Source organism: Thermoanaerobacter sp. CM-CNRG TB177 (genome assembly GCF_018588165.1).
In the GTDB taxonomy this organism is placed as follows: Bacteria; Bacillota; Thermoanaerobacteria; order Thermoanaerobacterales; family Thermoanaerobacteraceae; genus Thermoanaerobacter; species Thermoanaerobacter thermocopriae.
Genome location: NZ_JAFCAC010000038.1, coordinates 1 through 53,164, shown reverse-complemented (window position 1 = coordinate 53,164; position 53,164 = coordinate 1). Strand labels below are relative to the sequence as shown.

Sequence of the window (53,164 nt, the reverse complement as noted above, 5' to 3'; positions counted from 1 at the left end):
TTTTTTTTTCTTAATCTTGACAAATAACTATTTTCGTGTTATTTTATAAATAACAAAAATTTAATAATACAATGTCGATAAGGGCACACTTATCGAAAGGTAAGGTCGCAAAGCCATGGGTCTAAGGGAATGAATATTCCTATGATCGCCAGGCTGCCGAAACATTAAAATTGCAGTTAATTATACTGCTGAAAAAATTTTAGGCACCTGGGGATTACCCATAGGTGCCTTATTTATTATTCAACGCAAAAACAATTTTAAAGAAGGAGGTGAAATCCATGAGAAAAAGAGTACTGTTATTAGCTTTGGTGTTTGCGCTTTTATTTACAAGTTCACATGTTGTTGCAGCTGAAAAATCCGAAGCTGTAGTTACAAATCAATCCGTTGTTGCAGCTGAAGAGCCTGTAATTTATAAAGATACCATAACAGTTACCCAGGACGGCGGTAGATATCAGATAGGGTTTATAGAAGTTGAATTTAAGAAAGATTGGCTTGAAGCTGATAAACTGCCAGTAACCTTCGAGGTTAAAATCTATGCTGAAAATGGAAAAGGATACATTGAATTTTCACCGGACATACCACATTTCATCAAGAAGGTACATATTAGAGTAGATGATTACAAAGGATTGCTGTATGATGTAGCAAAAGGTGAAAACATCTACGTAAATTACAAACACAAGCATTTTACTGTTGAACATTTCTCTAGATATTGCTTTTCCGGGTACTAAGTAATAATAACATGGGAGGTGGCCTACCTCCTTCTATTTTTCTATTGATACTACTTGTTTAGAAACGAATAAATAGATATACCATTTAAGCCTTTATTCATGAAATAAATATGAGGTGTGACTATGTGCTTCGATTATTTGCTATTAGGCCATTTGCTGGGAGACTTCACTTTTCAGACAGATACCATCGCAGAAAATAAAGCTAAAAATTGGAAATGGAATCTCTACCATGCTTTCATTGTAACAATTTGTATGCTCGTTTTTGCGATTCCTTTTGGCACTCTCATCATGGGGTTGGTGCTTATAAACGGTGTTCTTCATTTTATCATTGATTTTTATAAACCTAAACTGCCTTGCAGAAGTCCCTTACATTCTTTATTTTGTTTTGTGGCAGACCAGTCTTTACACCTTTTAATTATCTGGTTAATCTCAACTTTTTACAAAGGAGAGCCTTTCTATTTTCCTGTTGTTAAGGAGTTGCCCGGCCTTCTGATCACTCTTGTTTTAGTAACATCTGCTTCATCTATACTGATTCAATACATACTCAGATTAATGTTTCCTTCCTCTAAGGAAAGTTTTTTTATAATTGGAAATGAAAAAGTTGCAGGCATTATAACAAGGCTCCTTATATTTTCCTCACTTTATTCTTCCTTGTATTTTGGGAAACCATTACTGTTAATTATTTTGGTAATTCTTGCAGCCAAAACTGTATATTATTATAGATACTGGCATCCTTTAATTACTCCAGCTTATTTTTATACTGGGCTTTTAATGGATTTTCTTATACCAGGAGCAGCTTTTATTATAAATTATTTATAAAAAACACAATCCCAAACGGAAGTGGGGTGCAGTAAGTTGTGAATACCTTTAGAACGCTAGTTTGTATCGAATCTGCCGAAAAATATAGAAATTTTCTCACTATAATCGAACAAAACTATGAAAACACACTGGTATTGTCAGATGTATCAGAGCTGCAAAAAGAACTGATGTCTAACGAAAAGACTATTAATGTCATTTTTATAGACAATATGCTGTTGGACAAAATAACCGACAGTTTATCCTCTATACTTGAACTCGAGAACAACTTCTGCATAGTACTGTTTGAAGAATATGTAAGCACCTATGAGAAAAGGTCCTTTATATACGATGTATTGGAATGTAACGATATATACAAAATAAGTAATTTTCTGATAAGATTGGAACGTGAATTGAACCGCAAGGCTCAACTCCTCTCTTTTCAAGATGAAATAAAGAGGTTTTATGATATTGGAAAAAAACTATCATCTGAAAAAGACCTCATGACATTGCTGGAATTAATCATTGAGACCTGTATGGACATGACCTCATCAGATGCCGTGACCATATATGCCATTATAGACAGCGATAGCGGTGAGTGGTCCTATTATGATAAAAACGCTAAAAACAAAATGCTAAAATTCATAATAGCTAAGAACAACAGCATAAAACTAAATTTGGAATCAATGACATTTCCGATTTCAAAAAACAGCATTGTTGGCTACGCCGTAATATCCGGAGAGCCCCTTCGAATTGATAACGCTTACTGCATACCAGAAGGCGCTGATTATCAATTTGACAGAAAATTTGATAATCTCACGGGCTACACGACTAAATCAATTCTTACAATACCTATGAAGGACCACCAAGACAGGGTATTGGGAGTAATTCAGTTGATCAATAAAAAGCAGGGCGATATCATTATCCCATTTAGCCTCAATGATGAAATGATTATTCACTCATTGGCGGGCCAAGCTGCAGTAGCCATAGAAAACAGCATACTCTACAAAAATATGGAAACCCTTTTGGAACAATACAGACAAACGATTTACGAAGAAATTACCAAACGAAGGCTGGCAGACGAAGAAATACACAAACTGTTGAGCGCCGTTGAACACAGCCCTGTCTCGGTCGTAATTACGGACATAAATGGAACCATTCAATATGTAAATCCCAAATTTACTGAAGTGACAGGTTATACTTACAAGGAAGTCATAGGTAAAAATCTTAACATTTTAAAATCAGGAAAACACACAAAAGAGTTCTATTACAACTTTTGGAATACAATATTGTCGGGTAAAGAATGGAGTGGAGAATTCTACAATAAGAAAAAAAATGGAGAGTTCTACTGGGATTCGACTCTTGTATCACCATTAAAAGATGAAAACGGCTCTATAAAGTATTTTATTGCTGTCAAGGAAGATGTCACCGAAAAGAAGTTACTCGCTCAAAAACTTGAAGAAAAAAATAGGAAGTTGCAGGAAACAATAAAAAAGTTAAACGAAACTCAGACACAATTGATACAACAGGAAAAGATGGCTGGAATCGGCCAATTGGCTGCAGGAGTTGCTCATGAGATCAATAACCCACTGGGATTCATTATGAGTAATTTTGAAGTATTGCAAAAATATGCAAACGTACTAAAAGAAACTTTACTATATTATAAAGATTTCATATCTGCCTATCAAAGCTTAAACTTTGAAGAAGCGAAACTGAAAATCGAACATATTAAAAATTTTGAGAAAAAAAACAAAATGGACTTCATATTAGAAGACTTGTCCGAATTATTCCATGATACAAACATCGGGCTTGAACGGGTAAAAAATATAGTAAATGCTTTAAGGTCCTTCTCCCATATTGACCAATTGAACAATTTCGAGGAATATGACCTGAATGAAGGAATACGAACTACTTTACTTATAGCAAAAAGTAATCTGAAACATGACATAAATATTCGTGAAGACCTTGGCAATATCCCTTTAATACCAGCAATAGGAGGGGAAATAAATCAAGCTATATTAAATATAATTATGAATGCCGCTCAAGCTATCAGAATGAAAGGTATTGACAGCGGAGGAATCATCGAAATAAGAACTTATAATGATGAAAATTATGTATATTTAGAAGTCAAAGATAACGGCATAGGGATCGAAGAGAAAAACCTGAACAGAATTTTTGAACCTTTTTATACAACAAAGCCTATCGGAGAAGGAACAGGATTGGGATTAAGCATCACATATGATATAATTGTAAAAAAACACAATGGCGAAATTTTAGTTGAGAGCAAATACGGTGAAGGCGCCAAATTTATCATTAAACTTCCTATTAAAAGAATTGAAAAAGATTCTATATGAAAGATTAAAAGAAAATTTTATAAATTGCTCTCACCTATGAAGGTGAGAGCCCTTATTTTAGCTTGAAATTCCCTTTTTCCACTCTAAACTTAGACACATGGGCATGTACTTTAATATAAAAAGCGTGAGCCTCGAAATTGTACAAAAAAGTTTACTAATAACCGTAAAACTTTTATTAAAATTTTAATATACACCGATTTTTTTTAGTGGTATAATAGTAATGTAATATTTTATACCCTATCGATTAATTTAATATTTGCCACATGGGGTGCCGGCGTAACCGGCTGAGAAAAAGGTGTTGCCTTTTAACCCATCGAACCTGTTAGGTTAGTACCTGCGTAGGGATGTGGTCATCCACCATGGCTATAATCCCCATGGTTTATTTATTTTTTTTAAGGAGGTTTTTATTATGACACAATTGGAATACGCCCTTTCAGGTATTGTTACAAAAGAGATGAAAATAGTTGCAGAGTATGAAGGAGTTGACGAAGAATTTATTTTAGAAGGAGTTAAAAAAGGCGAGATAGTCATACCCTCAAATGTCAATCACAAAAATCTTATTCCCAAAGGCATAGGAAAAGGTTTAATGACAAAAGTAAATGCTAATATTGGAACATCTGATGCCTACCCTGAAATTGAAAAAGAAATTGAAAAGTTAAAAGTAGCTTTAAAAGCTGGAGCAGATGCGGTAATGGATTTAAGCACAGGGGGCGACATTAACCAATCTCGTAGAAAAATACTTGAAAATTCCCCTGTCCCTGTAGGTACTGTCCCCATGTATCAAGCAGCTGTAGAATCTATAACCAAATACGGCAGCATTGTAGCTATGCCTGAAGAATTTATTTTTGAAGTTATAGAAGAACAAGCAAAAGACGGAGTTGACTTTATTACAGTCCACTGTGGTCTAACATCTGAATCATTGAAAAAGCTTAAAGACAACGGCCGAGTGATGGATGTAGTAAGCCGCGGTGGCTCCTTTACAATTGCTTGGATGCTCCATAACGACAAAGAAAATCCTTTGTACAAACATTTTGATAGGCTCCTTGATATTGCTAAAAAATATGACATAACTTTAAGCTTAGGAGATGGACTACGTCCAGGTTGTCTTGAAGATGCTACAGACGCAGCACAAATTCATGAACTTATAATCCTTGGTGAGCTTGTCAAAAGGTCTCGCGAAGCAGGAGTCCAAGTTATGGTAGAGGGACCTGGACATGTGCCAATTGACCAAATTGAAGCAAATGTAAAACTTCAAAAACAGCTTTGTCATAATGCTCCTTTTTATGTGCTTGGCCCTATTGTGACTGATATAGCTCCTGGTTATGACCACATAACTTCAGCAATCGGAGGAGCAATTGCAGCAGCTTCTGGTGCTGATTTCCTCTGCTATGTTACACCCGCTGAACATCTCGGGCTTCCAGATAAGGAAGATGTCAAAGAAGGCGTTATTGCAGCAAAAATTGCTGCCCATGCCGCGGATATAGCAAAAGGCATAAAGGGGGCTAGAGAAAAAGATTTGGCTATGGCCAAAGCAAGAAAAGCCTTAGAGTGGGATGAGCAAATAAAGCTTTCTATAGATCCTGATAAAGCTTTTAAATATCGCGTCAACAAAAACATATCTACAGCCAAAACTTGCAGTATGTGCGGAAAATTTTGCGCTATGAAAATTGTCAGTGAGTACCTTGGAACTTCAGCTATAACATGTTAATATAATTGCCATATTTATAGCCCCCTAATGTTTGAAAAAATGTGAGTGAGCAATTGCTCTCTTTTTTTTTGATTTTTAATAAGATTCAGATTATTATAGCTGTCTGATAAAATTTTATCAAGTTTTCTTGCAAAAAGTAAAAAAATATAGCAAAATTATAATAAATAACGTATTCATCTTAAAAATATGGAGGGAAGTATTATGGAGGTAATTGAATTAGCTGCTCATTTAATGGCATTATCAGCAAGAACAGCACCTAAAGCAGCTGGAAAAGACTTTATAGAAACAAAAGTTATTACCGGTGAAGACCTCATAAGATTAAAAGAGGATATGATGAAATATGGCGAAGAATTCGGAAAGAAAAATTTTGACAGAGACGCAAAAAACGTCGCTAGTTCAAGTGCAGTACTTTTAATTTCATTAAATAAACCAGAAAAAGTTGGACTAAATTGCGGTGCCTGCGGTTATAATCTCTGCACTAATCTAAGGGATTTTAGAGAAGGTACAGAATTCGCAGGTCCCATATGTGCATGGAGGCTCATCGACTTAGGAATAGCAGTAGGGTCCGCAGTTAAAACCGCCAGTATTTTGAATGTAGATAATCGAATTATGTATAGAATAGGTGTAAGTGCAAGAAGGTTAAAATTAATTGAAGGAGAAATTGTTATAGGCATTCCTCTTTCTGCGACAGGTAAGAACATATACTTCGATAGATAAAAACGCCAGGACTAACCTGGCGTTTTTTTTTAAAATGACATAGCTGCTTTTACAATATCCTCCGCTGTCAAACCATAATGTTTTAAAAGTTCTTTAGGTGAACCTGACTGGCCAAATTGGTCTTTTATACCTATTCTCTTTACCTTTACTGGGTATTCTTCTGAAAGAACTTCTGCCACAGCAGACCCAAGCCCACCTATTATGCTGTGCTCTTCTGCTGTTATAACTTTGCCCGTCTTTTTAGCTACTTCTACTATTAAATCTTTGTCTATCGGCTTTATGGTGTGGATGTTGACCACTGTCGCCTCTATCCCTTCTTCTTTTAGTTTGTCTGCTGCTTCAATCGCTATGGCTACCATTACTCCCGTTGCTATTATCGCTATGTCTTTCCCTTCTCTTATTACTTCACCTTTTCCTAATTGGAATTTGTAGTTTTGATCGTGTATATCTGGTACTGCCATCCTCCCCAACCTTATGTATACTGGTCCATAGTGCTCTGCCGCCGCAAATATGGCTTGTCTCGTCTCTTCTGCATCGGCCGGGTTTATTACCACCATCCCTGGTATTCCTCTCATAAGGGATATATCCTCTATTGATTGGTGTGTCGCCCCGTCTTCTCCTACTGTTATACCAGCATGGGTTGCCGCTATCTTTACGTTTAAGTGTGGATAACCTATGGAGTTTCTAACTTGCTCGTATGCTCTTCCTGTTGCAAATATGGCAAAAGTGCTGGCAAAAGGAATTTTCCCGCAGGTAGCAAGTCCTGCTGCTGTTACCATCATGTCTTGTTCTGATATTCCTATATTGAAAAATCTATCTGGATATACTTTTTGAAAGTCCGCTGTCTTTGTGGATTTTGATAGGTCAGCGTCTAATACCACTACATCTTTGTTTTTTGCGCCTAATTCTACTAAGGCTTTCCCATAGGCTTCTCTTGTCGCCATAGCCATTTATACTCCACTCCCTTCAAGTTCTTGTATAGCTTTTTGTCTTTGTTCTTCGTTAGGCGCACTGCCATGCCATCCTACTTGATTTTCCATGAAGGATACGCCTTTCCCTTTTATTGTATGAGCTATTATCAATGTAGGTTTTCCTTTTGTAGCTTTTGCTTCTTCTATGGCTTTGTCTATTTGGTCAAAGTCGTGGCCGTCTATTTCTATTACGTGCCATCCAAAAGCCTTAAATTTGTCTGCTACTGGCTCTATGTTTTTTACTTCTCTGTTTGGACCGTCTATTTGTAAGCCGTTAAAGTCAAGTATTGCTGTTAAGTTGTCGAGTTTGTAATGGGCTGCTGTCATCGCTGCTTCCCATATTTGCCCTTCTTGTAATTCTCCATCTCCTAATATTACATAGACTCTATAGCCCTTTTTATCTAATTTTCCTGCTAATGCCATTCCATTTGCAGCAGAAAGCCCTTGCCCTAATGACCCTGTAGTCATATCAAGTCCCGGTGTGGATTTCATATCGGGATGCCCTTGAAGTATTGAACCGAGCTTTCTTAAAGTTTTTAACTCTTCTTTTGGGAAAAAGCCTTTTTCAGCTAATACAGCATACAGGGCAGGAGCTGCATGACCTTTTGACAACACGAGTCTATCCCTATCTTCCCATTTGGGGTCGTCAGGTTTTACATTCATTTTTTCAAAATAGAGCAGGGTTAAAATATCTGCACAGGATAATGACCCACCAGGATGGCCAGAGCCTGCCTCTGCCAACATATTTATAATGTCAATTCTTACTTCTTTTGCCTTTTGCTTTAAAAATTCTTTGTCCATCTCAATACCTCCATTTCACATGTTTTTAAATCCTTCTCCTAAAACTTCATGGGCTGTTGATAGTATTACGAAAGCATTAGGGTCTATTTTTTTCACAAGGCTTCTTAAATTTGTAACTTCTCTACGAGTTACAACACACAATAAAACGTTTTTGTCTTTTTTTGAATATCCCCCTCTTCCTTTTAACTCTGTTACCCCCCTTTCCATTTCCTCCAAAATTGACTTACTGATTTCCTCATACTTATCAGAAATAATTATAGCAATTCTCTCATCGCCACTACCTTCTTGGATAAGGTCAATAACTTTAATAGAAATAAATTCAGTGGCAAAAGCATACAGAGCTAATTCCGGGCTGAAAACTATTCCTGCTAAAGTTATTATTATAAAGTCTATTATAAGCAGTATTCTACCCACACTTAAAAAGTGTATGTATTTATGCAAAGTCATAGCAGCCATATCTGTTCCACCAGTTGTCGCTCCATATTTTATTACAATGCCCAGCCCTACACCCATTATTATACCACCATATACTGCTGCTAACATAGTATCATGGGTAAGAGGTTTTAAAAAAGCCAATGCATCAATAGAAACACCTAATAAAATAGTTGAATACAGTGTTTTAGCTCCAAAACCTGTTCCTAAAGCTTTAGTCGAAATGATAAAAAGTGGAATATTTATTGCCAATGTAGCTGCTCCAATCGGCCATCCAAATAAATGTCGTAAAACAACTGCAAGTCCACTTACTCCACCAGGAGCAATCCTGTTAGGTGCCAAAAATAGGTCAAGAGACAAACTAACAAGTAATGTCCCTATCGTAACCCACAAAAAGTCTATTATTATTTTCCTAGCTGAAATTTTCATAAAGGCATTCCCCTTATCTTACAACTTCTCTTTTGTGTAGCAAAACTTTAATGGCAAATTTAGGAAGCGCCATCATTCTTTTATATCTCCAAGGCTCTTTAATCAATCTGTATAGCCACTCTAAGCCTAATTTTCTATAAATGTAGGGGGCTCTCTTAACTTTTCCAGCTATTACATCAAAGCTTCCTCCGACCCCCATTGCTATTTTTACCTTTAATTTATCTTTATTTTTATAAATCCATTTTTCTTGTTTAGGAGCACCTAAAGCCACAAAAAGAACTTCTGCACCTTTATTATTTATCTCTTCTATGATTTTATTTTCTTCCTCCTCAGTAAAATAACCATGATGGGTCCCTACTATTTTGACTCCTGGATATAATTTTTCTAAATTAGCACGAGCTTGTTCTGCAACTTGACAAGCTGCACCTAATAAATAAATTTTAACGCCTTTAGAAGATATATCCTTTATAAATTCTAACATAAGGTCAAAACCTGCCACTCTTTCAAGCAGCGGTTTTTTAAAAACTTTTGAAGCAAAAACAATGCCACTTCCATCTGGGACATTTAAATCAGTATTATTTAATATTTCCATATATTCTTTATCTTTCTGTGCCATCATTACAATTTCTGCATTAGGCGTAGCAACAATGTGCAGTCTGTTTTCTTGCAAAAAATTATTTAAAATATCTACTGCTTGTATCATTGTCACTCGATCTATTGGCACTCCAAATATATCTAATCTTTCCATCTTCACACCTCAAATTTATTATGTTCAAATAATATGTCAAAATTCTTTTTTGTTCTTTCTTTTAGCTCAACTAAACGCTTAGACATATTATTTATATACTCTTCTTTTCGCTGTAAAATTGAATTTACTTTTTTTAAAATGTCTTCGGCAGTAAAAGAATTAATATCTCCGGCACTGCTTTCACCAACAGATTTTAAAAAACCCTCCACTTTAGGGTCATAAGATATACCAACAAATGGAACCAAGGATATAAACGCAAAAATTAAAGAATGCAGTCTTACACCTATCAATAAGCTGCTGCCTTTAATGATACTCAAAATCTCTTCTATCTCGTATTTCCCAGTTAAAATCTGATAAGGCATTTTCATATAAGTAGCAACCCTATCGCTCTCTTCTATATCTTCGTGATAAAAAGGAAGAAAAACAATTTTATATCCATAATCCTGGGCAATAAAATCTGCAGCACTGGCCAACTCAACCCTTGATAATTCAGAATTTCCCCATTCTCTCGTGCAAATCAAAACATATTCTGAGGAATTTAAATCAATTCCTTCTTTCTCAAGGATTTTATCAAAAACTTTTTTGTTATCACTACCAGAAAAGTTTACCACAAGGTCTGCTGCTAATACTGCCTCTTTTTTGACATTTAGCTGTTTCAAATACTCTTTTGATAATTCATCTCTTACAGCTATTCCATCAACTTTATCTAAAATTCTTGCAGTAAGCCATCTGTTAAATTTTTTATCAACTGGACCAATACCTTGCCCTATAACATACACTTTTTTCCTCAGAAATTTTCCCATAAGCATTATCCCTAGATAATACCACAAACTCTTACTACTGGTTTTATCTTGTATAAGACTGCCACCGCCACTTACCAATACATCTGCCTGTTTTAGCGTTTTATATATTTCTTTAAAAGAGTTCCTATTTACTGCTTTTACGTTGTACTTTTTAGAAGTTTCATCAGGTTTATTAGAAAGAACTGTTATATCTGTTATACCTCTTTCTTTTAAACCTTCTACCAGACATTTTAGAACAGCTTCATCCCCAATATTATCAAATCCGTAATAGCCGGATATGACTGTTTTCATATCAATACTCCCTTTTTATATTTTTTAAGGTCTTGTCCACTATAAATACAGCAATCATGCCAATTAAAGCCCCCAACACCCAACCAATTACAGTACGCTCTATCGCAATTGGAAGCACGCTTCCGATATGGCTAAAAGTATTAACAATTGACAAGATACCTATTGAAGCAAATATTCCCATAATAAATGCCCAGCCTTTGGAATTTTTAAAAGCAGCATAAATTGCTAATATAATCGCAGGGTCACCTATTAAAAACTCTTTAGTCCGAGGCCTTGCTACAAGAGTATGCTCAAGAAAGTCTCTAAATTTAAGTTCTAACTCTGTTGGCTTAACAATAGGTTCATTGCCCGTCCTTGAAATGTATATAATTCCAATGATCCCTGCTATAACAATAGCTACCAAATGCCATACTTTTATGTCTATGTTTAAAAATTCCTTTATTCTTTCCATAAAAGTCTTCCAGTCATTGGCATCGTATATCTTTACAATATAGTATAAAACATAAAACAGTAAAGGTAGTACAAAAGAAAGTTTTACACCCCTAAAATAGTCAATTTTCAACATATATTTGCTATCAGCCATTATAGCCGCTATACTAAGAGCCCCTACAAAAGAAATCAATAGCGAATTAATAAATATTTTTAAAGAGGTATATGTGAAACTGAGATTTTTCTTCCTGTCCAATATTTCTTTCATTTTGTCTATAAAATATCCTATCCCAAGAGAAGGAAAAATTATAGAAGAAGCTAATGCTACTGCTTTGACCCCTAAATCGTTAAATCTGCTTACCAGCACTAAAGAAGTCAGTATAGCCCCCAACAATCCTGATAAAATTAGCACATAGTCTCCAATTCCTAACATCTGCAAAAGCAATAAGCCAGCGGCAATAACTCCCAAACTTATGAGTATTTCCGTAAGCTTTGACTGATGAAGTTCAGAAAGAGGTTTAGCAACACCAACTTTTAACCCCACTTTTTTTATGTATTTTGTCATGTCTTCTATCATAGATTTATTTTGTTCTATATTGTAATCCGCACTTTTAAAATGTTCTATCTTCGCTCTCATATAAATAATTCTCACATTTCTCTCTATCATTCCTCTATACCATCTATTTATTATTTCAGAAGCATCGTATTTTTGAGTTTCTGCTTCTGAAACTCCAAAGACTTTTATCCCCTTATAGCTATCAAACTTAGCAAATTTATTCATCCCCTCTTGAAGTTTCTTACCCATAGGTACATCTATAATGCCCACATTTATGTCATTTTTCTTAAACAGTGAAGCTGCATACGGTATCTTTTCTGGGTTTCCTAAAACATCAGTCCCATTAAAGATTACAGTCTTTACATTAAATTTTTTTAATATATCAACATATTCTTCTATGTCTTTATCTTTTATACCTGTGAAATTTTCAATTCGCGGTATCACATCAAAGCCTAACGACTTTACCAGTCCTAAATCGCTTTCATCAAATCCTAACCCCTTTGTTATAAAAACATCTTTGGGTTTATTGATAACAAAGGCATAGCTACCTCTCTTTTCAAGCACTTTTAATCCGTCTTCAGGCACTCTTTTTGTTAAAGCCTCTTTAAGAAAATTGAATATCTTTACATCTTTTGTTGTTACAACTATGTAATTGCCATACTGCTCTCTTTCCTTATCTGTAAGACTCTTTAAGTAGTCTTCCAATGCTTCATTCCCTAAATTTGAAGATAATAAATAAAGATTTATTACGTCTTTTAAAAGGCTTAAAGAAATTTCACCAGATTGTTGAAGGTTTTCCAGAGTAACCTCATTTACAGCAACACCTATAAGACCAGCTGATTTCATATCAGAAAGTACAGAAGTTAAGTCTCTGCCTGTTACAGACGCAAGGTCTTTGAAACTTTTTAAATCTCCTACAATTTCTACTGTGTCATACTTGTTCTCCACTTTTATTCTGTTTACGTCTACCAAAACAGATACTATTAAAGACAGCGCAATAATTATTATAAGTATTTTCTTTAGATTCAAGTTAATCTCTCCTTTATTATTTCCTTTTCTGGAGAATTAAAATGTAAACTTACAACTACTCATATTATATCACAAAATTTTCGTTAACGCATAAAAAAACAGCGCACAGCGCTGTTAATTTTTTGTATATTTACCTATTACGACTATGTATGTTCGTTTTGTCGCTTTTATTCCTCTACCATCAGATCGTGGAAAAAGCAAAAGGTGATTGGCAGGTATAATATCATTATTTTTTAAATTTGTACCTGCAGTAAGGTCTGCCACTCCATCAGTTTTTGTAACAATTACTGCTGAATTTGCACTTCTCACTATTGCCTGTGTACCACCTTCCATGGTTAAAACTTCGCCAGCATTTAATTCCACTACCTCATAGCTTGTCCCTGTCTTTGCCTCTTTTAGCTTATCATCCACATAAGCTTTTACTTCATTATATTGCGAATCAACATAGCTTTTACTAACAAGAGGGTCTTGCTGACTTCCTGGTTCAGAATTTTGGTCAGCATAACCAACACTTAAAGCCACTAAAATTGCAACAAAAACCAGTATAAGTGCATAACCTTTTTTCATTTGTTCTTCCTCCTATAATTTCACTCTCCTACCTCTATTTTATAAAAAAATAAATGATATTTCAACAAAAAATAAGAACTTATCCTAAGATAAGTCCTTAAAAGTCAATTAACCCCAAACTTATTTGCAAAGCTTCATTGACTTTCTCCATCATTTCCTGGTCAAAATGGCCAATTTTTTCTCTTAAACGTTTTTTGTCAATAGTCCTAATTTGTTCTAACAATACTACAGAATCTTTGTTAAGTCCATATTCTGCCCCATTTATTTCAACATGAGTGGGCAATTTGGCTTTGTTGATCTGAGAGGTAATTGCCGCTACTATTACTGTTGGACTATATTTATTGCCAATATCATTTTGAATTATAAGTACAGGCCGAATTCCGCCCTGTTCAGAGCCTATTACAGGGCTTAAATCGGCATAAAAAATATCTCCCCTCTTTATCACCATAGTCAATCACACTTTTTCAATTTCATTTCGTATCCTGTAAAGCATTCGTTTTCTGCGGTTAGGCCCATTTCCGCAAGTTCACTGTTAATCGCTGCCATCTCAAGATATCCCTTTTTCATGCTCTCTCGTATTTGAATTTTTTTCTTCTCCCGTATATATAATTTCATCGCTTCTCTTATAAATTCACTGCGGTTCCTGTTTTCCATAGCGGCAAGAACATCAACCTCTTCTAATAAACTCTGCGGCAAGCTCACAAGTATTCGCTTTGTTTCGCCCACTTTTAGGACCTCCTTACGCACTTATATAATTTATTATATATTACTATATATAATGATGTCAATCATTTGTAAATTTTATACTATAAAAGCTAAATTTTTAAATAATTTTTTCCCCAACTACCTTTCCCCTGTAAATATATATTCGAGGTACCCTGCTGGATATTCCACAATATACTTCATAAGGTATAGTATTTAATTTTTTAGCAATCTCCTCAGCTGTTATTTTTTCTCCCTCTTGATTTCCAAAAATAATTACATCATCACCTACTTCTACTCCTTCTATATCGGTAACATCTATCATCGTTTGGTCCATACAAATCCTTCCAACCACAGCAGCATATTTCCCTTTCACTAGCACATGATAATTATTAGAAAGTAATCTATTAAAACCGTCAGCATACCCTACAGGCAAGGTAGCAATTTTACTCTTTCTTTTAGTTATAAATGTCTTTCCATAACTTATGGAAGTGCCTTCGGGCACTTCTTTTATATATACTATTTTAGTTTTAAAACCCATAGTCTGTCTTAAATCCAATGGTCTTTTGACTTCTTCTGAAGGATAACTACCGTATAGAACTATTCCTGGTCTCACCATATCTAAATAAGTATATTTAAGGTCAATAATTGCTCCACTGTTAGCCATATGTTTTAAAGGAATGTTTATCCTTTTTTCTTTTAACCTTTCTAATAATTTTTTGAACATATCAAACTGTTGTTCAGCATAGCTCTTATCTTTTTCATCAGAAGTAGCAAAATGACTAAATATACCTTCTACCTCTACCCCTTCCATTTCCATCATTTTTTCTATTTCTTTTTCTGCTACCTTTAAATCCGTATATCCTATCCGTCCCATGCCTGTATCAATTTTTACATGTACTTTAGCTTTTTTACCCACATTTAAAGCAATTTTTTCTAAGTCTTCAACATAGTTTATATCAAAAACAGTTTGAGTTATATTGTGCACAATTAATTCTTCGGCCTGAGTTAAAGGAGTATATCCAAAAACGAGTATGGGAATATTAATTCCGCATTCCCTTAATTCTAACGCCTCTTCTATTGTCGCTACCCCCAAATAGCAAACCCCATTTTCTACCAAGACTTTTGCTACGTGACAAGCGCCATGACCATAAGCATTGGCTTTCACTACACCCATTATTTTTACTTTCTTGCCCACCCATCTTTTTACTTCACTCAAATTATGCGCTATATTATCCAAATATATTTCTGCTCTTGTTGGCCTTATATTATCAAACATTAAAAGTCCCCCTTGTTTTTCACCTCAAGGATTTTATCACTTTAAGTATCTCTTCTCCATCTACATCCCCAGTTACAGTAATTCTTATTTGCAAGCCATTTACCATCGTAGTATATTCCTTTTTGCCATTGTCTTTTTCTTTATAATATACTCCTTCTTTCAAAAAGAATCCTTTTTCATTAGTTATTTCGCTTTTGTCAACAACAGTTTCAAAAATTTCTATTAAATTCTTACCCGAAGTATACACAAAAATAACTCCATTATTTTCATTAACATTTACCAACACATTTAAAAGTTTAAAGCCTTGTGGCAAATATACAGGCATTACAGGATTTAATCCACAATATTTATAAACCTCTTTTACATCTATTTCTATTGCTGAAGAATCCAAAAAATTCGCAGCCAACGTTGTTACACTATCTTTAGTAAATAATTTATCATCTATCTCGGGATTATACTTAAAATCTTTATAGGTTATTCTGGAGAAAATGTTATTGTTAATATCAAAAATTGTTAATTCTTCAGGTATCAAATTTTTTTTAGAAAAAGCCATTTGTTCCTTGTACATAAAAACATTTTTGTCCAAAATAGGAACTGTTATTAAATAAAATTTATCTATTTCTCCTTTTTCTATTTCTCCACCTGAATTATAGTTTTTTATAAAAGAAGTAATCATCGAATACAAAGGAATCTCTTGTGTGTTTTCTGCTACAAAAACTTGATTTACCCTTGCAAAATACACATAACTTCTTTTTCCGTCATACACAATAATTTTATCTATACTCCCATTTTCATCCAAAACTTCTAATCGTAATTTTCCTTTTTTGTAAAACTGCATTACTGTATATTTGCTCTCTATCTTGTTGTTATAAAGCTCTACAATTGCTGTGGCAGTATAACTTTCTAATTTATTTAATTGTTCTTTAATATACACAAAAGGATCTTTAACTTTTTTCGCTTTTGTTCCACAGCCTGAAAGAAAAAATATAATTACAAAAGCAATCACAAAAAAACTTTTTTTCAACAATTCTCACCCTCTTACAAACCGCATTTAAGAGCATCCGGAATGTTCTCAAGTATATCCATCGCTGTCATTCCATACTCTCCCACATATTCTCTGGCGATATCTCCCGCCTTTCCATGATAAAATACCCCATAAATTGCCGCTTTTTCTTCGCTAAACCCTTGAGCCAAAAAAGCTGTAATCATCCCTGTTAGGACGTCTCCACTTCCAGCAGTTGCCATACCAGGATTGCCTGTGCTATTTATATATATGCTACCTTCTTTAGTAGCTATTACTGTTTTAGCACCTTTAAGTACAAGTGTCACTTTGTACCTATCAATAAAAGTTTTTGCAACTTCAAAAAGATTATTCTTAATCTCATCTGTGGTAAGACCTGTCAATCTCGACATTTCCCCATAATGGGGAGTGAGAATAATTCTTTTGCCTTGTATAACTTCCAATCTTCCTACCAAAGCATTAAGAGCATCAGCATCTAAAACTACAGGCTTATCTACATTTTTTACAATGTCATACACCAACTGTGAAATATCTTTGTCATGAGTCAATCCCGGTCCTATAGCAATAACATCACTTTCATCTATTAACTTAAGTACACTACTTAAAGCATTATAGGACAAAATGCCATTTTTCTCCTCTAATCCATAGGTTATGACTTCATAAAGTGCTCCCTGAATTACTGATTGGGCACTTTGGGGAACTGCTAATTTCACCAATCCGCAACCTGTCTTAATAGCACTTTTAGCACAAAGATATGCTGCTCCTGTCATATTTTTAGAGCCAGCTATAATCAAAGCTTTTCCATAATCTCCCTTATGAGTATCCCCAAGCCGTTTTGGAAGTTTTACATCTTCTGAAGTCACAAGGTTATAATCATAACCTATCTCCGCTGCTAACCGGCAAGGAATTCCTATTTCAGCGACACGAACTTCTCCTGCATAATCGACACCTGGATACACTAATAAGCCAGGTTTTACAAACTGCATAGTAACTGTTTTACTAGCCTTAATAGCGCAACCTTCTATTTTACCCGTATCAGCATTTAATCCAGAAGGAATATCGACAGATACCACAATTTTATTTGCTTGGTTTATCATTTCTATAATATCTTTTACTATACCTGTTATTCTTCCTTTAAGTCCAATTCCATAAATAGCATCTACAATGACATCGCTCTCTTTAATAGCTTTTTCCAAAAATTTTAGATGTTCTCTTTGAGTAATTTCCGCTACATAGATCCCCATATTTAGGATTGCATCTAAATTTACTTTTGCATCTCCTGAAATAGCACCTATACTTGTAGTTAAAAATACTTTTACATCGGCTCCCCAATTATAAAGATTTCTAGCCACTACATAACCATCTCCCCCATTATTTCCTTTCCCTGATATGATTATTACAGAGTTTAAATTTTTCTCTTCCAAAATCTTTTTTACTTCTAGTGCTGTTTCTCTTCCCGCATTTTCCATTAGACATATAGAAGGAATTCCTATTTTTTCTATAGCTATTTTTTCAACTTCTCTCATCTGTTTTGATGTCAGCACTATCATTTTTTTCACCTCCAATAGCAATAGCACAGCTTATAGCATGGGTTTTTGTATGAGAAATAGATAGCTTTATATCCCTTATTCCCTTTTTGTCCGCAATACTTTTAGCTTTCCCTTTTAAAATTACAACAGGCGCTCCCTTTTCATTGTGACATATTTCAATATCTTTCCAGCTAAAACTACCTATACCTGTTCCTAAGACTTTTGAGACGCTTTCTTTCGCGGAAAAAAAACCCGCTATATGGGTCAAGTTCCTCCTTTTACTGTTAAAATACTCTATCTCCTTTTGAGTAAATATTCGTTCCAAAAATTTAGAATATGTATTAAAAGCTTTTTTTATCCTTTCAACTTCTACAATATCCGTTCCAACAAATATTTCCATATCTTAGTTCCTCCACTTCTCCTAATTACAATATATTATTTCTCTATTAAATCACAAAATCCTTCAAAAAAATAAAAGAAGGTGTAACACCTTCTTAAATAGCAACCTTACACAATTGGGCTTGTCTATCATAGTCCGTTATGTAATCCTCCCATATATCGTCAATTATTTCATACAGATGAAGAGGCGACACTGTCATTTCTTTAAAGAATTGTGCCAGCTTGTCCACTTTTTCAAAGTAAGGGCTTATATTTGTCACTTTTTCTTCTATTATTTCAATTTTCCCCTTTTCACCATCAAAAATTTCTTGATGAATCTTTATTCCATACGACGGCAATTTTACTTCCTCTTTTCCGTTAAAAACACCTATTTCTGACATAACCACTATGTAGTGAGTAGTTATGTTTCTCTTTTCTTCCTCCCTTGTCGATATGTACTCGCTCACTTTCCTGTAATACATCTTACTATCCCCTCCAATTTATTTTTTAAGATTAATTATTAACTTACAATATATATTAATATATTCTATTTTTTTGTAAAAAATCCTTTATTTTTTAGAAAATTTTTTATCGACAGAAAAAACTCTTTTTTTACCTTAACAAACATTTAATAAGCTCCTGCAAAGCTATTTGGTGCTTTTTGTGACATCGAAAACTGTAGATTATGCTAATATTAAAACTACACCTGTCGAAAAAAAATTTGCAAGATGCCAAAAACGCTAATCAAAGTTTTAATATCTCCTTTATTTTATCAATATATTTTTTTCCTGACCTTTCCCCATGTAAAATCATGCTTAAATATGGCTCACTGGTGCCTATTAACCGGGATAGTTCTTTTTGTGTCATATTGAGTTCTGCTAATCTATCATTCACTAACTTCCCAAAATCTGTCAACTTTCTTTTTTTCATCAAAGTACCCCCTTATTTTCCCTGCAAACAAAGGTTATATATTTATTCAGTAGGAATAGTAAAATATTTGTGTTAAAATAGATAATGATTAAAAGTTAACTATATTTAAATATATATCTGAATTACGAAAATGTCAATACTAATATCGTAATTCAGAAAGGGAGGAGTGTTATGGATACAGTTGGCGAACGCATAAAATACGCCCGTAAAAAAAATAATTTGACTATAACAGCTTTAAGCAAACTCACAGGATTATCTGTTGGAAATTTAAGTGACCTTGAAAATAACAAATCAATGCCTTCTTCCAATGCTTTGATAAAGTTAAAAAACGCCCTTAATGTTTCAATAGATTGGCTTCTTACTGGGCAACAAATAGAATATGTAAAAGAAGAAGAGGCAAAATATTTATCGAGGGAAGAGTTTGAAAACATCAGTGAAAAGGATAAAATAATTTTTAAAGCTTTTGAAATGTTGCCTGAGGAAAGAAAGAAAGATATAGAAGGGTATATAAAAGTGAGTTTGAATACCACTGATTTAGAAAAGTATATAAAAAAAGAAAAGGAAGTGTAATTTTAACCATTATGATTAATAATTAATCATAATGGCAAAAGATAACGGCTGCACTTTGCAGCCGTTATCTTTATTCGCCCATGAACATTTTTAAATCATCTTCTACATTTGTAATGCCACCAATGCCAAATTTATCAACTAACACTTTTGTAACATTTGGTGACAAGAAAGCAGGAAGCGTAGGTCCTAAATGAATATTTTTTACTCCGAGGTATAAAAGGGCCAAAAGCACTATAACAGCCTTTTGTTCATACCATGCAATGTTGTAAGATATAGGAAGTTCGTTTATATCATTTAAGCCAAAGACTTCTTTAAGCTTCATGGCTATTAAAGCCAATGAGTATGAGTCATTGCATTGTCCTGCATCTAAAACTCTGGGAATTCCGTTTATGTCTCCAAGGTTTAACTTGTTGTACCTGTATTTTGCACAGCCTGCAGTTAAAATGACTGTATCTTTGGGAAGAGCTTTAGCAAATTCGGTATAATAGGTTCTGCTCTTCATTCTGCCATCGCAGCCTGCCATTACGAAAAATCTCTTTATAGCTCCTGTCTTTACTGCTTCTACAATTTTATCTGCCAGCTCTAAAACTTGGTTATGAGCAAAACCTCCAATTATTTCTCCTCTTTCAATTTCAACAGGTGGCTTGCATCTTTTTGCATGTTCAATTATTTCTGAAAAGTCCTTTTTTCCATCAGGACCTTCTGGAATGTGTTTTGCTCCCTCAAAGCCTACAACACCTGTAGTGTAAACTCTATCTTTGTAGGAATCTTTTGGAGGCACAAGACAGTTTGTAGTCATTAAAATTGGTCCGTTAAATAATTCAAACTCTTTGTCTTGCTTCCACCATGCATTTCCATAGTTACCAACAAAATGTGGATATTTCTTAAAAGTCGGGTAATAATGAGCAGGAAGCATTTCTCCGTGGGTATAAACGTCAACCCCTGTACCAGCAGTTTGCTCCAACAATTGCTCTAAGTCTTTCAAATCATGACCGCTTATCAATATTCCAGGATTATTTCTCACACCAATATTAACTTTTGTTATTTCAGGATGGCCATAAGTCGATGTATTCGCTTTATCAAGAAGTGCCATTGTATCAACGCCAAATTTTCCTGCCTCGAGTGCAAGAGCCACATAATCATCTGCAGTCAAGCTGTCATCTAAAATTTTAGCTAAAGCCTTTTCCATAAACCTAAATATATTATCATCTTTGTATCCCAGCTGATATGCGTGATATGCATAAGCCGCCATACCTTTTACACCATAAGTGATAAGCTCTCTTAATGACCTTATATCTTCGTCTTTTGTAGATAAAACTCCTACCTCACGAGCTATTGCCTCTATATCTTCATCTGTACCATAAACCCAGTTTATAGCTTCAATGGATTCATCTACTTCAATTTCTGCTTTTTTGAGGTCTTGTTTTATTTCCTCCCTTAATGCAACAGCTTCTTTTATTTTGTTAATAAAGAAGTTTTTGTCAAAGTTAACGTTAGTTATTGTGGAAAATAATCCCTCAATAAGGAATCTGTCCGTCTTATCTTTATTTACTCCTGCTTCTCTAGCCTTTAAATTTAGATAAGATATACCTTTCAATGTAAAAACCAGCAAATCTTGAAGATTTGCAACATCGTCTGTCTTGCCGCATACACCTCGTACTGTACAGCCTATGCCCTGAGAAGCTTCTTGACATTGATAGCAAAACATGCTCATTTTACTTCCTCCTTTTTTAAGCTTTTGTCCACAAATTATGATAAACTAAAAGTTCAATAGAATCTGTGATAAAAATCACAAAATAAAAACTCCAAATGAACATAATTCATTTGGAGTCAAACATTTATTGTATCCATTTCTATATTTTCTATATAAGCATCTGTATTTTTTTCAATATAGTCTACAACCTCTTGAACTATTTTATGTGTTAAAACAGCATCACTGCCACACACCGAAAAACCTATGACAATTGATTTGTGTAAATTTTGGTTTTCTATTTCGCATATAGATACATTATAATGACTTTTTACCTTACCTACAATGCTTCTTACAATCATTCTTTTTTCTTTTAATGAATGAACCCAATTGGCATGTAGATATACTTTACAATAAGATACAATCATATATATCCCCTTACCTAACTTCCTTCAGGAAATTTTTACAATATAATTATACCTTACAATATTATGCTTTTTCAATAAAATCACACCTTCTTTATCTAATGCGTACTATAAAGGTAGATAGAGAGGAGTGTGAACATATGAAATGGCTAATCATTTCAGGGTTTGCAATATCATCAAGCATAGATAATTTTGGAGTAGGCATTTCCTATGGTATACGAAATATACGAATAAGTATTCTTTCCAATACAATCATCGCAATAATCTCTTTTTTATTTAGCATGTCTGGAATATTTTTTGGTAAATGGTTAAATAAAACCCTGCCAGGATCACTACCTTTAATTGTAGGAGCATTTCTGCTTTTTATAATAGGACTTAGAATTATTTTACTGGCTGTTCCTCGTAAAACGTCTTCCAAAAATATACAACGAATATCATCAAAGACTACTTCTATAAAAAAAATTTTGGAAAATCCTGAAATCGTAGATTTGGATAAATCCGGAGAAATCAATTTATGGGAAGCAATCCTTTTGGGAATTGTCCTTTCAGCAAATGCTCTGACAAACGGACTGGGAGCAGGGCTTTTGGGTTTTTGTCCCTTTGCTATATCTTTCACTACATCAATTGGAAGCTTTGTTTCTGTATGGGCAGGAGTACAATTAGGGGCAAAAGTTGCTAATATGCGAATAGGCTCTTTTACCATCGGACAATTTGGCACGATTCTAAGCGGGGTTATTTTACTTATAATAGCTTATAAAACTTTGTTCTAAGCCTTAAGGTACTAAAAGTTTAAGCCGGAAAACCCGGCTTAAACTTTTTATCTATTTTGAAAGTCATACACCATTTTTGATATCTGCCTTATTACAGTATATGCATAGGAGTCGTCAGAACCATCTACATCATTTGCAAGTACAGTTAATATATAAGGTCTCGCCGGATGGAAAACTATCGCTGTATCATTTACTACATTGGACAAATTACCTATTTTGTGTGCTACCTCTATTCCATCTGGTATAGGATAAGATATTCTATCATTATATATGGTATTTTTAAGATAATACATCAATTCTCCTGCAGTATCCGGATGAGCATTTACATAATCTAAAAGTTTTTTCATATACATACTCATATCTCTTGGAGAAGTAATATTGCTGCTGTAGGGTATTACATAGGCTCCTAATTTTTCCATAAATTTTATATAATTATCCCTTCCTACAACTCTCATAATCATATTGGAGGCTATATTATCACTCTCTTCAATCGAACGTCTTGAAAGCTCTCTTATAGTATAATAACTTCCAACAGGGTCTGCCTGTATAGAACCGGCACCCCCTTCATAGTCAGCTTGAGTGTATTGCACCTTCATATTAGGGTCTATTTTTCCATCGGTTATAAGAGTATAAAGGTAAAAGTTAAGAGGTACTTTATAAGTGCTTGCTGCAATAAACGAATCATAACCGTTTATTTCTAAAGTTTGCCCTGTATTTAAGTCAATAAAGTAAACTCCGTATTTGCCAGGATATTGAGATATCAATGCCTGAATGTTATTTTTAAGTTCTTGATAATTTGTAGCATTGTTCAATTGTTGTGGCACTTCAACAGGCGGATGAGGAATTAAAATCTTTTGCCCAACATATAAGCTATCCCCATCATTTAATCCATTTGTATCTATTATATTTTGGACATTCGTTCCATGGCGCTTTGCTATAAAGTATAAGTTATCCCCTGGCTTAACAGAGTAAACTATCGGGTCAGCCCAGGAAACAGTTTCAAGAACAGCATATGTCTTAGGACCTACAATTCCATCGGGCACAAGATTTTTGGACCTTTGAAAGTCTAAAACTCCATTTAATGTCATTTTACCAAATATGCCGTCAACAGTGCCTGTATCAAATCCCGCTTTATTTAACATGGCTTGTAATTCTTTTACATCAGTCCCATACGTCCCGCTATATAAAAGCCTTGACCCAAAAGTGAATTTTGGAAGATTTCTTGCAAACGAAAATATAGGTATCAATACAACAATAGCAATAATAAGAATCCATGAAAGTATCTTTTTTACATTCTTCAATTTTATCACCCCATTCAATTCCAATTATACTGTATATAATATCATATTTCAACAAACATATATATCCATATATAACAGCTTATATATATTTTTTTAATAAAAAATTTTTTAATGGAAATATTAAATATGAGGTGATTTAAATATGCGCTCAATGTGGAAAGGAGCAATAAGTTTTGGTCTTGTAAGTATCCCCATAAAACTGTATACCGCTACAGAAGACCATGCCATACATTTTAGGCAACTTCATAAAGAATGTAAAACTCCTATAAAATATGAAAAAATCTGCCCTGTATGTAATAGACCCATTTCAGATGAGGAAATAGTGCGAGGATATGAATACGAACCAGGTAAATTTGTCATTATAGATGAGGAAGATTTGGAAAGGATACCTATGCCAACAGTTAAAACCATTGATATAGTAGATTTTACCGATATAGGACAAATAGACCCCATATATTATGATAAAACATATTTCATTGTACCCGAAGATATTGGTACAAAGCCTTATGTACTTTTAAGAGATTCTATGAAAGAAACAAAACGAGTTGCAATAGCGAAAGTGGTAATCAGGTCCAAGCAAAGCCTCGCATGCATACGAGTGTACGATGAAAAATATATGGTCATGGAAACAATGCATTTTCCTGATGAAATAAAAAGCACAAACCAACTTCCTCCTTTAAGAGAAGTCAACTTGCATGAAAATGAAATAAAAATGGCCAAACAACTTGTTGATACTCTAACCTCAGATTTCAAACCCGAAAAATATGATGATAACTACAGAAAGACGTTAATTGAAATGATTGAGTCAAAGATACAAGACAAAGAAATAGAAATTCCTCAAAAAGCACCTGAAGCTGACAATGTCCTCGATTTAGTAAGTGCACTAAAAGCGAGTATTGAATCTGTAAAAAAAGAAGAAAAAGCAAAAAAAGGTCGCAAAAGAAAAGGCGCATAAAGGAAGAGTGGCTATGACTATGATAGAAGAAAAAATATCACCTATGCTGGCATTCAGCAGTGACCCTTTTGATAATCCTGAATGGATATATGAAATCAAATGGGATGGTTCAAGAACTATCGCTTTTCTTTCAAATAAAACAAGGCTTCAAGATAGAAGGCTTGTTGATATAACCCACCAGTTTCCGGATTTAGCATTGCTTCATAAACAAATAAAAGCAAAAGAAGCAATACTTGACGGTGAACTGGTAGTCTTAAAAAACGGCAAGCCTAGTTACAAAAGCATTATGTCGAGAAAGCATCAACAAAATTTAGTAAAAATAAATCTTTTAAGCAAGATAATGCCCGTAATTTTCATAACATGGGATATATTATACTTAAACGGCAAATCTCTTGTAGAATTGCCACTTATAGAGAGAAAAGATATACTTAGAAAAACAGTTAAAGAAAGCGAGGTCATAAAAATATCTGATTTTATTTTTGAACATGGCAAAAGGCTTTTTGAAGAGACAGGCAAAAGGGGACTTGAAGGAATTGTCGCCAAAAAAGTTGATTCAAAATATTTAATAGGGAAAAGGAGTAAACTGTGGCTTAAGTCAAAACATTTTATTGTAATAAATGCAGTTATTATAGGGTACAGAACTGATAAAACAGCTCTTATATTGGGACTTTACGATGAGGAAAATAATTTAATAAACATAGGAAGTTGTGAATCAGGCCTATCCCAGAAGGAATTAAAAGCATTTTATGAAGTTGCCAAGGAGATAAAAGCTCCAGATAATTATTATAACTTTAAAGAAAAAAATGTGCAATGGTTAAAGCCTTTGCTAACATGTAAAGTGAGATTTATGGAATGGTCTGAAAACATGAAAATGAGGGCACCTTCTTTTATTCAATTTGAGTATAATGTAAAGCCAGAAGAGTGCAGGTTTGAGTAAACTCACTTCAAAAACTTGATATAAACTTTCCTTCTCCTTGGACCATCAAACTCGCAAAAATAAATACCCTGCCAAGTTCCTAAAAGTGGTTTTCCATTTTCAATAATTAAAGTTACTGAACTTCCCATAAGAGACGCTTTTATATGGGCATCTGAATTGCCTTCCATATGTTTAAAACGCATATTAGGAATTACTCTTTCTAAAGCCGCCATTATATCTTCTCTTACAGTTGGATCCGCATTTTCGTTTATTGTAACTCCCGCTGTTGTATGAGGCACAAAGATAACACAAGCCCCATCAACAATACCAGATTTCCTAATCTCCTGCATCACCATATCAGTAATATCCACCATCACTTCTCTTACCGGTGTATTTATCTCAAAAACAATCATCATAACTCCTCCATTTTTAATTTTCTGGATTTGCTTTCTATAATAGCAAATTGTTTAATGGCATGTCAACATGCCTTTAAATATTATTAGTTCATAAATTCACAATTATTTTTTAACTTATTAAAATTCCCTTTCCTTATAAAATATTAGAAGATAACAAAAAAGGTTGAAAAGGAACTTTCATTGTCCTTTTCAACCTTTTTTAATATCTTTTTATTCTACTGTAACTGATTTTGCAAGATTACGCGGTTTATCTACGTCACATCCTTTTTCTACTGCCATATAATATGCCAAAAGCTGCAAAGGTACAACTGTCAATACTGGGGTTAATTCTTTAAGTGTATCAGGTATATATATTACTTTGTCTACAACGTCCTCTAGCTGCAGATTGCCTTGTTTTGCAAAAGCAAGTATAAAACCGCCTCTTGCCTTTACTTCTTTTATATTGCTGAGCATCTTTTCAAAAAGGTCCTCTTGGGTCGCAAGAGCTATCACAAGTGTTCCATCTTCTACAAGGGCTAAAGTTCCGTGTTTTAATTCACCAGCCGGATAAGCTTCTGAGTGAATATAAGATATTTCTTTAAGTTTTAAGGAACCTTCCATAGCAACAGCATAGTCCAATCCTCTTCCAATGTAAAAAACGTCTTTTGCGTTGTAATGTTCATAAGCAAATTTTTGAATTGTCTCTTTGTTGTCAAGAAGGTACTGAACTTTTTCTGGCAGCTTCTTTAATTCTGTACAAAGTTCCATAACCTTTGTTTTAGTTATCGTTCCTTTCTTTATTGCAAGGTCCATAGCTATAAGATAGAGGGCTACAAGTTGCGTAGTATAAGCTTTGGTAGAAGCTACAGCAATCTCCGGTCCCGCCCATGTATATAGTACATCATCTGCTTCTCTGGAGACAGAACTTCCAACGACGTTTGTAATGGCTATAACTCTTGACCCCTTTTTCTTAGCCTCTTTTAATGCAGCAATGGTATCTGCTGTCTCTCCTGACTGGCTTATTACAATTGTAAGAGTTCTTTCATTTACTAATGGGTCTCTATATCTAAATTCTGAAGCGACATCTACTTCAACAGGTATTCTCGCAAGATTTTCTATAACGTATTTCCCAACAACACCCGCATGATAAGCTGTTCCACACGCTACAATAAAAATTTTATCTATCTTTTCAAGGTCTTCTTTTGTAATTTTTACATCGTCTAAAACTATTTCTGAATCATTGACTATCCTACCTCTTAGAGTATCTTTTATCGCGTTTGGCTGTTCGTGAATTTCTTTTATCATGAAATGTTCATAACCGCCCTTTTCAGCCGCCTCTACATCCCATTTTACTTCAAAAAGCGATTTTTCTACTTGCCTTCCAAACATGTCTATAAACTCTACGCTGTCTTTTCTAATTATGGCAATCTCATTGTCATCAAGAAAATATACACTTCTTGTATGTTTTAATATAGCTGGGATATCAGATGCAATAAAGTTTTCACCATTGCCTATTCCAACTATAAGAGGTGCTTCTTTTCTTGCAGCTACAATCATATCGGGATTGTTTTTGCATAAAACGCCCAAGGCATAAGAACCTTCAATTCTGTCTAAAACTTTTTTCACTGCCTCTACTATATCGCCATTGTAATAATACTCCAGCAAATTTGCTACAACTTCTGTATCAGTCTCAGACTTAAAAGTATAGCCTTCTTCCAATAGCCATTTTTTAAGTGGCAGATAGTTTTCAATTATGCCATTGTGAACTACTGCAATCAATCCTGATTGGGATAAATGGGGATGGGAGTTGGTGTCAGATGGTTCTCCATGGGTAGCCCACCTTGTGTGTCCTATCCCTATGGTACCTGCCATACTATCTTTTTCAACCAGCTCTTTTAGGACATTTAATCTTCCCTTTGCTTTCTTTATATTTATATTGCCATCATTTAAAATGGCAATTCCTGCCGAATCATAGCCTCTATACTCTAATTTTGTCAATCCATCTAAAAGTATTGGCGTCGCCTGTTTATCGCCAATATACCCTACAATTCCACACATATTTAGTCTCCTCTCATTATTGTAATGGATATTACCCTGCCCAGACTGCTTTATGCCACAGTCGCCTGTGGTTTTACCAGTCTTTTATCGGTCGCAGGGAAACCGCAGGGCACCCGCCGATAACTCGATAAACCCTGTCCTCGTCAGCTTAAAGTGTACACTTTAAGCCCAGGCGCTTTTTAAAGTTTTAGCTTTTACCTACCTGCTCTTTTTCAATAAGCATCCCCCCTTTCAAATAATACCTTTCGCACTTTTATTTAATTTAATTTTCTTTCTATTAACTCGGCAAGTTCTTTTGCCATTTGACTAATTTTATTATAATCTTTTCCTTCTACCATAACTCTCACAAGAGGCTCAGTACCAGATGGCCTTATCAGTACTCTACCTTCTCCTTTCATTTCCCTTTCTAAATTTTTAATTTCCCTTTTTATTTCTTCATCCTCCAAATAGGCATTTTTTAACTCATTTTTTACTTTTGCGTTTATAAGAACTTGTGGGTAAGTAACCATACAGGCAGCTAATTCTGACAATTTTTTCCCACTTTCTTTTAAAATAGAACAAAGTTTTAAAGCTGTAATTTCCCCATCTCCAGTAGTATTGTCATCAAGGAAAATAATATGACCCGATTGTTCTCCACCAATAGAATATCTACCTTTTATCATCTCTTCCAAAACATATCTATCGCCTACTTTTGTTCTTATGAGATTAATCCCTTGCTCTTTAAGTGCAATCTCAAAACCGATATTGCTCATAACTGTTGCTACAACTGTGTTATTTTTTAATCTACCTTTTTTCTTTAAATCTATAGCACATATTGCCATTATGTGGTCTCCATCAATAACATTTCCTTTTTCATCAACTGCAATAAGTCTGTCAGCATCTCCATCAAAGGCTAAACCTATATCGGCCCCATTTTTTATCACAAGTTGTTGCAATTTTTCAGGATGAGTAGAACCACAATTGACATTTATCTTATCCCCTATAGGTTCTGCTCCATACAATATAACCTCTGCACCCAATTCCTTAAACAAAATTGGCGCCACTGTGCTGCTGGCTCCATAAGCACAATCAATTACAATTTTCATTCCTTTTAAATCCCCATCAATTGTAGATTTTAAAAACTCTATGTAATCTCTATGAGAATTTGTGTATTCTTTCCTTGTACCTATTCCTGTCCCAATAGGAGAGGGCAACTCATTTTTTTCTTTTATTATATTTTCTATTCTATCTTCTACTTCATCTGGCAATTTATATCCATCTTTATCAAAAAATTTTATCCCATTGTACTCTACAGGATTATGAGATGCCGATATCATAACTCCAGCATCTGCTTGATATAATCGGGTAAGGTAAGCTACCGCTGGTGTAGGAATTATCCCCACACTTATAACCTCTGCCCCTACAGAGGTAAGGCCTGCAGTTAAGGCGCATTCCAACATATCACCAGATATACGACTGTCTTTACCAACCACAACCTTAGGTCTATGAGTCCCCTGAGTCAACACATAAGCCCCTGCTCTTCCTAGTTCAAAAGCAAGTTGTGGAGTCAAATCATAATTAGCTATACCTCTAACACCATCTGTACCAAACAACCTTGCCATTTTCTATCTCCTCTCAATAAATCATACGATAATATTTTATCACAGTGAAAACTACTTTTCAATTTACATTATTCCTCCAGCATTTTCAAAATCTTTTGCATAACTTTATCTCTCAATTCACCAATTTCTGCCTTTATATCTATATTCAAATTTGGATAAATTGGTTCTCCTATTTTCACTCTAATTTTCCCTTTAATTTTAGGAATATACTTTCCAAAAGGAAGTATCGAATAGGTACCCAATATTGCAATTGGGACTATAGGTTTTCCAGATTTATATGCTAGATACATAGCCCCTTCATGCATTTTCTCTACTTTACCAGTTGGTGATATTCCTCCTTCTGGAAATAATCCTATAGAATCTCCTTCCTTTAGTCTAGATAACGCTTGTTTTAGAGCATTTAAATCAGGCGAATTCTTTTTTATAGGAATTGCCTTGGCAATTTTTAAGACAGGTTTTAAAAAAATTATTTTATAAAGTTCAGAACTTGCTAAAAATATAACGGGTCTTTTTACAGAACAGACTACTACAACTGGATCTAGCAAACTTTGATGGTTTGCAACAAAAATACAAGCTCCCTCAGGTAAATTTTTCTCATATTTTACTTCAAGGGAATAGAATATCTCAAGAATTAATCTAGCAATAAACCGTAAAATTCTATATAACAAAAAATAATACCTCCCTCTTTCATGGCAAGTTCATAAAGTCAGTGCTATAAAATATATTCGCTATAATGTTTGCCAATCCTTCTTTATAATAAAAAAAGAAGGGCGTTTACCCCTCCTCAGTTTATCTCAAGTCCTTTTTTAAATGCATTTATATTTAATTCGACAAATTTTTGTGGCACGTTATTTTTTATTATCTCTTCCCAATCAATGTCTTATAGTCCTAAATATTTAACAAGTACTCCCAAAAGAACTATATTTTGTGCTTTTTGATATTTCCTCAATCAAGTTTTTAGGCTATTCTTCTTTGCCCATGAGTACAGAAAGTATAATACCACGGGCTACTGCCTCATCCTCCATCATTATTTTTTTCATTTAATTTCTCCCCATTTAATTCGTCCTTACCAAGCAGATACTATAGATGCAAAAGCTATAGAATTAAACTTATCTTCGTGGGAATCAGCTCTCGATACTAAGACAATTGGCGCTTTTGCTCCTACCACAATTCCCGCACTTCTTGCCTTGGCAAAGTAAGTAAAGCTTTTACCTAAAGCATTTCCAACTTCTATAAAAGGTACTAATAATATATCTGCATCTCCTGCAACCTCACTTTTTACTCCTTTGTGAATTGCCGCTTCCTTGCTTATGGCAAGGTCAAATGCTAAAGGGCCATCTACTATTCCTTCTATCTTTCCTCTCTGGTTCATTTCCTTTAATTTAGCGGCTTCAACAGTGGAAAGCATTTTAGGATTTATCACTTCTACCGCCGACAAACAGGCTACTTTAGGATTTTCTATTTCTATAGCTTTTGCCACTTTAATAGCATTTTTTAAAATTTGCACTTTCTCTTCTAAAGTAGGACTTATATTCATTCCTCCATCGGTTAAAAGTAATAATTTATGATAATTTGGAATTTCATAAACCATTACATGACTGAGTAATCCGTCTCCTCTGATGCCGTATTCGCTGTCAAGAACAACCTTTAAAAGAGTAGCAGTAGGAACAAGGCCTTTCATGACAAAAGAAGCTCTACCTTCTCTAACTTCTAAAACTGCCCTTTTGCATTTTTCCGACTCTTCTTTTTCATCAATTATTTCATATTGCTTAATATCAATGCCTATATCTTTTGCAATAGTTTCTATTTTTTCTTTAATACCTACCAATATAGGATTTCCTATCCCTTCTTTTCTTGCAGATTCGCATGCTAACAATACTTCACAGTCTTCTGCCCCTGCCACAGTAAATATTTTATTGAATCCTTTTGCTTTCTTTACAATTTCACTTAATTTTTTCAAGTTTACACCTCCTACAGAAAAAATAACCTCCGAAGAGGTTATTTCAGACTGTAGACAAACTTTCGTAAAGGAGATATTTTGCATAAGGAGCGACTTGTTACAAAGCGGTAACAAAACTTAGCAAGACCGAGGGTGGAGGCAGGGCCGAAGCCATGGATGGCGAAGGCGGGCACCTGAGGCAAGGAGGCCGATTGTGCCCGGTACCCTGCCGGAGCCCGAAGGTCGAGCTTTAGTTTTGTCGCTTTGGAACATCGGAGCGACGATGCAAAATATCTCCTTTGAATATTTTTTAACTTTGTCAACAAACTGAAATAACCTCCGAAGAGGTTATTTTTTAGTTGTAATGAGACTTTTCACTAATTCTACTCCCTTATTTAAGGCTTTTTCGTTAATAGGTATCAAATGCTCTTTACCTTTGCCAAAGACTTCATGCAGAGCTTTTAGTGCTGTTTCCAATTTTACAACTTTAGTAGTTTCTATGAAAGCACCTAACATTACCATGTTAGCAATTTTTAAATTGCCTAATTCACTGGCAATATCGTTAGCAGGTATTTCATACACTTCTATGTCTTTTCTCTCTGCTTTTCTGTCTACTAACGAAGTATTTATGAATAATTTACCACCTGGTATTACATAAGATTCGTATTTGTCTAAAGAAGGCCTATTCATTACAATTACAGAAGTAGCCTCTGTAATAACCGGAGAACCTACCTCTTCATCCGATACAGTGACATTGCAGTAGGCTGTTCCCCCTCTCATTTCAGGACCATAAGAAGGAGTCCAAGACACATTTTTTCCCTCAAACATTCCCGCATAGGTAATTATAAGCCCCATTGACAAAACTCCTTGACCACCAAAGCCTGCAAAGATTATTCTTTCTTCCATAATTACTTAACCTCCTCTAAGGTGTTTTTATACACACCCAAAGGGTAATAAGGTTCCATATAATCTTTTATCCAATTTAATGCCTCTATCGGGGTCATACCCCAATTAGTAGGACAACTAGATAGAACTTCTACCATTGCAAATCCCTTCTTTTGTATTTGAGCCAAAAATGCGTTTTTTATAGCTTTTTTAGCCTGCATTACATGTTTCACATCATAAACCGCTACTCTTTCAATATACGCTGTCCCATCAAGTGTTGCTAGCATTTCACTCACTCTAATGGGATAACCATTTATTTCTGGCTTTCTTCCGTAAGGAGTAGTAGTTGTTTCCTGGCCAATTAATGTAGTGGGAGCCATTTGTCCTCCTGTCATTCCATAGTTGGCATTGTTGACAAAAATAACTGTTATATTTTCTCCCCTTGCAGCCGCATGAACAATCTCTGCCGTTCCAATAGCTGCTAAGTCTCCATCTCCTTGATAAGTAAACACAATTTTATCAGGATGAACCCTCTTTATACCTGTAGCAACTGCTGGAGCCCTTCCATGAGCAGCCTCTTGCATATCACAATTAAAATACTCATATGCAAATACAGCACATCCTACAGGAGCAACTCCTATTGCTTTATCTAAAACATCTAATTCTTCCATAACTTCAGCTACCAGCCTATGGATTATACCGTGGGTACAACCGGGACAATAATGGAAAGGCGTATCTGTTAATCCCTTTGTTTTTTGAAATACAACAGCCATTATTTCACACCCCCTGCTATTTTCTTAATTTGTTCTAGCATCACAGCTGGTTCTGGTATCATACCACCCGGCCTTCCGTAGAAATAGACCGGTTTTTTGAATTGTACTGCAAGTTTTACATCTTCTACCATTTGTCCCATGCTCATTTCTACAGTCAAATAAGCTTTTGCTGTATCAACTGTCTTTTCAAAAGGCTCTTTCGGGAAAGGCCATAGAGAAATTGGTCTTATTAATCCTACTTTATACCCTTCTCTTCTTGCAATATTCATTACATTCTTTGCTACGCGGGCAATAGTACCATAAGCAACTAAAATAATATCCGCATCTTCGCAATTTATCATTTCATATCTAACTTCATTCTTTTCAGCCTTTGCATATTTTTCAAATAATTCATAATTATATTTCTCTAATACAGGTGGATCGATATATAAAGAGTTGATTATGTTTCTATGCTCTCTATTTCCTCTACCTGTAGTAGCCCACGTTTTTTCAGGGATATTCCTTGTCTTTTTCTGAATATTGTCAAAATCTACAGGTTCCATCATTTGGCCTAACATTCCATCTCCCAATATTACAACAGGGTTTCTATATTCATCGGCAATGTCAAAAGCTTCCTGAACTAAATCTGCCATTTCTTGGATTGTAGAAGGAGCAAGAACTATCAATTTATAATCTCCATGGCCTCCTCCTTTTGTAGATTGAAAATAATCTCCTTGGGCTCCTTGAATATTTCCTAGTCCTGGACCACCCCTCATTATATTCACAATTACACAAGGTACTTGAGCACCTGCAAGATATGAAATACCTTCTTGCATAAGGCTCAAACCAGGGCTGCTGGTAGAAGTCATAACACGAGCTCCTGCTCCACCTGCCCCATATACCATATTTATAGCAGAAACTTCACTTTCTGCTTGTAAAAATACGCCACCTACCTCCGGCATTCTCTTTGCCATGTAAGCTGTAACCTCATTTTGAGGTGTTATAGGATAACCAAAGTAATGTCTACACCCAGCTTGAATAGCTGCTTCCGCTAACGCCTCATTACCTTTCATTAATACCTTAGCCATTTTACTCCCCTCCATTTATTTTATAACTGTTATAACAGTATCTGGACACATCATAGCACAGAATGCACAACCTATACATTTGTCCATATTTTCAGGCTTAACAGTAGCAGGATGATATCCTTTCACATTTATTTTACTTAAATCCATCTCAATAATCTTTTTAGGACAGGCATTGACACACAATTCGCAACCTTTACATAAATCTTCATTAAAAATAACTTTTGCCACATAAATTCCTCCTCTCACATTTTATCCCATGGAGCTTTCATATAAAGGTCAATTGGAAATATTGGATATCCTAAGTCAGGAACTTGATTGAGTAACTCTCTTTTTACAGTCACCATCTTAATAGGTATACCTGTAATTTTCGAGACTTCTTCCACCACTTTTTGACCTCTTAAAATATCCTCCACTGTTGTTTCATAAGATAAATGGGTATTGTTTACTAAATGAGTCACTTTAATTTTAGCTGCTTCTTCAATCGATTTAAGATATTCAATTACCAATTTTACATCTTTTGTAAGTGGTCTATTTACATTAATTACAAATAATACTTCTGCATCTTGATCCTTTATTATATGCCGATACTGACCTAACGGAGTTGCTCCTACATCGTCTCCCCCAACATCGAAGACTGCATATTTATCCTTGCTGTATAATGCCCCATAGATGTTACGGGAAATAGCAGGCACATCTGCATTCATATATTTCTCTTCTACTCCTATTACCCGTATTCCCCACTTCTCAAAGAGCTCCTTCCTCACTTCTCTTGACCGAAAATATGGGTTTACAATATCCAAGTCCACTATTTCTACCTCTTTTCCTGATTCTCTTATAAGCTTAGCATAATTTATCGCAATTTCCGTCTTACCTGTACCGTAATGCCCTACTACAATAGTCAATCTTTTAAAATCCATTATCTATCATCCCTTTAACTATACATTTTAGCTTTTTCTTCACCGCTAAGCACCCGATATGCTCCCTGCGCCAAAGCTGACATTTCATCCTCACCTGGATATACATAAATAGGAGCTATAAATTTTACTCTTTCACTTATCCTTTTTACAAAATCCTCGTTATACGCTATTCCACCTGTAATTCCTATTGCATCTACCTGTCCTTTTAAAACCACTGCCATCGCTCCAATTTCCTTAGCTGTCTGATAGGCCATAGCTTCTAAGACCAATTCTGCTTTTTTATCTCCTTCTTTAATTTTTTTATAAACTTCTCTTACATCGTTAGTGCCTAAATGTGCCACTATTCCCCCTTGTCCTATTAACCTCTTTTTCATCTCCTGATAGGTGTATTTACCACTATAACATAACTTTACTAAGTCAAGTACAGGAAGCCCTCCCGCTCTTTCTGGAGAAAAAGGCCCTTCCCCATTTAAAGCATCATTTACATCTACTACCCTGCCGTGTTTATGAGCCCCAATCGATATACCGCCACCTAAATGAGCGATAATCAAATTCACCTCTTCGTATTTTTTGTTCAAATCGGCGGCTAAACGTCGAGCAATTGCTTTTTGATTCAAAGCATGGAATATACTAGACTTTTCAATCTCAGGCATTCCTGTTATTCTTGCTATATCCTCTAATTCATCTACTACTACAGGGTCTACTATATAAGCTTCAATATCGTGTTCTTTAGCTAAAGTATAAGCAATTATACCCCCCAAATTGGAAGCATGTTCTCCTCTTTCAGCCTTCTTTAAATCCTCTATCATTTTTTCATTTACAATATAAGTTCCACTTTCTATTGGCTTTAAAAGTCCTCCTCTTCCTACTATTGCATCAATTTCTGAAAGAGAAATTCCTTTTTCTTTTAACATATTTAAAATTGCCTGAGTTCTAAATTCAAACTGGTCAATAATACTTTTGTATTTAGCAAGTTCTTCAGAGCTGTGCCGTAAAGTCTCAGTAAAAACAGGCTCTTTGTCTTTAAACACGGCAACTTTTGTAGATGTAGACCCGGGATTTATCACAAGAATCAAAAACAAAACAATCCCCTCCGTCTACTTCCTCAATTTATATTATATTACACTTCCTTTTTACATTAAAATTTTGTCAAAAAATTATTAAAGTTATTTCAAAATTTTAATGAAAGAGCGGGAATATCATGCCCCCATTTAAATATAATTGTCTTTTACGGCAGCAATAGTTTTTATCCTCTCCTCCGCAACTCTATCAGCTGCAACATATGTTGGAATGTTCTCTTCCTTAGACTTCTGTATCACCTTTCTCACTGTGTCAAATATCATGGAAACCTTTCTCATAGCTCTATCTCTGTTATATCCAGAAGGATTGAGTTCATCTGCTACATTTATAACTCCACCCGCATTTATAATATAATCTGGTACATAGAGGATCCCTTTCTCTTGTAATATATCCCCATGCCTCTCTTCTTTTAACTGGTTATTAGCTGAACCTGCTACTATCTTGCACTTAAGCTGTGGAATCGTTTCATCGTTTATTATCGCTCCTAAGGCACAAGGGGCAAATATATCACATTCTACCCCGTATATCTCATCTGGCTTTACATATTCGGCTTTGACTTCTTCCACTACTCTTTTTACATTGTCCTCAAATATGTCTGTTACAATTAACTTTGCCCCTGCTCCATATAGATACTTTGCTAAATTGTATCCTACATTTCCTACTCCTTGTATTGCAATTCTCAAACCTTTAAGATCTGAAGTCCCAAAAACTTCTTCACAAGCTGCCTGTATTCCTCTAAATACGCCATAGGCTGTAAAAGGAGATGGATCCCCGCTGGTTTCAGCCAACCCTGCTACATATTTCGTTTCATAGTGTATATATTCCATATCTTTTAAGTTTGTACCAACATCCTCAGCAGTTATATATCTTCCTTTAAGAGATTCTATATACCTTCCAAGACTTCTAAACAATGCTTCTGATTTGTCTTTTCTCGGATTTCCAATTACAACTGTTTTACCACCACCTAAGTTTAAACCAGCAGCAGCATTTTTATAAGTCATTCCTCTTGCAAGCCTTAATGCGTCATTTATCGCATCTTCTTCTGAGTCATAAGTCCACATCCTACATCCGCCTAAAGCAGGACCTAAAGTTGTGTCATGAATTGCAATTATCGCCTTAAGACCTGAAGTCTTGTCATGGCATAAAATCACATTTTCATAATCTTTAGTTTCCATTATGTCAAATATTTTCATAAATATCTTCCCCCCTCTTTAATAATCAAACATTAGAAGCAAGAGATGCCAACATTATAGAGTTAAATTTAGCTTCACTGGAATCTGCCCTTGAAGTCAAGACAATCGGGCTTTTTGCCCCCATTATTATCCCTGCTATCCTTCTTTGTGCTATATAGGTTATAGCTTTATACAGCATATTGCCAGCTTCAATATCTGGAACTAAAAGAATATCAGCGTTACCTGCAACAGGGCTTATTATCCCTTTATGCCGCGCTGCTTCTACCGATAAAGCATTATCAAGAGCCAATGGCCCATCTATTATAGCCCCTTTGATTTGACCTCTTTCACTCATTTTTGAAAGTATTGCTGCATCTAAGGTAGCTTGCATATCAGGATTAACTGTTTCAACAGCTCCTAAAACTGCAACCCTTGGAGCATCAATTCCAATTTGCCTTGCAACGTCTACCGCATTTAAAATTATGTCTATTTTCCCTTTTAAATCAGGTGCAATATTCATTGCTGCATCTGTCAAAAGTATAAGTCTGTTATATGGAGATTCAAAAACAGCCACATGACTTAAAGTTCTTCCAGTGCGAAGGCCAATTTCCTTATCTAAAACAACCCTTAATATCTCTGCCGTCTGTACAAGGCCTTTCATCAATATATCCGCTTTGCCTTCGCTTACAAGCTTTACAGCTTCGCGACAAGCTTCTAAGTTATTTTTTGTATCTATTATTTCGTGATCCTTTAAATCCATTGATATTGAAGATGCTATCCTTTCTATTTTTTCTTTATCACCAACTAATATGGCTTTTACTATTCCTCTTTCATGAGCTTCTTTAATCGCTTCTAATACATCTTCATCCGCTGCTTGAGCTACTGCTATAGTTTTGGGAGGCAAGTCTTTTACGTAATTATACATTTCTTCAAATGTTCTCATATCCTACACCTCGTCAGTTATAAATCTTGGGCTTTTCAATATTTCTTAAAACTCTTAACGCACCATCTCTTAAAGCTTCCATTTCATCTCCCCCTGGATAAAGAGTTATAGGTGCAATAAAGCTGGTCATATCAATGATTATCTCTATTAGTCGTTTAGAATAAGCAAGTCCACCAGTTAAAATTATTGATTTCACATCCCCCTTTAATACTGCCGCCATTCTGCCAATTTCCTTTGCAATTTGATAAGCCATAGCTTCAAAAACCAATTTAGCTTTTTTATCACCATTTTGTATGCATCTCTCCACTTCACGCACATCATTTGTCCCAAGATGTGCTACCATCCCACCCATACCTACAACTTTTTTCTTCATCTCATCAAAACTGTATTTACCAGAATAACAAAGGTCAACAACTTTCATCGATGGCAGGCTGCCTGTCCTTTCAGGAGAAAAGGGCCCCATTTGATTTGCATTGTTTACATCTACAATTTTTCCTCCCTTTATCGCCGCTACTGAAATACCTCCTCCCATATGAGCAACGACAAGATTTAAATCTTTCTCATTAATGCCATTTTCCGTTGCATATCGATGAACACACGCTTTTATGTTTAAAGCATGAGATTGACTTTTTCTTGGAAGCTCAGGAAGGCCAGAAATCCTTGCAACATCTTCCATTTCATCAACAGCTACAGGATCTAATGTATAAACAGGAATATTATGTTTATCTCCTATAGCTCTTCCAATTAGTCCACCAAGATTTGAAGCATGTTCACCTCCAACTCCCCTTCTCAAATCCTCAAGCATAATATCGTTTACAAGGTAAGTGCCACTCTGAACAGGTTTAACAAGTCCTCCTCTTACCACAATTGCAGATATTTCTTTCAAGTTTACGTTATTTTGCTCTATCCAATCATTTATAGCATTTAACCTTAAATCAAATTGGTCAATGATACTCTTATATTTTTTAAGCGCTTCAATGTCGTGAGCAATCTCCGTTTTTACAATTTCCCTTTCTTCTTCATATAGCGCCACTTTAGTAGAAGTAGAACCTGGATTGATAACTAAAACTTTCAACAGGTTCACCTGCCCCTTCTTAATACATAATATGAAGTTCTATTACAATTTTTGAGTGTTATTAAAATTTTTTTAACCTTACAATATTTTAATTCTACGCCTTTGCTAAAAATCCTTCTCTTAAATTAAAATTTTTTTATAAGGATTTTATATTTTGTGGAATTGACAAGTTTTATGTGAATTAATAGGCGGGCATTGCCCGCCTACTGAATATTAACTGATATTTTATCAGGCTCAATTTTCTTTATTTGCAAGTTCAAATCAGTACTTACCTTTACAGCTAAAGAATGAACACCTGTTGGCAAATTGGTTACGTCTATATATGCGTTAAAATCGGAAGCTTTCGCTCCATTAACTACACTTTCTGGACCAGCTACAGTAACGACGAGTTCCGGATTTTGGATTACAACATTTTTCTCTTCTGCTCCTCTTATATCTATATTGCTTATAGCAATCTCTTTGGTTGCTATCTTTTGTATATCCACATACACTTTTGCATTAATATCACTTTTAACAAGTTTCACCCCATCTGGCAAGTCAAAAGGTACACTTTCGGTGACAGGTTCATTTTTCCCAGAAATATCAATTTGCTTCGTACTTATGGATTTTATGGTATTTAGGACAATCTCATCACCAGTAATGTACACGTACTCTGGAAGTACATTTATCAATGATATCATATATCCTTCCATTGGTTTGCCAAATATTTTAGGAACTACAGGCACACGTATCGATTTATTTACGGAAACATACACTTCAACAAGATTAGGAGTAATTGTAACGCCTTTTACTTCTTTTCCTTCTCTATCAACAGCAACCACTGGAACAGAGATTTTTATATCTCCTTTCTTATAAGAAACATTGACCCCAGCTATAACATTTTTTATAAGATTAACTTTGCTTTCTGGTCCTATCACCAATACCTCTCCAGGCGTTGGAACAGCAGACTGCATAGCATAGCCTTCCATCACATTGCCAATTATTTTTATAGCAACTGGCATTTGCGTTTTTTCAATTTTATCTATTTCCACTTTTATTTCTGGCGGATTTATTGAAACCAAAGAGACATTTCTAGGTAATCCTTCTACGGTAACAGGAATAACATTTGTACCCTTGGAATTTACTCTGCTTAAATCAGCAAAAGCTGATATATTCTGGGCTGCAATATTTAAAACATCACTGCGTCTTCCTTTTATTTTTACATTTACTGTATAATTTTTTTCATCTAAAATAATAAGTCCTTTTTTCTCTAAAATATCGCTATTAATCAATTTGACAGGCACATTGTTTATATCATAAGGAATTTCTGGATTTTCTTCTCCCATTACATAAAGCCATAGTAAAAAAGCCAATACCAGTGACAGCAATTTTATTGTAAAATCTTTAGTCAGCATGTTTGTTCCCCCATTTTTTCCATACAGGCATCTTGTTTTCCTTCACTTCAAAAATGCTGGACAACACCTCTTTCAAAGTTTTCGCATCCAGGTGCCTTGAAAGCCTGCCATTTTGCGCAAGAGAAATAGTACCTGTTTCCTCAGAAACAATTATTGCTACTGCATCGGATATTTCAGTAACGCCTATCCCCGCTCTATGGCGTGTTCCTAATTCACTGCTTAGATTTTGGTTGTCTGTTAAAGGCAAAAAACAACCTGCTGCCATAATCCTATCTCCTCGAATTATGACAGCTCCATCGTGTAAAGGCGTATTAGGTATAAAGGTATTTATTAAAAGCTCGCTAGAAACTTTAGAATCCATGGTTATACCCGTTTCAACAAGTTCATTAAGGCCTGTCTCCCTTTCTAAAACAATTAAAGCCCCTATTTTTGAACGTGACAAAAATTGTACCGCATCGCATATCTCTCCCAAAACCTCTGACATATCTTCTTCATCTTCATTAAAAAACAAGAATTTTTTCCCTAAGAAACCACTTCTACCTAATGTCTCCAATCCCCGCCTTAACTCCGGCTGAAAAACAATTAAAAGCGCAATAACTCCCACTGTCATAGCGTTTCGCAATATATAATTGACAGTCCTAAGTTGTAACCATTCGCTCACTTTGGTAATTACAATCAACACAACAAGCCCTTTAAGCAGTTGCTCTGCTCGTGTCTTGTGTATTACTAAAATTAATCTATACAGGACATAGGCTATTATTAAAATATCTATTACATCGTTAATTTGCATTGTTTTTATGATATCTATAAGTCCATTAAACAAAAAATTCACCCCTCAAGGCTTTGTGGTAAATTGTGTGTACATATTAATTATACAACAAATTTGAATAAAAAATAATTTAAATTGAATTAAATTTTAATTAAAGTGGAAAAATTATTTTAGTAAAAAATAAGGAGGATGAAAATGAATAAAGATAAAATTATAGAAAAAAATATAAAAGAAAAACTAGATAAAGAAATGGCATCTTTCGGGGTAGATATAAATGTTCGGTGTAGCAACGGTCGTGTAACTTTGTACGGAATAGTAGATAACTTATCCGAAAAAAATCACGCTCAAAAAATAGCAGAAAGCGTGGATGGCGTACAAAAAGTAGAAAATAATATCACAATTGCAATAGACAGCAAAACAACAGACAGAGATATAAAACATGGTGTTTTAAGAAATCTTCAAAATTCTAAATTTTATGATGAAATAGGAGAATTAGGGGTTGATGTCACTGATGGTATCGTAACTTTATATGGGAAAATTGATAACGCACAGCAAGAAAAGGAAAGTATAAATCAAGCAGCCCAAGCCATGGGTGTCAAAAGTGTAATAAGCAAATTAGAACTTAACAAAGAACATAAAATAGATGATGTATCTCTTGTAAATTTAGTAGTGCAAAAGTTATCTCGTTATGATCTAAGTTTGCCTGATTTAGTTATTACAGCAAACAATGGGACAGTAACATTAAGTGGATATGTAGATAATTTAAAAGAAAAAGAATTGGCCACTGAAGCAGCTCAAAGCGTAAATGGAGTAAAAAAAGTAATAAACCATATAAAAGTCAGAGAGAAGTCATAGAAAGACATGTCATTCTATGACTTCTACTCTTATGTTATTTTTTTCTACTTCCTTCTTTAAAGGATTTATCACATCTCCGTGAAGTATAACATCTAGAGCAGACCTTAAAGACTTGCCTACTATTATCTCAGTTATATCGTTTTCTTTTGCAAATTCCGCCAGCGTTTTTGAAATTTTTTTGCCCACCAAAATAGAAACTGTGCCCCCCATTTTTTGTGCTAAATCAAAGACCTCCAGCAATACTTTGTTTTGCTTTAAATCATTTGAGATGTCGTTGTTTTTGTTAACGTATACAACACAAAATTCACCATTAGTCTCTTTTGCTCTTTCAGCACCTCTTTCCACAAGCCTGCGGCAACTTTTTTGTGGGGTTACGCACACCATGATTCTGCTCTTCGCACCAGGCTTGTAACTTAAAATCATTTTACTAAACCCCTTTCAGGTGCATACTTCCCTTCCAAATATTATTATATGTTAGTTCTCTAACCTATGTCAAATTTATTAATAAGGCTTATATTCTTTTTAGATTTAACTGCCTCCTTTTCTTTAACTCTTTTATAAATTCTTTTAGATAACCTACCTCTTCTTGTGGGTGTTCTACCTCCATAAACTGTTTCATTGTATATCTGCGTAACTTTATCAAAACCTATATACCCATTTGCCAATACTTTTGTTTGATATTCCAAAGGAGTTTCTGTATCTGACTTTTTTAAGCCCTTTTTAGCTAAATAATTTACAATTTTTTGTAATAGTATATCACCAAAAACTTATTACCAATTATTAATTTTTTCTTCCGATCCCACCAAAAAGATATGAAAATCTATAAAGCTATTGCCACAAGTTAAATAACTTTTTTCCTATTATTACTTTTTTATAAAATTCTCTATAATTTTTTCTATATTAACATTATTCATTTTTAATCCATCGTATATTCAAATTATTTTTAGAATTTCCCACATATCATTTATGACATAATCCGGTTTTGCTTCTTCTAATAGATTAAAGGGCAAGATTGTCCATTTAACAGCCACACTTTTTACACCAGCATTAGATGCACATAAGATGTCATAAGGACTGTCTCCCACCATTAAAGTTTCTTCCTTATTAGCATTTAACACTTCCAAAGCTTTTACAATTGGATCCGGATGCGGCTTGTGTCTTTCAGTGTCTTCTAACGCTACAATTACCTTAAAATACTTTTCCAAGTCAAAAAGCTTTAATCCCCTTACAGCCAATTCTCTCCTTTTAGATGTAACTATACCCATTTTTATACCATTTTTATACATGAGTTCAAGAGCTGCTTTCACATCTTGTCTTATTTTAGTATATTTATCATGATTGAATTCATTATACCGTCTATAAGTATCGACCATTAATTCCCATTTATCTTGACTAAATCTCTTTAAAGTTATTTGAAGGGGTTCTCCAAAGTAAGGAGTAACCTCTTCTGGTTGTATAATATACCCTAAGTGCTTTTGTATTGTATATTTAAAAGATTCTATGATAAGCTCATTAGTATCGATAATTGTTCCATCTAAATCAAAAAGTACTGTTCTTATCCCCATATTATCCCCCTTCATGACTTCTTCTCTCATTTTTAGTATACAAAAAAAATCACTTCAGGACAACATATGAAGTGAAAAATTTTGCTATTCTGCAACTTTTTGAAAATAATGTATTAAACCTTTATATATTGCCCAAGCAATTTTATGTTGATAATTTTCGTCATTCAAAAGTTTTTCTTCTTCAGGATTTGTCATAAAACCACATTCCACAATAACTGCTGGCATTTTGGCGTTTCGTAAAAGATAATAACTATTAGAACTTTTAGCCATCCTGTCGTTATTAGGATCTAACGTATTTCTAAGCTCTTGTTGAATAAGTTCTGCTAATAGTTTACCTTTTTCAGAATTGTTTTGATAAAACACCTGTGCCCCTTTGTATTTAGATTGACTAAAGCTATTTAAATGAATACTAATTAAAACGTCTGCTGCTACTTCATTTGCTTTTACCACTCTGTTTTTTAAATCCTTTGAAAGAGAACTATCTAATAAAGTGTCGTCTTCCCTTGTCATCACTACAATACCACCACTTTCTTCAATAAGTTCCCTCAACTTTTGAGCAATCTCAAGGTTTAACTCATCTTCATCTTTACCATATTCTCCTGGTTTCCCAGGGTCATGTCCCCCATGGCCTGCATCTATAACAATAACTTTGTTCATTATTGGAACAGTTTTAAAAGCAGCTATATAATATCCTTTTTTAAAACTATATAACCCTACTATTAAACTTACAATTAGTAAAAACATCAACCACCTCTTAAATACCATATTCCCATCCCCTTATCTTTTAGTAAAAATTATTCATCTAAAAAAGTTTATATGTCACTTAATAATAAAACTCACATATTATGATTAGAGAAAGGGGGAAAAAATATGGTCACCTTAGAATTCACATACGTAGTACAACCAGGAGACACACTATTTTCAATTGCTAAAAAATTTAACACATCAGTTGACGCTATAATCACAAGAAACAACATTATAAATCCATCTTTAATATATCCCGGACAAAGGCTTATCATTCCAGTACAAGGAAGTTATTATACTGTCCAACCTGGAGATACTCTATATCTTATTGCTCAAAAATTTAATGTTCCTTACGAAGCTATCATTTATATAAATAATCTAACATACCCTTATACCATTTATCCGGGTCAAAAACTATTCATCCCTGGAGTTAAAATAGTAGTACCTCAACCATCACTGTTTCCACAACCACCCCTACAAAAGCCTTGTCCAACCTATTACACTGTACAACCAGGAGATACTTTATGGACTATAGCTCAAAAATTTGGCGTATCTTTGGATGAGCTAATTAAAGCAAACTATCTGTTAAATCCAAATATGATATACGCTGGGCAAACATTGATAATTCCTTGTTCCACATCGCCACCCATTGAATATCCCACACTAAAGATTGGAGATAGAAGCCCCTTTGTAGTAAGCTTGCAAGCAAGACTAAAATCTTTGTACTTTGACCCTGGTCCTATTGATGGTATCTTTGGAAGAAAAACAGAAGAAGCCGTAAAAGCATATCAGCAAAGCAGAGGGCTTTCAGTAACAGGAATTGTCGATAATGTAACATGGAATGCCCTCTTGTTTGGAACTCCTCCTATTACTACCCCTACACTGTCAGGAAAAGTTTATATAGTAAAACCAGGTGATACTTTGTGGAATATAGCAAAAACTTTCAACACAACAGTAGAAGCTATATTAAAAGCAAATCCAGATATTAAAGACCCTAACTTGATTTATCCTGGTCAAAGAATTATAATTCCTACATCTTCACAGGAAATAACTTATAACCAAGAAGTACAAGAAATAAATGAAGAACAAGAAGAAAAGCAAGAAAATGAAGAAGAAAGTGAAAAATAGTCAGGAAAAATCCTGACTATTTTTTTAAACTGTCTATGTATTTTTCTGCTACATAAGCTGCTGTTGCGCCATCTCCAGCAGCCGTTATAACTTGTCTTAAAGATTTGTGTCTTATGTCTCCCGCTGCAAAAACTCCAGGTATATTGGTTCTCATATCATCATCTGTCATAATATATCCATAATTATCAAGGTCTACTATGCCTTTCACCAATTCTGTATTGGGAGCATATCCAATAGCCACAAAGACACCATCTACATTTAGTGTGCTTTCTTCACCTGTTTTAACATTTTTAAGTTTGAGTCTTTCTACTCCATATTCTCCTTCTACATCGACTACTATAGTATCCCAAATAAACTCAATTTTTTCATTCGCGAAGGCTTTTTCCTGTTCAATCTTTGTAGCTCTAAGTTCATTTCTTCTATGAATTATATAGACTTTTTTCGCAAATTTAGTAAGGTATAATGCATCCTCTACTGCTGTATTTCCTCCCCCTATAACTGCTACTGTAGCATCTCTGTAAAAAGCTCCGTCACAGGTAGCACAGAAGGAAATACCAGCCCCTATAAATCTATCCTCATTTGGAACACCTAACTTTTTAGGTGTAGCACCCATCGCTAAAATAATAGCTTTTGCTTCATAAGTTTTATTAGAAGTCTTAACTTTCTTTACATCTCCTGTAATATCTAGACTCTCAACATCTTCATTAACAATCTCAAGACCGTGCTTTCTTACCTGTGCCTCCATCTTGGCAACAAGGTCAGCACCACTTATCTCTTCATAACCCGGGTAATTTTCTAACTGATAAGTATTTACTATTTGCCCTCCCAGATAAGTTTTTTCAATAAGCACCGTTTTAAGCCTTGATCTTGCAGCATACAATCCAGCAGTAAGTCCCGCAGGACCTCCTCCTAAAATAATTAGATCGTACATAATAAAATCACTCCTCCCTTGAAAATAAAGTAAAATATAATAATGGAAGCAGTAAAAACACTACTTCCATTATTATACCACAAACTTTTTATATTTACATCATCCCAACTGGCTGTCTAAATTTATTTCTTGCCTCTTGTATATCCTGAGGTGGAGCCGGCTTGACAGGATACCATCCTCTTTGATTTATAGCATTCCAAACTGTCCTTTGATCTTCTAAGGTAGAATTTAAAAGATTGATATATTCTCTTCTTATGCTTTCATTTGCAGACTCAACTGCTGCATGGCTGAACATATCTATTGCCAATTTGTAACAGCCCAGTACATTCATCATAATATCCTTGTCACTAATTTGCGTATTTCCATACATATTTTTACACTCCTCCTAACTTAAATGTTTTAGCAAAGAATTGAAATTGTTTTGACATCTATTAGCAAGATTTTGGCATAAAGCTTTAAGTTGTGGGTCTTGACATCTCGTAGCATAATCGTTTAAGGTTTTTGTCATGTTTTGCTGTAATGATAAAATATCATCCAAATAAAGTAACTCCTTGTTTGAAAGTTGCATATTTATCCTCCCTTCTTAGATTTCATTTTTAATATGCGCACAAAAATAAAAAATATGCAGAGTTTTTCTGCATATTTTTTATTTTATATACCCTTTCCTTTTTAATTTTTCGATATGTTCTTTAAGTTTTTCTTCAATATTTATATTATACTTTTCCTCCAATACAAACATCATTGAAACTGCTACTTGAGCAACATCTAAAAGCTCCTCTGAAATTTTTCCCATTATCTCTTTTTCGCTTAAAGTGACATTTTCTCCGTTTAAACCTCTAAATTTTCCTATAGCTTGTGCCAATTCCCCTGCTTCTTCCATTAATTTAAGGGCAGTAGATTCCAGTGAGGGTGTCAAATTATTAAGCTTTGGCAAACTTATTTCTTTAAAACAGGTTTTCATGATTTCATCTCCACCTTTTAAGCTTTTTTTCGCCTTGCCATAAAGGTTGTCAATTGGGGCGCTACATTTTTAATCATATCAAGCATCTTAAAAGAAACATTCCGTATATCCCACTGAGCTTCATTAGTGCATCTCAAATTTGCAAAATGATCAAAAGCCCATAAATCCGCATTCATAAGAACCAACCGTTTGTGTGCATTTGTAACTAAGTAAGGACTTACTTCAGGTAATTTTTCTTTTAATTCTATAAATAATTCCTCTGAAGCTTTTATCGCTCTTATTAAAATTTCGGAAGCATTAGCTTTTTCGATATTGGGTGGAATAACAAAACCATTTTCAATTGTCGGTTCGCTGTAATCAAAGACAATAGTTCTATGCCGTAAAAGCTGATGCCAATTAGCTTCACTTATCTTCAGTTGAAATTTAAATCTGACCGATTTAAATGCCTCTATTAAATGGTCAAATTCCCCTATATCTTCGACTGCCTGCTGCAGGATTTTTCTTTTTTCCTCTTCGGACATATTCTTCACTGTTTTTTTTACTGCTTCAAAACTTTTACCTGAATATGTAAACAAAATATGCATAATTACAATGTCTACAGGAGAATCTTCGCTATCTTTCCCTGTATAGTCTATTAAAATGACATCCTCATCTGAATTTGATGATTCATCTTCTTTTACAACAGTTGCTAAATTTTTTAGTCTCTCATGAACTTTTAATTGATAAACAGTAGGAGTTGTATGCCGTAACATGCTCGGTGCAATTTTTTCCCCTTGTTCTACTATTCTTTCGGCTAATAACTTCGCCTCTTTAGTAGGATGCGCGAAAAGCTTTCTCACTATATCCTGTAAATCTAAAGCATTTAAAGCTACTGCAAAACTTGTCTTAGTAGCTAAAAGAAGGGCATATCTCGCATCTTCAAATGCAATTTTACTAATCCTATTGTAAAACCTTTCTTCACTTTCCCCCTCTTTTTTCTCTTCTGCCCTAGCTAAATATTTCGTCAAAATTTCTACAAGTCTTTCATAGGCATCATAGGAGGTATTCCAAACTTTTAAAAATTTCTCTTTCAAATCGGGCTTTTCTTCTAATTCTTGTGGTATCACTACTTTGTCTCTTGTAGGCTTTTGATACCTTTGGCTCCACTCTATAAAAGCAGGTCTTCTGTTCATAAGCTCAATATCCCCTGACAAAAGCCTTGAAACATCTTCCACACACAGGTGCATTAAATGCTGCTCAGCAATAGAAGAATGTCCAAACCTTTCCACCCACTTCTCGTGAAATTCTTTCGCCTTTTGTATTGCTTTTTCCAAAGGTATATTGTGTTTGGGTATGTAGTCAGTTATGTTTAAATCTCCATCTGTCAAAGACTCAAGTATATTAAGCCTCCAACTGGTGTCTCTTCTACTTACCTTCGAATTTATAGGTGGAATGATAAACTCCGGCAATGAATGTATGAAATATACAGGCCCATATACATCTGTCACAAACTTTTCTAAAAGCCTCTCCTCTTCAGGAGTTAATTTTCTCATTTTCATGTCAAAAACTCCCTTCAATTCACTTTTTGCATTTTATACTATTATACCATAAAACCTTTTTTGAAACCGGTTTCCCCTAAAACTCATAATCAGCAATGCCCCTCATTAGCTTTTTCGTTTTTTTTGACAAAAACTGATCTTACTAGTTTACCTTCCATAGAATAAATCGATATTTCTGCATCATTTATCCTAAACACTTGGTCAATAGCTATGTTTTTTCCTTCTCTGTTTGCCAAAAGTGATACAAGTTCTCCTATAGTATCTGACATATTTTCGGGAATATTTACATTTGCTATCTCATTTACTTCCCATATTGGCATACTCGAACTTACTATAACACCTTTTTCTGCATAAAGTTTTTCTGGAGTATATGTTTTGATAAGTAAAAATAGCACTCCTAAAGCCACAACACCTATCAACACGTCAAGGGTGGTTTTCGCCTCCATAATAATCTTTCGCGCTATAGCATAAAGAAGAACTTCCACCAAGCTTGAAGGAGTGTGCATGACCAACATCACAACCAACTCAAGACCGATTACCAATAAAAGTATATGACCTAAAAAACTCCTCATTATCTCATAAGTTTGAGAAGGCGGATGACTTATAATAATTTTTAAATATCCTACAAGGTCCAAAAAGCTAATTGCAACCCCGCTAACCAAAAATAAAGCCAGCAGTGCTTCCAATAAAGACACTACTTTTGTGAAGTTTGTGGGCAATCGCCACCAAAATTTGTTCCAAAATTTTAACATAAGGCTTTAGCCTCCTCATTTTTCAAACTCAATAAAGTCTTAAGCAATTATGTTAACCCCAATTAACGTAATTAGAAATGCTAAGAAATCTAATGTTGATTTTAAAAAGACAATAAGGATAATATCATTATATTAAATTATTTTTGATTATTCAATCGAGTATTTACCTTTCTTTTTACGTAGGTTTTTTAATCGTATACTGTAACTTTTCAAAAGCCTTGTACCAAAAAATATCCGCCCCAATCCTCTCTTAATTAAAGGAACAAAGGGCGGAAAAATAGCACCTATCTTCAGTTACTCAAAGATTAATTAAATGGTATCCATATAATTCTGTATATAAGCTACTAAGTATTCAATCAAGTTTGCTATCATATTTTTAAAAGAATTTCTACCTTCTGTCGAATTTTTATTTATCTTGCTACTCCCTCTTTTCTGTTTTTTCCTGTAAGTACTCCATATGTTTGAAGTATTAATAATATAGCCAAGACAAACAGCAAAACAGCAAATAACACCAGTATATAATTACCAGAAGCAATATTAGAGCGAACCAAAAATACAAGCGCTGTTAAAGTAACTATAAACATAAATATCATAGGAATAATGAGCATTTTATTGTTTCTACCTGCATTAGCAAGCCATGCAGCTACTGCCAGTAATGCTACCGCTGCAAGGAGCTGGTTAGCCGCACCAAATATAGGCCATATGGCCTTCCAGCTTGTAAATGCAAGTACAATAGAAATAATCACAGTGATTACAGACGCCACATACCTGTTACTAAAGAATTTCGCCACAGGATTAGAAGATGCTACTACCTCTCCAGCTTCCGTTATATTTTCAAAAAACTCCTGGAAAGCAAACCTAGCGAGCCTTGTAGCTGTATCTAGCGTGGTCATGGCAAATGCAGAAACTGCGAGGGCAGCAAAGGTCTTTCCAACAACCTGATTTATGCCAAAACTGGCCATAAAAGTACCTAAGCCCTCAGCAAATACATTGGTCGGGCCGAATTTAATAAGCTCTGCAAACTTATCTTGAGTAAGATACGCTGCGGTAATTATAGAAATTATAGCTAATGTGCTCTCTATAAGCATAGAACCATAACCTATTAACTTAGCATCTCCTTCTTTATTCAACTGTTTTGCTGTGGTACCAGAAGCCACCAATGAGTGGAAACCGGATATAGCACCACATGCTATGGTAATAAATAGTATCGGAAATAGATACTCTGTACCAACCTTTAAACTTGTAAACGCTGGAAGTTGAATCTTTGGGTTATAAAGAAGTATACCAACAGCACCACCAATCATCATTCCATAGAGAAGGAAAGAATTTAAGTAATCCCTTGGCTGCAGGAGTATCCATACAGGCATAACTGATGCAGCCACTATATAGACAGCAAGGATAATTATCCATGTAGTTTTAGATAATGAAAACGGAGCTACATACCCTATCCATATACATAATGCCAAAACCGCCACACCCAACGCAGTGCTCAAGCTAAGTGGTGCATTCCTTCTGTATACAGTAAATCCAAATATAACAGCCAATGGTATAAAAAGCAGTGAAGCAGTGGCTGCCTGTGGTGTAGCAACAAAAGTATCAGCTACTATGTTAGTAAAGGCTGCAACTATAAGTACCAGTGTCGACCAGGAAAACAAAAGAAACAATCTTTTTGCTGTCAAACCAACATTTGCTTGTATAATATCACCTATGGATTTGCTTTTATGCCTTAATGATGCAAGAAGTGAACCAAAATCATGGACTCCACCTATAAATATGCCGCCTAAAAGAATCCAGAGAGTTGCTGGCACCCATCCAAATATAGCAGCTTGTATAGGTCCGTTTATAGGACCAGCACCGGCTATAGATGCAAAGTGATGCCCCAAAAGGATAGGTGCCTTTGCAGGAACATAGTCCACACCATCATACATAGTGTGTGCAGGAGTATTATTGTCTGGCTTCAAACCCCACTGTTTTGCAAGCCAGCCGCCGTAAAAAATATAAGCAACTATAAAAAGAATAATAGCACTTACCAGTAAAATTATCGCACTCATTTATATGTTACCTCCTTTTTATTTATAATTGGGCTTTGGCGTAGAAATAATAAAATCCCTTATCACCTCTCTTCCCTTCCTGTTTGCCACCACCCTATTGGAAGCAATATCAACGCCTAGAAGTTTTATTTCTCCCCACCCTTTTACTCCAAATGTGAAGTATCTTATATACCTGTAATTTTTAATAAATCTTTCTACAACCCGGTCGATACTTCTATCAGTTACCATTACTCCGGTTAATATAGTACACATATGCTCCGAATGAGGTTTAACGAGAATTTCAACCTGCTCTTGCAACCATGCACCAAACTCTGCTGCATCCTCAATCTTCAAATTTTTATAATATTTTACAAACCTGTATTCATGAGTCTCGTATGCATCCAGCACACCCATCAAAAAATATCTTTCATTCCTCATATGAAACTCTGCATATAGATCCAGAAATTTACCGCTTAATTTATAGTCCCTGTATACATTATAGTAAACGTTATGTTTCTTTTCTAATAAATTTAAATATTCTTCTTTATCCATTTATGAACACCCCAGAAGATTACTCCTATGTATATATTCTACATAATCATAGAAATTCCTTCATTATTTAGAAAAAAAATTCGTCTTAACCTATCATCGCCATAGTAAAATCACTACTTTACCTTTACTATATGGTTACGTTATCATTATAGCAGATATTCCGGCTCTTTGTCAATAGTTGGGGTGGGTATTTTTTCTGAATGCCCACCTTTAAAT

57 protein-coding genes and 2 riboswitches are annotated in these 53,164 nt (G+C 34.7%); of the genes, 11 read left to right on the top strand and 46 right to left on the bottom strand.

Annotation, left to right across the window (positions count from 1 at the left end; translation table 11 throughout):
- The first annotated feature begins 72 nt into the window (after positions 1 to 72).
- A riboswitch (cyclic di-GMP riboswitch) is annotated at positions 73 to 161 on the top strand.
- A 117-nt stretch (positions 162 to 278) separates the two neighbouring features.
- The 5 genes from I4N53_RS02305 (at position 279) to I4N53_RS02285 (ending at position 6,302) form a co-directional block, all read left to right on the top strand.
- Positions 279 to 728 (top strand): hypothetical protein, encoded by a 450-nt coding sequence (locus tag I4N53_RS02305; protein WP_214495485.1) that lies wholly within the window; start codon positions 279 to 281, stop codon positions 726 to 728.
- Between the two features lie 123 nt (positions 729 to 851).
- On the top strand, positions 852 to 1,547 hold the full coding sequence (locus I4N53_RS02300) for a DUF3307 domain-containing protein (protein ID WP_214495484.1): 696 nt from the start codon (positions 852 to 854) through the stop codon (positions 1,545 to 1,547).
- Between the two features lie 38 nt (positions 1,548 to 1,585).
- On the top strand, positions 1,586 to 3,877 hold the full coding sequence (locus I4N53_RS02295) for a PAS domain S-box protein (protein WP_214495483.1): 2,292 nt from the start codon (positions 1,586 to 1,588) through the stop codon (positions 3,875 to 3,877).
- A gap of 254 nt (positions 3,878 to 4,131) precedes the next feature.
- Positions 4,132 to 4,239, top strand: a riboswitch (TPP riboswitch).
- Between the two features lie 47 nt (positions 4,240 to 4,286).
- The gene (gene thiC / locus I4N53_RS02290) at positions 4,287 to 5,585 is read left to right on the top strand and encodes a phosphomethylpyrimidine synthase ThiC (RefSeq protein WP_214495482.1); all 1,299 of its coding nucleotides are present in this window, start codon (positions 4,287 to 4,289) and stop codon (positions 5,583 to 5,585) included.
- 201 nt (positions 5,586 to 5,786) lie between these two features.
- Complete coding sequence (locus I4N53_RS02285; RefSeq protein WP_013150740.1) at positions 5,787 to 6,302, top strand: ferredoxin domain-containing protein; 516 nt, start codon at positions 5,787 to 5,789, stop codon at positions 6,300 to 6,302.
- A gap of 29 nt (positions 6,303 to 6,331) precedes the next feature.
- Here the strand turns inward: I4N53_RS02285 and I4N53_RS02280 are convergent, their stop codons facing one another.
- The 15 genes from I4N53_RS02280 to I4N53_RS02210 form a co-directional block, all read right to left on the bottom strand.
- The gene (locus I4N53_RS02280; RefSeq protein ID WP_214495481.1) at positions 6,332 to 7,252 is read right to left on the bottom strand and encodes a transketolase family protein; all 921 of its coding nucleotides are present in this window, start codon (positions 7,250 to 7,252) and stop codon (positions 6,332 to 6,334) included.
- A complete protein-coding gene (locus I4N53_RS02275) occupies positions 7,253 to 8,074 on the bottom strand; it encodes a transketolase (RefSeq protein ID WP_013150742.1) in 822 nt (273 codons plus the stop codon).
- Between the two features lie 15 nt (positions 8,075 to 8,089).
- The gene (locus tag I4N53_RS02270; protein ID WP_012995803.1) at positions 8,090 to 8,935 is read right to left on the bottom strand and encodes a YitT family protein; all 846 of its coding nucleotides are present in this window, start codon (positions 8,933 to 8,935) and stop codon (positions 8,090 to 8,092) included.
- A gap of 13 nt (positions 8,936 to 8,948) precedes the next feature.
- Positions 8,949 to 9,683 (bottom strand): WecB/TagA/CpsF family glycosyltransferase, encoded by a 735-nt coding sequence (locus I4N53_RS02265; RefSeq protein ID WP_013150743.1) that lies wholly within the window; start codon positions 9,681 to 9,683, stop codon positions 8,949 to 8,951.
- Positions 9,684 to 9,685: 2 nt separating this feature from the next.
- Positions 9,686 to 10,777: a polysaccharide pyruvyl transferase CsaB gene (gene csaB / locus I4N53_RS02260; RefSeq protein ID WP_214495480.1), complete on the bottom strand. Its 1,092-nt coding sequence runs from the start codon at positions 10,775 to 10,777 to the stop codon at positions 9,686 to 9,688.
- A 1-nt stretch (position 10,778) separates the two neighbouring features.
- Complete coding sequence (locus I4N53_RS02255) at positions 10,779 to 12,791, bottom strand: DUF5693 family protein (RefSeq protein WP_214495479.1); 2,013 nt, start codon at positions 12,789 to 12,791, stop codon at positions 10,779 to 10,781.
- Between the two features lie 114 nt (positions 12,792 to 12,905).
- Positions 12,906 to 13,358, bottom strand: coding sequence for a hypothetical protein (locus I4N53_RS02250; RefSeq protein WP_013150746.1), 453 nt, complete (start codon positions 13,356 to 13,358; stop codon positions 12,906 to 12,908).
- Between the two features lie 97 nt (positions 13,359 to 13,455).
- Positions 13,456 to 13,806 carry a type II toxin-antitoxin system PemK/MazF family toxin gene (locus I4N53_RS02245; RefSeq protein ID WP_003867472.1) on the bottom strand — a complete coding sequence of 117 codons (351 nt, stop codon included), beginning with the start codon at positions 13,804 to 13,806 and terminating at the stop codon, positions 13,456 to 13,458.
- Positions 13,807 to 13,808: 2 nt separating this feature from the next.
- On the bottom strand, positions 13,809 to 14,084 hold the full coding sequence (locus tag I4N53_RS02240) for a CopG family ribbon-helix-helix protein (RefSeq protein ID WP_003867471.1): 276 nt from the start codon (positions 14,082 to 14,084) through the stop codon (positions 13,809 to 13,811).
- Positions 14,085 to 14,181: 97 nt separating this feature from the next.
- Positions 14,182 to 15,339, bottom strand: a complete 1,158-nt coding sequence (gene alr / locus I4N53_RS02235; RefSeq protein WP_214495478.1) for an alanine racemase — start codon at positions 15,337 to 15,339, stop codon at positions 14,182 to 14,184.
- Between the two features lie 19 nt (positions 15,340 to 15,358).
- A complete protein-coding gene (locus I4N53_RS02230; protein ID WP_214495477.1) occupies positions 15,359 to 16,366 on the bottom strand; it encodes an outer membrane lipoprotein carrier protein LolA in 1,008 nt (335 codons plus the stop codon).
- A gap of 11 nt (positions 16,367 to 16,377) precedes the next feature.
- Positions 16,378 to 17,910, bottom strand: coding sequence for a bifunctional ADP-dependent NAD(P)H-hydrate dehydratase/NAD(P)H-hydrate epimerase (locus I4N53_RS02225; protein WP_028992604.1), 1,533 nt, complete (start codon positions 17,908 to 17,910; stop codon positions 16,378 to 16,380).
- Positions 17,873 to 18,289 carry a holo-ACP synthase gene (gene acpS, locus I4N53_RS02220; protein WP_012995812.1) on the bottom strand — a complete coding sequence of 139 codons (417 nt, stop codon included), beginning with the start codon at positions 18,287 to 18,289 and terminating at the stop codon, positions 17,873 to 17,875. Before acpS ends, I4N53_RS02225 begins: the two co-directional genes overlap by 38 nt.
- A 94-nt stretch (positions 18,290 to 18,383) precedes the next feature.
- Entirely contained in the window at positions 18,384 to 18,749 is a 366-nt protein-coding gene (locus tag I4N53_RS02215) for a DUF6514 family protein (RefSeq protein ID WP_013150750.1), read from the bottom strand.
- A 262-nt stretch (positions 18,750 to 19,011) separates the two neighbouring features.
- Positions 19,012 to 19,197: a helix-turn-helix transcriptional regulator gene (locus tag I4N53_RS02210; RefSeq protein WP_012995814.1), complete on the bottom strand. Its 186-nt coding sequence runs from the start codon at positions 19,195 to 19,197 to the stop codon at positions 19,012 to 19,014.
- A gap of 171 nt (positions 19,198 to 19,368) precedes the next feature.
- Between I4N53_RS02210 and I4N53_RS02205 the strand changes: the two genes are divergently transcribed.
- A complete protein-coding gene (locus tag I4N53_RS02205; RefSeq protein WP_012995815.1) occupies positions 19,369 to 19,767 on the top strand; it encodes a helix-turn-helix domain-containing protein in 399 nt (132 codons plus the stop codon).
- A 70-nt stretch (positions 19,768 to 19,837) separates the two neighbouring features.
- Here I4N53_RS02205 and hcp read toward each other — a convergent pair whose 3' ends face one another.
- Together hcp and I4N53_RS02195 are read right to left on the bottom strand one after the other, a co-directional pair.
- The gene (hcp, locus tag I4N53_RS02200; RefSeq protein ID WP_013150751.1) at positions 19,838 to 21,481 is read right to left on the bottom strand and encodes a hydroxylamine reductase; all 1,644 of its coding nucleotides are present in this window, start codon (positions 21,479 to 21,481) and stop codon (positions 19,838 to 19,840) included.
- 116 nt (positions 21,482 to 21,597) lie between these two features.
- Positions 21,598 to 21,885: a DUF503 domain-containing protein gene (locus I4N53_RS02195; protein WP_013150752.1), complete on the bottom strand. Its 288-nt coding sequence runs from the start codon at positions 21,883 to 21,885 to the stop codon at positions 21,598 to 21,600.
- 98 nt (positions 21,886 to 21,983) lie between these two features.
- Here I4N53_RS02195 and ytaF point away from each other — a divergent pair, with 98 nt between their 5' ends.
- On the top strand, positions 21,984 to 22,652 hold the full coding sequence (gene ytaF / locus I4N53_RS02190) for a sporulation membrane protein YtaF (RefSeq protein WP_255549648.1): 669 nt from the start codon (positions 21,984 to 21,986) through the stop codon (positions 22,650 to 22,652).
- 47 nt (positions 22,653 to 22,699) lie between these two features.
- Here ytaF and I4N53_RS02185 read toward each other — a convergent pair whose 3' ends face one another.
- Positions 22,700 to 23,953: a serine hydrolase gene (locus I4N53_RS02185; protein ID WP_198002287.1), complete on the bottom strand. Its 1,254-nt coding sequence runs from the start codon at positions 23,951 to 23,953 to the stop codon at positions 22,700 to 22,702.
- 142 nt (positions 23,954 to 24,095) lie between these two features.
- Between I4N53_RS02185 and I4N53_RS02180 the strand changes: the two genes are divergently transcribed.
- Both I4N53_RS02180 and ligD read left to right on the top strand, forming a co-directional pair.
- The gene (locus I4N53_RS02180) at positions 24,096 to 24,908 is read left to right on the top strand and encodes a Ku protein (RefSeq protein ID WP_013150755.1); all 813 of its coding nucleotides are present in this window, start codon (positions 24,096 to 24,098) and stop codon (positions 24,906 to 24,908) included.
- A 13-nt stretch (positions 24,909 to 24,921) separates the two neighbouring features.
- Positions 24,922 to 25,845, top strand: coding sequence for a non-homologous end-joining DNA ligase (gene ligD / locus I4N53_RS02175; RefSeq protein ID WP_012995821.1), 924 nt, complete (start codon positions 24,922 to 24,924; stop codon positions 25,843 to 25,845).
- A 2-nt stretch (positions 25,846 to 25,847) separates the two neighbouring features.
- Here ligD and I4N53_RS02170 read toward each other — a convergent pair whose 3' ends face one another.
- The 16 genes from I4N53_RS02170 to cdaA all read right to left on the bottom strand — a co-directional run bounded on the left by I4N53_RS02170 (position 25,848) and on the right by cdaA (position 41,946).
- Positions 25,848 to 26,237: a secondary thiamine-phosphate synthase enzyme YjbQ gene (locus tag I4N53_RS02170; protein ID WP_012995822.1), complete on the bottom strand. Its 390-nt coding sequence runs from the start codon at positions 26,235 to 26,237 to the stop codon at positions 25,848 to 25,850.
- 213 nt (positions 26,238 to 26,450) lie between these two features.
- Positions 26,451 to 28,277 (bottom strand): glutamine--fructose-6-phosphate transaminase (isomerizing), encoded by a 1,827-nt coding sequence (gene glmS / locus I4N53_RS02165; RefSeq protein WP_214495476.1) that lies wholly within the window; start codon positions 28,275 to 28,277, stop codon positions 26,451 to 26,453.
- Positions 28,278 to 28,534: 257 nt separating this feature from the next.
- Positions 28,535 to 29,878 carry a phosphoglucosamine mutase gene (gene glmM, locus I4N53_RS02160; RefSeq protein WP_028992600.1) on the bottom strand — a complete coding sequence of 448 codons (1,344 nt, stop codon included), beginning with the start codon at positions 29,876 to 29,878 and terminating at the stop codon, positions 28,535 to 28,537.
- A gap of 68 nt (positions 29,879 to 29,946) precedes the next feature.
- Complete coding sequence (locus I4N53_RS02155; RefSeq protein WP_028992599.1) at positions 29,947 to 30,546, bottom strand: 1-acyl-sn-glycerol-3-phosphate acyltransferase; 600 nt, start codon at positions 30,544 to 30,546, stop codon at positions 29,947 to 29,949.
- A gap of 398 nt (positions 30,547 to 30,944) precedes the next feature.
- Positions 30,945 to 31,838, bottom strand: a complete 894-nt coding sequence (locus I4N53_RS02150) for a bifunctional enoyl-CoA hydratase/phosphate acetyltransferase (RefSeq protein WP_214495475.1) — start codon at positions 31,836 to 31,838, stop codon at positions 30,945 to 30,947.
- A gap of 327 nt (positions 31,839 to 32,165) precedes the next feature.
- Positions 32,166 to 32,723: a 2-oxoacid:acceptor oxidoreductase family protein gene (locus I4N53_RS02145; protein ID WP_012995858.1), complete on the bottom strand. Its 558-nt coding sequence runs from the start codon at positions 32,721 to 32,723 to the stop codon at positions 32,166 to 32,168.
- Positions 32,724 to 32,725: 2 nt separating this feature from the next.
- Complete coding sequence (locus I4N53_RS02140; RefSeq protein ID WP_214495474.1) at positions 32,726 to 33,475, bottom strand: thiamine pyrophosphate-dependent enzyme; 750 nt, start codon at positions 33,473 to 33,475, stop codon at positions 32,726 to 32,728.
- Positions 33,475 to 34,542 carry a 3-methyl-2-oxobutanoate dehydrogenase subunit VorB gene (locus I4N53_RS02135; protein WP_214495473.1) on the bottom strand — a complete coding sequence of 356 codons (1,068 nt, stop codon included), beginning with the start codon at positions 34,540 to 34,542 and terminating at the stop codon, positions 33,475 to 33,477. Before I4N53_RS02135 ends, I4N53_RS02140 begins: the two co-directional genes overlap by 1 nt.
- A 15-nt stretch (positions 34,543 to 34,557) precedes the next feature.
- Entirely contained in the window at positions 34,558 to 34,770 is a 213-nt protein-coding gene (locus I4N53_RS02130; RefSeq protein ID WP_012995861.1) for a 4Fe-4S binding protein, read from the bottom strand.
- A 14-nt stretch (positions 34,771 to 34,784) separates the two neighbouring features.
- On the bottom strand, positions 34,785 to 35,459 hold the full coding sequence (locus I4N53_RS02125; RefSeq protein WP_214495472.1) for a hypothetical protein: 675 nt from the start codon (positions 35,457 to 35,459) through the stop codon (positions 34,785 to 34,787).
- A 14-nt stretch (positions 35,460 to 35,473) separates the two neighbouring features.
- The gene (gene buk / locus I4N53_RS02120; protein ID WP_214495488.1) at positions 35,474 to 36,547 is read right to left on the bottom strand and encodes a butyrate kinase; all 1,074 of its coding nucleotides are present in this window, start codon (positions 36,545 to 36,547) and stop codon (positions 35,474 to 35,476) included.
- A 123-nt stretch (positions 36,548 to 36,670) separates the two neighbouring features.
- Complete coding sequence (locus I4N53_RS02115) at positions 36,671 to 37,732, bottom strand: Glu/Leu/Phe/Val dehydrogenase (RefSeq protein ID WP_218623484.1); 1,062 nt, start codon at positions 37,730 to 37,732, stop codon at positions 36,671 to 36,673.
- Between the two features lie 25 nt (positions 37,733 to 37,757).
- Positions 37,758 to 38,654: a phosphate butyryltransferase gene (gene ptb / locus I4N53_RS02110; protein ID WP_013150780.1), complete on the bottom strand. Its 897-nt coding sequence runs from the start codon at positions 38,652 to 38,654 to the stop codon at positions 37,758 to 37,760.
- 13 nt (positions 38,655 to 38,667) lie between these two features.
- Positions 38,668 to 39,732 carry a butyrate kinase gene (buk, locus tag I4N53_RS02105; RefSeq protein WP_214495486.1) on the bottom strand — a complete coding sequence of 355 codons (1,065 nt, stop codon included), beginning with the start codon at positions 39,730 to 39,732 and terminating at the stop codon, positions 38,668 to 38,670.
- Between the two features lie 200 nt (positions 39,733 to 39,932).
- Complete coding sequence (locus I4N53_RS02100; RefSeq protein WP_214495471.1) at positions 39,933 to 41,123, bottom strand: YbbR-like domain-containing protein; 1,191 nt, start codon at positions 41,121 to 41,123, stop codon at positions 39,933 to 39,935.
- Positions 41,113 to 41,946 (bottom strand): diadenylate cyclase CdaA, encoded by an 834-nt coding sequence (gene cdaA / locus I4N53_RS02095; protein ID WP_012995868.1) that lies wholly within the window; start codon positions 41,944 to 41,946, stop codon positions 41,113 to 41,115. The genes I4N53_RS02100 and cdaA overlap by 11 nt, the downstream gene beginning before the upstream one ends.
- 141 nt (positions 41,947 to 42,087) lie before the next feature.
- Here cdaA and I4N53_RS02090 point away from each other — a divergent pair, with 141 nt between their 5' ends.
- Complete coding sequence (locus I4N53_RS02090; protein ID WP_214495470.1) at positions 42,088 to 42,747, top strand: BON domain-containing protein; 660 nt, start codon at positions 42,088 to 42,090, stop codon at positions 42,745 to 42,747.
- Positions 42,748 to 42,756: 9 nt separating this feature from the next.
- Here I4N53_RS02090 and I4N53_RS02085 read toward each other — a convergent pair whose 3' ends face one another.
- From I4N53_RS02085 to cwlD, 4 genes are all read right to left on the bottom strand, one after another.
- Positions 42,757 to 43,170 (bottom strand): universal stress protein, encoded by a 414-nt coding sequence (locus tag I4N53_RS02085; RefSeq protein WP_214495469.1) that lies wholly within the window; start codon positions 43,168 to 43,170, stop codon positions 42,757 to 42,759.
- A gap of 59 nt (positions 43,171 to 43,229) precedes the next feature.
- Positions 43,230 to 43,433 carry a hypothetical protein gene (locus I4N53_RS12260; RefSeq protein ID WP_028992435.1) on the bottom strand — a complete coding sequence of 68 codons (204 nt, stop codon included), beginning with the start codon at positions 43,431 to 43,433 and terminating at the stop codon, positions 43,230 to 43,232.
- Positions 43,434 to 43,679: 246 nt separating this feature from the next.
- A complete protein-coding gene (ppaX, locus tag I4N53_RS02075) occupies positions 43,680 to 44,312 on the bottom strand; it encodes a pyrophosphatase PpaX (protein WP_028992434.1) in 633 nt (210 codons plus the stop codon).
- An 84-nt stretch (positions 44,313 to 44,396) separates the two neighbouring features.
- The gene (gene cwlD, locus I4N53_RS02070) at positions 44,397 to 45,077 is read right to left on the bottom strand and encodes an N-acetylmuramoyl-L-alanine amidase CwlD (RefSeq protein ID WP_214495468.1); all 681 of its coding nucleotides are present in this window, start codon (positions 45,075 to 45,077) and stop codon (positions 44,397 to 44,399) included.
- A 105-nt stretch (positions 45,078 to 45,182) separates the two neighbouring features.
- Here cwlD and I4N53_RS02065 point away from each other — a divergent pair, with 105 nt between their 5' ends.
- On the top strand, positions 45,183 to 46,184 hold the full coding sequence (locus I4N53_RS02065) for a LysM peptidoglycan-binding domain-containing protein (protein WP_028992432.1): 1,002 nt from the start codon (positions 45,183 to 45,185) through the stop codon (positions 46,182 to 46,184).
- 16 nt (positions 46,185 to 46,200) lie between these two features.
- On the opposite strand, the gene trxB is transcribed toward I4N53_RS02065, so the two are convergent.
- The 8 genes from trxB to I4N53_RS02025 all read right to left on the bottom strand — a co-directional run bounded on the left by trxB (position 46,201) and on the right by I4N53_RS02025 (position 52,948).
- The gene (trxB, locus tag I4N53_RS02060) at positions 46,201 to 47,115 is read right to left on the bottom strand and encodes a thioredoxin-disulfide reductase (RefSeq protein ID WP_012995873.1); all 915 of its coding nucleotides are present in this window, start codon (positions 47,113 to 47,115) and stop codon (positions 46,201 to 46,203) included.
- A 94-nt stretch (positions 47,116 to 47,209) separates the two neighbouring features.
- Complete coding sequence (locus I4N53_RS02055) at positions 47,210 to 47,485, bottom strand: spore coat protein (RefSeq protein WP_012995874.1); 276 nt, start codon at positions 47,483 to 47,485, stop codon at positions 47,210 to 47,212.
- Positions 47,486 to 47,500: 15 nt separating this feature from the next.
- On the bottom strand, positions 47,501 to 47,683 hold the full coding sequence (locus I4N53_RS02050) for a spore coat protein (protein ID WP_012995875.1): 183 nt from the start codon (positions 47,681 to 47,683) through the stop codon (positions 47,501 to 47,503).
- Positions 47,684 to 47,761: 78 nt separating this feature from the next.
- Entirely contained in the window at positions 47,762 to 48,076 is a 315-nt protein-coding gene (locus I4N53_RS02045; RefSeq protein WP_012995876.1) for a MazG-like family protein, read from the bottom strand.
- Positions 48,077 to 48,093: 17 nt separating this feature from the next.
- On the bottom strand, positions 48,094 to 49,614 hold the full coding sequence (locus I4N53_RS02040; protein ID WP_013150788.1) for an FAD-dependent thymidylate synthase: 1,521 nt from the start codon (positions 49,612 to 49,614) through the stop codon (positions 48,094 to 48,096).
- A gap of 89 nt (positions 49,615 to 49,703) precedes the next feature.
- Complete coding sequence (locus I4N53_RS02035) at positions 49,704 to 50,366, bottom strand: transporter associated domain-containing protein (protein ID WP_013150789.1); 663 nt, start codon at positions 50,364 to 50,366, stop codon at positions 49,704 to 49,706.
- 410 nt (positions 50,367 to 50,776) lie between these two features.
- On the bottom strand, positions 50,777 to 52,417 hold the full coding sequence (locus I4N53_RS02030) for a carbon starvation protein A (protein ID WP_013150790.1): 1,641 nt from the start codon (positions 52,415 to 52,417) through the stop codon (positions 50,777 to 50,779).
- A gap of 18 nt (positions 52,418 to 52,435) precedes the next feature.
- On the bottom strand, positions 52,436 to 52,948 hold the full coding sequence (locus tag I4N53_RS02025) for a hypothetical protein (protein ID WP_028992431.1): 513 nt from the start codon (positions 52,946 to 52,948) through the stop codon (positions 52,436 to 52,438).
- Positions 52,949 to 53,164: the final 216 nt, after the last annotated feature.

What these genes read in the sequence shown, in the direction of transcription:
- I4N53_RS02030 (WP_013150790.1), bottom strand. Translation starts at nt 52,417, where the DNA reads ATGAGTGCGATAATTTTACTGGTAAGTGCTATTATTCTTTTTATAGTT.
- I4N53_RS02035 (WP_013150789.1), bottom strand. Translation starts at nt 50,366, where the DNA reads ATGTTAAAATTTTGGAACAAATTTTGGTGGCGATTGCCCACAAACTTC.
- I4N53_RS02270 (WP_012995803.1), bottom strand. Translation starts at nt 8,935, where the DNA reads ATGAAAATTTCAGCTAGGAAAATAATAATAGACTTTTTGTGGGTTACG.
- I4N53_RS02140 (WP_214495474.1), bottom strand. Translation starts at nt 33,475, where the DNA reads ATGGCTGTTGTATTTCAAAAAACAAAGGGATTAACAGATACGCCTTTC.
- ligD (WP_012995821.1), top strand. Translation starts at nt 24,922, where the DNA reads ATGACTATGATAGAAGAAAAAATATCACCTATGCTGGCATTCAGCAGT.
- I4N53_RS02215 (WP_013150750.1), bottom strand. Translation starts at nt 18,749, where the DNA reads ATGTATTACAGGAAAGTGAGCGAGTACATATCGACAAGGGAGGAAGAA.
- I4N53_RS02025 (WP_028992431.1), bottom strand. Translation starts at nt 52,948, where the DNA reads ATGGATAAAGAAGAATATTTAAATTTATTAGAAAAGAAACATAACGTT.
- I4N53_RS02280 (WP_214495481.1), bottom strand. Translation starts at nt 7,252, where the DNA reads ATGGCTATGGCGACAAGAGAAGCCTATGGGAAAGCCTTAGTAGAATTA.
- I4N53_RS02045 (WP_012995876.1), bottom strand. Translation starts at nt 48,076, where the DNA reads ATGAAAACCTGTTTTAAAGAAATAAGTTTGCCAAAGCTTAATAATTTG.
- I4N53_RS02210 (WP_012995814.1), bottom strand. Translation starts at nt 19,197, where the DNA reads ATGAAAAAAAGAAAGTTGACAGATTTTGGGAAGTTAGTGAATGATAGA.
- I4N53_RS02115 (WP_218623484.1), bottom strand. Translation starts at nt 37,732, where the DNA reads ATGAAAATATTTGACATAATGGAAACTAAAGATTATGAAAATGTGATT.
- I4N53_RS02225 (WP_028992604.1), bottom strand. Translation starts at nt 17,910, where the DNA reads ATGATAGTGCTGACATCAAAACAGATGAGAGAAGTTGAAAAAATAGCT.
- I4N53_RS02145 (WP_012995858.1), bottom strand. Translation starts at nt 32,723, where the DNA reads ATGGAAGAAAGAATAATCTTTGCAGGCTTTGGTGGTCAAGGAGTTTTG.
- hcp (WP_013150751.1), bottom strand. Translation starts at nt 21,481, where the DNA reads ATGAGCATGTTTTGCTATCAATGTCAAGAAGCTTCTCAGGGCATAGGC.
- I4N53_RS02055 (WP_012995874.1), bottom strand. Translation starts at nt 47,485, where the DNA reads ATGTATGGAAATACGCAAATTAGTGACAAGGATATTATGATGAATGTA.
- I4N53_RS02050 (WP_012995875.1), bottom strand. Translation starts at nt 47,683, where the DNA reads ATGCAACTTTCAAACAAGGAGTTACTTTATTTGGATGATATTTTATCA.
- I4N53_RS02100 (WP_214495471.1), bottom strand. Translation starts at nt 41,123, where the DNA reads ATGCTGACTAAAGATTTTACAATAAAATTGCTGTCACTGGTATTGGCT.
- cwlD (WP_214495468.1), bottom strand. Translation starts at nt 45,077, where the DNA reads ATGGTATTTAAGAGGTGGTTGATGTTTTTACTAATTGTAAGTTTAATA.
- I4N53_RS02300 (WP_214495484.1), top strand. Translation starts at nt 852, where the DNA reads ATGTGCTTCGATTATTTGCTATTAGGCCATTTGCTGGGAGACTTCACT.
- ptb (WP_013150780.1), bottom strand. Translation starts at nt 38,654, where the DNA reads ATGAGAACATTTGAAGAAATGTATAATTACGTAAAAGACTTGCCTCCC.
- I4N53_RS02180 (WP_013150755.1), top strand. Translation starts at nt 24,096, where the DNA reads ATGCGCTCAATGTGGAAAGGAGCAATAAGTTTTGGTCTTGTAAGTATC.
- glmS (WP_214495476.1), bottom strand. Translation starts at nt 28,277, where the DNA reads ATGTGTGGAATTGTAGGGTATATTGGCGATAAACAGGCGACGCCAATA.
- thiC (WP_214495482.1), top strand. Translation starts at nt 4,287, where the DNA reads ATGACACAATTGGAATACGCCCTTTCAGGTATTGTTACAAAAGAGATG.
- I4N53_RS02125 (WP_214495472.1), bottom strand. Translation starts at nt 35,459, where the DNA reads ATGGATTTTAAAAGATTGACTATTGTAGTAGGGCATTACGGTACAGGT.
- csaB (WP_214495480.1), bottom strand. Translation starts at nt 10,777, where the DNA reads ATGAAAACAGTCATATCCGGCTATTACGGATTTGATAATATTGGGGAT.
- I4N53_RS02250 (WP_013150746.1), bottom strand. Translation starts at nt 13,358, where the DNA reads ATGAAAAAAGGTTATGCACTTATACTGGTTTTTGTTGCAATTTTAGTG.
- I4N53_RS02265 (WP_013150743.1), bottom strand. Translation starts at nt 9,683, where the DNA reads ATGGAAAGATTAGATATATTTGGAGTGCCAATAGATCGAGTGACAATG.
- I4N53_RS02065 (WP_028992432.1), top strand. Translation starts at nt 45,183, where the DNA reads ATGGTCACCTTAGAATTCACATACGTAGTACAACCAGGAGACACACTA.
- ytaF (WP_255549648.1), top strand. Translation starts at nt 21,984, where the DNA reads ATGCGTACTATAAAGGTAGATAGAGAGGAGTGTGAACATATGAAATGG.
- ppaX (WP_028992434.1), bottom strand. Translation starts at nt 44,312, where the DNA reads ATGGGGATAAGAACAGTACTTTTTGATTTAGATGGAACAATTATCGAT.
- I4N53_RS02040 (WP_013150788.1), bottom strand. Translation starts at nt 49,614, where the DNA reads ATGAAAATGAGAAAATTAACTCCTGAAGAGGAGAGGCTTTTAGAAAAG.
- glmM (WP_028992600.1), bottom strand. Translation starts at nt 29,878, where the DNA reads ATGGCAAGGTTGTTTGGTACAGATGGTGTTAGAGGTATAGCTAATTAT.
- I4N53_RS02135 (WP_214495473.1), bottom strand. Translation starts at nt 34,542, where the DNA reads ATGGCTAAGGTATTAATGAAAGGTAATGAGGCGTTAGCGGAAGCAGCT.
- acpS (WP_012995812.1), bottom strand. Translation starts at nt 18,289, where the DNA reads ATGGAAATATTTGTTGGAACGGATATTGTAGAAGTTGAAAGGATAAAA.
- I4N53_RS02170 (WP_012995822.1), bottom strand. Translation starts at nt 26,237, where the DNA reads ATGATTGTTTTTGAGATAAATACACCGGTAAGAGAAGTGATGGTGGAT.
- alr (WP_214495478.1), bottom strand. Translation starts at nt 15,339, where the DNA reads ATGTTTGATAATATAAGGCCAACAAGAGCAGAAATATATTTGGATAAT.
- I4N53_RS02195 (WP_013150752.1), bottom strand. Translation starts at nt 21,885, where the DNA reads ATGATTGTATCTTATTGTAAAGTATATCTACATGCCAATTGGGTTCAT.
- I4N53_RS02275 (WP_013150742.1), bottom strand. Translation starts at nt 8,074, where the DNA reads ATGGACAAAGAATTTTTAAAGCAAAAGGCAAAAGAAGTAAGAATTGAC.
- trxB (WP_012995873.1), bottom strand. Translation starts at nt 47,115, where the DNA reads ATGTACGATCTAATTATTTTAGGAGGAGGTCCTGCGGGACTTACTGCT.
- I4N53_RS02305 (WP_214495485.1), top strand. Translation starts at nt 279, where the DNA reads ATGAGAAAAAGAGTACTGTTATTAGCTTTGGTGTTTGCGCTTTTATTT.
- I4N53_RS02090 (WP_214495470.1), top strand. Translation starts at nt 42,088, where the DNA reads ATGAATAAAGATAAAATTATAGAAAAAAATATAAAAGAAAAACTAGAT.
- I4N53_RS02245 (WP_003867472.1), bottom strand. Translation starts at nt 13,806, where the DNA reads ATGGTGATAAAGAGGGGAGATATTTTTTATGCCGATTTAAGCCCTGTA.
- I4N53_RS02205 (WP_012995815.1), top strand. Translation starts at nt 19,369, where the DNA reads ATGGATACAGTTGGCGAACGCATAAAATACGCCCGTAAAAAAAATAAT.
- I4N53_RS02085 (WP_214495469.1), bottom strand. Translation starts at nt 43,170, where the DNA reads ATGATTTTAAGTTACAAGCCTGGTGCGAAGAGCAGAATCATGGTGTGC.
- I4N53_RS02285 (WP_013150740.1), top strand. Translation starts at nt 5,787, where the DNA reads ATGGAGGTAATTGAATTAGCTGCTCATTTAATGGCATTATCAGCAAGA.